The 55807-nt window shown below is 58.1% G+C and carries 57 protein-coding genes, 2 tRNA genes and 1 pseudogene (1 of these 60 cut by a window edge); 40 read left to right on the top strand and 20 right to left on the bottom strand.

The window, feature by feature from the left end; all coding sequences use genetic code 11:
* The 4 genes from HNR55_RS10825 to HNR55_RS10810 all read left to right on the top strand — a co-directional run.
* On the top strand, nucleotides 1-462 hold the 3' portion of the coding sequence (locus HNR55_RS10825; RefSeq protein WP_166115265.1) for an HAD family hydrolase. It extends 231 nt beyond the left edge of the window; only the last 462 of its 693 coding nucleotides appear in the window; its start codon lies beyond the left edge, outside the window; its stop codon occupies nucleotides 460-462.
* Complete coding sequence (gene hemJ / locus HNR55_RS10820) at nucleotides 462-914, top strand: protoporphyrinogen oxidase HemJ (RefSeq protein ID WP_166115262.1); 453 nt, start codon at nucleotides 462-464, stop codon at nucleotides 912-914. The genes HNR55_RS10825 and hemJ overlap by 1 nt, the downstream gene beginning before the upstream one ends.
* A gap of 193 nt (nucleotides 915-1107) precedes the next feature.
* The gene (locus tag HNR55_RS10815; RefSeq protein WP_166115259.1) at nucleotides 1108-1692 is read left to right on the top strand and encodes an LOG family protein; all 585 of its coding nucleotides are present in this window, start codon (nucleotides 1108-1110) and stop codon (nucleotides 1690-1692) included.
* A 69-nt stretch (nucleotides 1693-1761) separates the two neighbouring features.
* A tRNA-Pro gene (locus HNR55_RS10810) sits at nucleotides 1762-1838 on the top strand.
* A gap of 223 nt (nucleotides 1839-2061) precedes the next feature.
* Here the strand turns inward: HNR55_RS10810 and HNR55_RS10805 are convergent.
* Nucleotides 2062-2511: a hypothetical protein gene (locus HNR55_RS10805; protein WP_166115256.1), complete on the bottom strand. Its 450-nt coding sequence runs from the start codon at nucleotides 2509-2511 to the stop codon at nucleotides 2062-2064.
* A 328-nt stretch (nucleotides 2512-2839) separates the two neighbouring features.
* Here HNR55_RS10805 and HNR55_RS16750 point away from each other — a divergent pair, with 328 nt between their 5' ends.
* Nucleotides 2840-3133 (top strand): hypothetical protein, encoded by a 294-nt coding sequence (locus HNR55_RS16750; RefSeq protein WP_166115253.1) that lies wholly within the window; start codon nucleotides 2840-2842, stop codon nucleotides 3131-3133.
* A gap of 313 nt (nucleotides 3134-3446) precedes the next feature.
* Here HNR55_RS16750 and HNR55_RS10795 read toward each other — a convergent pair whose 3' ends face one another.
* Complete coding sequence (locus HNR55_RS10795) at nucleotides 3447-3911, bottom strand: methylated-DNA--[protein]-cysteine S-methyltransferase (RefSeq protein WP_166115250.1); 465 nt, start codon at nucleotides 3909-3911, stop codon at nucleotides 3447-3449.
* Nucleotides 3912-4092: 181 nt separating this feature from the next.
* On the opposite strand from HNR55_RS10795, the gene mnmE reads away from it, so the two are divergent.
* From mnmE to HNR55_RS10765, 6 genes are all read left to right on the top strand, one after another.
* The gene (gene mnmE, locus HNR55_RS10790; protein WP_166115246.1) at nucleotides 4093-5412 is read left to right on the top strand and encodes a tRNA uridine-5-carboxymethylaminomethyl(34) synthesis GTPase MnmE; all 1320 of its coding nucleotides are present in this window, start codon (nucleotides 4093-4095) and stop codon (nucleotides 5410-5412) included.
* A gap of 24 nt (nucleotides 5413-5436) precedes the next feature.
* Complete coding sequence (gene mnmG, locus HNR55_RS10785; protein ID WP_194300256.1) at nucleotides 5437-7314, top strand: tRNA uridine-5-carboxymethylaminomethyl(34) synthesis enzyme MnmG; 1878 nt, start codon at nucleotides 5437-5439, stop codon at nucleotides 7312-7314.
* A complete protein-coding gene (rsmG, locus tag HNR55_RS10780) occupies nucleotides 7304-7900 on the top strand; it encodes a 16S rRNA (guanine(527)-N(7))-methyltransferase RsmG (RefSeq protein ID WP_165925737.1) in 597 nt (198 codons plus the stop codon). Before mnmG ends, rsmG begins: the two co-directional genes overlap by 11 nt.
* Nucleotides 7887-8678: a ParA family protein gene (locus tag HNR55_RS10775; RefSeq protein ID WP_166115243.1), complete on the top strand. Its 792-nt coding sequence runs from the start codon at nucleotides 7887-7889 to the stop codon at nucleotides 8676-8678. Before rsmG ends, HNR55_RS10775 begins: the two co-directional genes overlap by 14 nt.
* On the top strand, nucleotides 8675-9586 hold the full coding sequence (locus tag HNR55_RS10770; RefSeq protein WP_166115240.1) for a ParB/RepB/Spo0J family partition protein: 912 nt from the start codon (nucleotides 8675-8677) through the stop codon (nucleotides 9584-9586). The genes HNR55_RS10775 and HNR55_RS10770 overlap by 4 nt, the downstream gene beginning before the upstream one ends.
* Nucleotides 9587-9653: 67 nt before the next feature.
* Nucleotides 9654-9729 (top strand) — tRNA-Lys (locus HNR55_RS10765).
* Between the two features lie 780 nt (nucleotides 9730-10509).
* Here HNR55_RS10765 and HNR55_RS10760 read toward each other — a convergent pair.
* The 9 genes from HNR55_RS10760 to HNR55_RS10715 all read right to left on the bottom strand — a co-directional run bounded on the left by HNR55_RS10760 (nucleotide 10510) and on the right by HNR55_RS10715 (nucleotide 17490).
* Entirely contained in the window at nucleotides 10510-11070 is a 561-nt protein-coding gene (locus HNR55_RS10760; protein ID WP_059022767.1) for a recombinase family protein, read from the bottom strand.
* 219 nt (nucleotides 11071-11289) lie between these two features.
* On the bottom strand, nucleotides 11290-13182 hold the full coding sequence (locus tag HNR55_RS10755; RefSeq protein ID WP_184382684.1) for a DUF927 domain-containing protein: 1893 nt from the start codon (nucleotides 13180-13182) through the stop codon (nucleotides 11290-11292).
* 4 nt (nucleotides 13183-13186) lie between these two features.
* Nucleotides 13187-14248, bottom strand: coding sequence for a DUF7146 domain-containing protein (locus HNR55_RS10750; protein ID WP_166115234.1), 1062 nt, complete (start codon nucleotides 14246-14248; stop codon nucleotides 13187-13189).
* The gene (locus HNR55_RS10745) at nucleotides 14235-14909 is read right to left on the bottom strand and encodes a hypothetical protein (RefSeq protein ID WP_166115231.1); all 675 of its coding nucleotides are present in this window, start codon (nucleotides 14907-14909) and stop codon (nucleotides 14235-14237) included. Before HNR55_RS10745 ends, HNR55_RS10750 begins: the two co-directional genes overlap by 14 nt.
* On the bottom strand, nucleotides 14906-15169 hold the full coding sequence (locus HNR55_RS10740; protein ID WP_242005557.1) for a DNA-binding protein: 264 nt from the start codon (nucleotides 15167-15169) through the stop codon (nucleotides 14906-14908). The genes HNR55_RS10745 and HNR55_RS10740 overlap by 4 nt, the downstream gene beginning before the upstream one ends.
* A 371-nt stretch (nucleotides 15170-15540) precedes the next feature.
* The gene (locus HNR55_RS10735) at nucleotides 15541-16212 is read right to left on the bottom strand and encodes a hypothetical protein (protein WP_184382691.1); all 672 of its coding nucleotides are present in this window, start codon (nucleotides 16210-16212) and stop codon (nucleotides 15541-15543) included.
* Between the two features lie 164 nt (nucleotides 16213-16376).
* A complete protein-coding gene (locus HNR55_RS10725) occupies nucleotides 16377-16805 on the bottom strand; it encodes a hypothetical protein (RefSeq protein ID WP_166115225.1) in 429 nt (142 codons plus the stop codon).
* Nucleotides 16802-17248 carry a hypothetical protein gene (locus tag HNR55_RS10720; RefSeq protein WP_166115222.1) on the bottom strand — a complete coding sequence of 149 codons (447 nt, stop codon included), beginning with the start codon at nucleotides 17246-17248 and terminating at the stop codon, nucleotides 16802-16804. The genes HNR55_RS10725 and HNR55_RS10720 overlap by 4 nt, the downstream gene beginning before the upstream one ends.
* Nucleotides 17245-17490, bottom strand: coding sequence for a hypothetical protein (locus HNR55_RS10715; RefSeq protein WP_166115219.1), 246 nt, complete (start codon nucleotides 17488-17490; stop codon nucleotides 17245-17247). The genes HNR55_RS10720 and HNR55_RS10715 overlap by 4 nt, the downstream gene beginning before the upstream one ends.
* Before the next feature lie 144 nt (nucleotides 17491-17634).
* Between HNR55_RS10715 and HNR55_RS10710 the strand changes: the two genes are divergently transcribed.
* The 3 genes from HNR55_RS10710 to HNR55_RS10700 are packed head-to-tail and all read left to right on the top strand — an operon-like array spanning nucleotide 17635 to nucleotide 20104.
* Nucleotides 17635-17883, top strand: coding sequence for a helix-turn-helix domain-containing protein (locus HNR55_RS10710; RefSeq protein ID WP_337250296.1), 249 nt, complete (start codon nucleotides 17635-17637; stop codon nucleotides 17881-17883).
* 10 nt (nucleotides 17884-17893) lie between these two features.
* Nucleotides 17894-19021, top strand: a complete 1128-nt coding sequence (locus HNR55_RS10705) for a DUF4236 domain-containing protein (protein WP_166115216.1) — start codon at nucleotides 17894-17896, stop codon at nucleotides 19019-19021.
* Between the two features lie 42 nt (nucleotides 19022-19063).
* Entirely contained in the window at nucleotides 19064-20104 is a 1041-nt protein-coding gene (locus HNR55_RS10700) for a virulence RhuM family protein (RefSeq protein ID WP_166115213.1), read from the top strand.
* Nucleotide 20105: 1 nt separating this feature from the next.
* Here HNR55_RS10700 and HNR55_RS10695 read toward each other — a convergent pair whose 3' ends face one another.
* A complete protein-coding gene (locus HNR55_RS10695) occupies nucleotides 20106-21440 on the bottom strand; it encodes a tyrosine-type recombinase/integrase (protein ID WP_166115210.1) in 1335 nt (444 codons plus the stop codon).
* Between the two features lie 1323 nt (nucleotides 21441-22763).
* On the opposite strand from HNR55_RS10695, the gene HNR55_RS10690 reads away from it, so the two are divergent.
* Both HNR55_RS10690 and HNR55_RS10685 read left to right on the top strand, forming a co-directional pair.
* Nucleotides 22764-24023 (top strand): tyrosine-type recombinase/integrase, encoded by a 1260-nt coding sequence (locus HNR55_RS10690; RefSeq protein WP_166115207.1) that lies wholly within the window; start codon nucleotides 22764-22766, stop codon nucleotides 24021-24023.
* 106 nt (nucleotides 24024-24129) lie between these two features.
* On the top strand, nucleotides 24130-24576 hold the full coding sequence (locus tag HNR55_RS10685; protein WP_029329636.1) for a helix-turn-helix domain-containing protein: 447 nt from the start codon (nucleotides 24130-24132) through the stop codon (nucleotides 24574-24576).
* A gap of 258 nt (nucleotides 24577-24834) precedes the next feature.
* On the opposite strand, the pseudogene tnpC reads toward HNR55_RS10685, so the two are convergent.
* From tnpC to HNR55_RS10665, 4 genes and pseudogenes are all read right to left on the bottom strand, one after another.
* Nucleotides 24835-26424: pseudogene (gene tnpC / locus HNR55_RS10680) on the bottom strand (IS66 family transposase).
* Between the two features lie 65 nt (nucleotides 26425-26489).
* Nucleotides 26490-26837 carry an IS66 family insertion sequence element accessory protein TnpB gene (gene tnpB / locus HNR55_RS10675; RefSeq protein ID WP_010515587.1) on the bottom strand — a complete coding sequence of 116 codons (348 nt, stop codon included), beginning with the start codon at nucleotides 26835-26837 and terminating at the stop codon, nucleotides 26490-26492.
* On the bottom strand, nucleotides 26834-27274 hold the full coding sequence (gene tnpA / locus HNR55_RS10670; protein WP_010515588.1) for an IS66-like element accessory protein TnpA: 441 nt from the start codon (nucleotides 27272-27274) through the stop codon (nucleotides 26834-26836). Before tnpA ends, tnpB begins: the two co-directional genes overlap by 4 nt.
* 293 nt (nucleotides 27275-27567) lie before the next feature.
* Nucleotides 27568-29994 (bottom strand): heavy metal translocating P-type ATPase, encoded by a 2427-nt coding sequence (locus HNR55_RS10665; RefSeq protein ID WP_077813805.1) that lies wholly within the window; start codon nucleotides 29992-29994, stop codon nucleotides 27568-27570.
* 43 nt (nucleotides 29995-30037) lie between these two features.
* Here HNR55_RS10665 and HNR55_RS10660 point away from each other — a divergent pair, with 43 nt between their 5' ends.
* The 9 genes from HNR55_RS10660 to HNR55_RS10620 all read left to right on the top strand — a co-directional run bounded on the left by HNR55_RS10660 (nucleotide 30038) and on the right by HNR55_RS10620 (nucleotide 41366).
* The gene (locus HNR55_RS10660; protein WP_007284529.1) at nucleotides 30038-30310 is read left to right on the top strand and encodes a metal-sensitive transcriptional regulator; all 273 of its coding nucleotides are present in this window, start codon (nucleotides 30038-30040) and stop codon (nucleotides 30308-30310) included.
* Nucleotides 30311-30796: 486 nt separating this feature from the next.
* A complete protein-coding gene (locus HNR55_RS10655; RefSeq protein WP_062497147.1) occupies nucleotides 30797-32629 on the top strand; it encodes a copper resistance system multicopper oxidase in 1833 nt (610 codons plus the stop codon).
* Complete coding sequence (locus HNR55_RS10650; RefSeq protein ID WP_062497145.1) at nucleotides 32626-33432, top strand: copper resistance protein B; 807 nt, start codon at nucleotides 32626-32628, stop codon at nucleotides 33430-33432. Before HNR55_RS10655 ends, HNR55_RS10650 begins: the two co-directional genes overlap by 4 nt.
* Before the next feature lie 194 nt (nucleotides 33433-33626).
* On the top strand, nucleotides 33627-33905 hold the full coding sequence (locus tag HNR55_RS10645) for a hypothetical protein (RefSeq protein WP_242005556.1): 279 nt from the start codon (nucleotides 33627-33629) through the stop codon (nucleotides 33903-33905).
* A gap of 65 nt (nucleotides 33906-33970) precedes the next feature.
* Nucleotides 33971-34534, top strand: coding sequence for a c-type cytochrome (locus tag HNR55_RS10640; protein ID WP_029604279.1), 564 nt, complete (start codon nucleotides 33971-33973; stop codon nucleotides 34532-34534).
* 170 nt (nucleotides 34535-34704) lie between these two features.
* Nucleotides 34705-36804: a 2Fe-2S iron-sulfur cluster-binding protein gene (locus HNR55_RS10635; RefSeq protein ID WP_156478031.1), complete on the top strand. Its 2100-nt coding sequence runs from the start codon at nucleotides 34705-34707 to the stop codon at nucleotides 36802-36804.
* The gene (locus tag HNR55_RS10630; RefSeq protein WP_007284537.1) at nucleotides 36805-37533 is read left to right on the top strand and encodes a hypothetical protein; all 729 of its coding nucleotides are present in this window, start codon (nucleotides 36805-36807) and stop codon (nucleotides 37531-37533) included.
* Nucleotides 37530-38312 (top strand): cytochrome c family protein, encoded by a 783-nt coding sequence (locus HNR55_RS10625; protein ID WP_029604277.1) that lies wholly within the window; start codon nucleotides 37530-37532, stop codon nucleotides 38310-38312. Before HNR55_RS10630 ends, HNR55_RS10625 begins: the two co-directional genes overlap by 4 nt.
* 996 nt (nucleotides 38313-39308) lie before the next feature.
* Nucleotides 39309-41366, top strand: coding sequence for a ParB/RepB/Spo0J family partition protein (locus HNR55_RS10620; protein WP_010517432.1), 2058 nt, complete (start codon nucleotides 39309-39311; stop codon nucleotides 41364-41366).
* 97 nt (nucleotides 41367-41463) lie between these two features.
* Here HNR55_RS10620 and HNR55_RS10615 read toward each other — a convergent pair whose 3' ends face one another.
* Both HNR55_RS10615 and HNR55_RS10610 read right to left on the bottom strand, forming a co-directional pair.
* Nucleotides 41464-42186, bottom strand: a complete 723-nt coding sequence (locus HNR55_RS10615; protein ID WP_029604276.1) for a hypothetical protein — start codon at nucleotides 42184-42186, stop codon at nucleotides 41464-41466.
* Nucleotides 42187-42344: 158 nt separating this feature from the next.
* Nucleotides 42345-43262, bottom strand: coding sequence for a LysR family transcriptional regulator (locus HNR55_RS10610; protein ID WP_025439974.1), 918 nt, complete (start codon nucleotides 43260-43262; stop codon nucleotides 42345-42347).
* Between the two features lie 91 nt (nucleotides 43263-43353).
* Between HNR55_RS10610 and HNR55_RS10605 the strand changes: the two genes are divergently transcribed.
* The 8 genes from HNR55_RS10605 (at nucleotide 43354) to HNR55_RS10570 (ending at nucleotide 51097) form a co-directional block, all read left to right on the top strand.
* Nucleotides 43354-44067 (top strand): type 1 glutamine amidotransferase domain-containing protein, encoded by a 714-nt coding sequence (locus tag HNR55_RS10605; protein ID WP_041250523.1) that lies wholly within the window; start codon nucleotides 43354-43356, stop codon nucleotides 44065-44067.
* Entirely contained in the window at nucleotides 44064-45077 is a 1014-nt protein-coding gene (locus HNR55_RS10600) for a zinc-binding dehydrogenase (protein WP_025439976.1), read from the top strand. Before HNR55_RS10605 ends, HNR55_RS10600 begins: the two co-directional genes overlap by 4 nt.
* A gap of 1 nt (nucleotide 45078) precedes the next feature.
* The gene (locus HNR55_RS10595) at nucleotides 45079-46188 is read left to right on the top strand and encodes an NADH:flavin oxidoreductase/NADH oxidase (RefSeq protein WP_025439977.1); all 1110 of its coding nucleotides are present in this window, start codon (nucleotides 45079-45081) and stop codon (nucleotides 46186-46188) included.
* A 112-nt stretch (nucleotides 46189-46300) separates the two neighbouring features.
* Nucleotides 46301-46837, top strand: a complete 537-nt coding sequence (locus HNR55_RS10590) for an SRPBCC family protein (RefSeq protein WP_110581316.1) — start codon at nucleotides 46301-46303, stop codon at nucleotides 46835-46837.
* A gap of 250 nt (nucleotides 46838-47087) precedes the next feature.
* Nucleotides 47088-48290: a hypothetical protein gene (locus tag HNR55_RS10585; protein ID WP_062497132.1), complete on the top strand. Its 1203-nt coding sequence runs from the start codon at nucleotides 47088-47090 to the stop codon at nucleotides 48288-48290.
* A gap of 83 nt (nucleotides 48291-48373) precedes the next feature.
* Nucleotides 48374-48814, top strand: coding sequence for a hypothetical protein (locus HNR55_RS10580; protein ID WP_010517766.1), 441 nt, complete (start codon nucleotides 48374-48376; stop codon nucleotides 48812-48814).
* The gene (locus tag HNR55_RS10575; RefSeq protein WP_166115204.1) at nucleotides 48801-49847 is read left to right on the top strand and encodes a DUF7146 domain-containing protein; all 1047 of its coding nucleotides are present in this window, start codon (nucleotides 48801-48803) and stop codon (nucleotides 49845-49847) included. Before HNR55_RS10580 ends, HNR55_RS10575 begins: the two co-directional genes overlap by 14 nt.
* Nucleotides 49848-50167: 320 nt before the next feature.
* The gene (locus tag HNR55_RS10570) at nucleotides 50168-51097 is read left to right on the top strand and encodes a DUF2493 domain-containing protein (RefSeq protein ID WP_010517762.1); all 930 of its coding nucleotides are present in this window, start codon (nucleotides 50168-50170) and stop codon (nucleotides 51095-51097) included.
* Nucleotides 51098-51127: 30 nt separating this feature from the next.
* On the opposite strand, the gene HNR55_RS10565 is transcribed toward HNR55_RS10570, so the two are convergent.
* On the bottom strand, nucleotides 51128-51457 hold the full coding sequence (locus HNR55_RS10565; RefSeq protein ID WP_018308131.1) for a helix-turn-helix domain-containing protein: 330 nt from the start codon (nucleotides 51455-51457) through the stop codon (nucleotides 51128-51130).
* Complete coding sequence (locus HNR55_RS10560) at nucleotides 51435-51821, bottom strand: type II toxin-antitoxin system RelE/ParE family toxin (protein ID WP_010517758.1); 387 nt, start codon at nucleotides 51819-51821, stop codon at nucleotides 51435-51437. The genes HNR55_RS10565 and HNR55_RS10560 overlap by 23 nt, the downstream gene beginning before the upstream one ends.
* Before the next feature lie 267 nt (nucleotides 51822-52088).
* Between HNR55_RS10560 and HNR55_RS10555 the strand changes: the two genes are divergently transcribed.
* From HNR55_RS10555 to HNR55_RS10525, 7 genes are all read left to right on the top strand, one after another.
* Complete coding sequence (locus tag HNR55_RS10555) at nucleotides 52089-52529, top strand: hypothetical protein (protein WP_010517753.1); 441 nt, start codon at nucleotides 52089-52091, stop codon at nucleotides 52527-52529.
* A gap of 596 nt (nucleotides 52530-53125) precedes the next feature.
* A complete protein-coding gene (locus HNR55_RS10550) occupies nucleotides 53126-53452 on the top strand; it encodes a DUF736 domain-containing protein (protein ID WP_018308129.1) in 327 nt (108 codons plus the stop codon).
* Nucleotides 53453-53792: 340 nt separating this feature from the next.
* Nucleotides 53793-53945, top strand: a complete 153-nt coding sequence (locus HNR55_RS10545; RefSeq protein ID WP_010518334.1) for a hypothetical protein — start codon at nucleotides 53793-53795, stop codon at nucleotides 53943-53945.
* A 180-nt stretch (nucleotides 53946-54125) separates the two neighbouring features.
* Nucleotides 54126-54410 carry a helix-turn-helix domain-containing protein gene (locus HNR55_RS10540; RefSeq protein ID WP_018308128.1) on the top strand — a complete coding sequence of 95 codons (285 nt, stop codon included), beginning with the start codon at nucleotides 54126-54128 and terminating at the stop codon, nucleotides 54408-54410.
* Between the two features lie 130 nt (nucleotides 54411-54540).
* Nucleotides 54541-54804 (top strand): DNA -binding domain-containing protein, encoded by a 264-nt coding sequence (locus HNR55_RS10535; RefSeq protein ID WP_010518332.1) that lies wholly within the window; start codon nucleotides 54541-54543, stop codon nucleotides 54802-54804.
* A gap of 138 nt (nucleotides 54805-54942) precedes the next feature.
* Nucleotides 54943-55161 (top strand): transcriptional regulator domain-containing protein, encoded by a 219-nt coding sequence (locus HNR55_RS16745; RefSeq protein WP_010518331.1) that lies wholly within the window; start codon nucleotides 54943-54945, stop codon nucleotides 55159-55161.
* 88 nt (nucleotides 55162-55249) lie between these two features.
* The gene (locus HNR55_RS10525) at nucleotides 55250-55768 is read left to right on the top strand and encodes a DUF2285 domain-containing protein (RefSeq protein WP_244182346.1); all 519 of its coding nucleotides are present in this window, start codon (nucleotides 55250-55252) and stop codon (nucleotides 55766-55768) included.
* Nucleotides 55769-55807 lie beyond the last annotated feature (39 nt).

Here is a 55807-nt window from a genome sequence, read left to right as displayed (position 1 = left end):
GAGTGGGAGCCAGCAATGCAGCAGCGTTTTGTTGTGGCCATGAAGGAAGGCGTAGAACCCATTACCGGTGTACACGCCATGCTGGATGCGGTACAAAAGCTGGGTGTTTCCGTGCGTGTTGCGTCCAATTCCTCCTGTGAGGAAATGGATGTAAAGTTTGAAAAAACCAGTCTTTCCACCTATTTTGACGGGCGTATCCACTCCGCGCGGGATATGGGTGTGCCAAAACCGCAACCGGATGTGTATCTGAAAGCCGCTGAGGCAGAAGGTGTTCTGCCATGTGAATGCGTGGTGCTTGAGGATAGTGATCCCGGTGCCAGGGCGGCTGTTGATGCTGGTATGGCCTGCGTTATGCTCCGCGCGCCGGAAAAAGCGGTTCCTGATTGGAAAGGAATTGAAAGGATAGAGAAATTATCTGATTTTCCTCATATTCTTTCCAAACTGATCAAGGTGACACCATAATGGTTTTTGACATGCTTCTTCCGTGGGTCAGGTGGTTTGTCGCGTTTCACATCATGTCTGTCATGGCATGGATGGCGGGATTGTTTTATTTGCCCCGGCTGTTTGTGTATCATTGTCAGGTCGAGGCCGGGACTGCGGAAAATACGCGGTTCAAAACCATGGAACGCCGGTTGATCAAGGCCATTATGATACCGGCCATGTGTTCCAGCCTTCTCTTTGGCGTCTTGCTGGTTCTAACACCGGGTTCGGTGGACTGGATGGCGGGCTGGTGGCATTTAAAGCTTTTGTGCGTACTGCTTATGTTTGGCTTTCAGGGCCTGTGTGGCCGGTGGTACCGGGAGTTTGCACAGGACAATAACCAGCATTCGGAAAAATTTTACAGGCTGGTCAATGAAGTGCCAACTGTGCTGATGATGATTATCGTGATTATGGTCGTTGTCAGGCCATTTTAAAAACAGTCATATAATATAATGGAATTTCACATATTATATGATTGTTTCATACTGCCGGTGTTCTGTTCTTTTTATGCGGGGCATGGCTTTGGTTTTTCTATGAAAACCCGCGGTAAAAACATGGATTATTTTTTGCCCGTATGTTTGAATTGTTAAAATTTACAAAAATACAATATCTGGGAGAAGGCGTAATATGTCCTTAACTGTGCGTTCCATTGCGGTGTTTTGTGGCTCCCGTATGGGGGATAACCCTGTTTATAGGCAGACAGCGGAACTGGCTGGCAAAACATTAGCCGAAAAAAACATTCGACTGATTTATGGCGGTGGAGCCAATGGACTCATGGGTGTAGTGGCAGATGCCGTTATTAAATCCGGTGGGACGGTAACAGGGGTTATCCCGGAATTTTTGAAAACCCGTGAACAGATGCATGATCAGGTTTCTGAACTGATTGTGACGGACTCTATGCATGCCCGCAAGCAGATCATGTTTGCACAGGCCGATGCGTTCTGGATTCTTCCGGGTGGATTTGGCACGTTTGATGAGACAATGGAAATTCTGACCTGGAAGCAGCTTGGCCAGCATAAAAAGCCCATCCTGCTGGTTAATGTGGACGGTTGGGGGGATGCCATGGTTGGCATGCTGGATATGGCGGTCCGTCAGGGGTTTGCCTCGGTGGAAGCACGGGCATTATTGCAGGTCGTGCCGGACATATCGGCTGCTCTGGTGTGCTCTGTTATGGCGGAGCAGGTGCATGATCTGCCGATGTCTGCCCTGTAAACCAGAGCCTTCATGCATTTCCTCTCTTGCTTCATAAGCAAGAGAGATGTATAGCGCTTTCAGCCATAACGGAGTGTAGCTCAGCCTGGTAGAGCACTGTGTTCGGGACGCAGGGGCCGGAGGTTCGAATCCTCTCACTCCGACCATGGCTTTTCTGGAAAAATCAGTCTTCCCTGCGGGATGCGCCCGGAGTGTTATGTTTTTGCACGTCAGAAACATCCAGCACTAGCGGAAGCCAATTCATATAAAATATATGACAATGCGTTCCAGAGTGTCGCATCATTTTTAAAAAGCATTGATGTGTTCAATAAAAAACCCCTCATGCGCCTCTAGGAACATGAGGGGTTTTTATGGAGTAGACAGTTCTGTTCAGGCCCGTTTGGCCACAGCTGTATAATGGCTGTCCACAAGAGTATTGGCAGCGAACAGGGAGGGATGATGCGCCTCCTGCATCTGCCCGACCAGAAGGTTTTCCCACCGGCGCATATCGGCCTGTCGGTCAGCCTGAAAGCCCTTGTTCAGTTCCTCAAACTGCAATGCGGCAAAATATCCGAGCACAATGCTGGACACAAAAGCCGCACTGGCGACCATACCGGGGAGCGAGAGTGCATAGTCCGACCATTGCTCGGACTCCGGCAGGGATTGCCACAGGAACCGCGACAGGGCGGAATTATCTGTAAAATCCTGCCAGTGCACGGCCAGACCGGCATGGAAGACAGAAAATTTAAGTCCGCATGTTATAAAAATAAATGTGGAGCAGATAGCAAGGCTCAGGGCCGCGAGCCAGAGCGAGACAAAAGTTGCTTTTTTCCATGCCATGTGTCCGGCCTCCTAATTTGGGTTCGTTAGGGGGCAAAAGCGGAACAGTGTCTAAAGACATGCCGCTTTCTCCATTGTTCAAATGGTATGTCAGGTATTCAATATATGCAAGGTAAATCGTGCAGAGGCAGCTTTTCTGGCATACTGAAAAAGATGGAATTCCGTGCTGGAAAGCCTTCCTGATCATGCCCATTATTAGAACAAGATTTTCTTGTCTTCTGATCAGCAGGCAAGAGTAGGGGCGTAGGAATGAAGCAGACACATACGGTAAAAATAGGTCTTCTGGCCTTGCTGCTGGCGGGCGTTCAATTTTCTTTCGGTCATGCTTATGCCCAGCATTGGGGTGGCCATTATTATGGTGGTCCCGGCGGCTGGCATAGGGGGGGCTATGGCGGCTGGGGTGGTGGCGGTTGGCATGGTCCCGGACGATGGGACAGAGGTCCGCGCTGGGGGTGGGGCGGCTATTACGGTGGCGGCTGGGGGTATCCTTACCCTTATGGCGGGTACAGGGTTTATGGAGGCTGGAATCCGTATTGGGGCAACCCCTACTGGAGCCCTTACTGGGCTGGCTGGGGCTGGGGTTGGTCCATGCCATATGCTTATGGCCGTATGGCGGACGTAAAAACATATAGCGGGTCATATGCACCGCCTGCACAGGTTCCTCCGCAGCCTGTGCCAGAGGGAACACCACCACAGCAGGAACCAGGGCAGAGCTACTATGCTCCGCCATCCTATTATGCCAACCCGGATTATGGGCAATATCCGGCGACACAAAGCGCACCACCGCCCAGCCAGAATGTGGAAGGGAGCGATGGAACGGCAATGTTCAATTGCAAAAGTGGTTATTTTTACAACAATTTAACGCAAAACTGCGATAAACGCTAAGGTCAGAGCCACAGGTTGCACGCGGGAGCATTGGCAACCTGTGGGACTGTTCAGGCCCGCTGAGGGAGTGCTACCCCTTCAAGTTCAAGCAGCCAGACCTTGTCATCCACGCCACCATCGCCCGAATATCCTCCAAGCCCATTGCGTGCCAGCACGCGGTGGCACGGGATAAGAATGGGAATAGGGTTGTGCCCGACAGCCTGCCCTACGGACTGGGGGCTGCCACCTGCTTTTTGTGCCAGTTCGCCATATGTTGTGGTCGATCCTGTGGGGATGGTCTGCAAAACCGCCCAGACTTTTTTCTGGTATGGCGTGCCATAGGGTTCGAGCGGAAAGGGAAAGGCGCCTAGGGCGGACGGGTTATCAAACCACTGGTCCAGCCAGTCCCGTGCCTGGCAGAGGAGTGGTGTTTCGGTCTGGTCCCGTCCCCAGCCCCAATCCAGGGAAATGATTTTTCCATCTTCTTCAGACAGGGTAAGTGGTCCCAAAGGAGAGTGGAGGGAAAGCTGAGGCATGGGTCTGGCACTTTCTGAATAACAACAGAGTGGAGCGGGACAAAAGCAGGCAGGGTGTGGTGGTGCTGCGAGCACTTTCCATATAGGCCGCTTTTTATCATTTTTTAAATCTACGTTTGCGGACAAAACTGCACTAAAAACACGGTGTTGTCTTGAACAAAACAGTAAGGAACACAGTACGGTGGGATATCAGGGGGAAGACACTATTTTTGCTCTGTCTACAGGTGTAGAGCGCGCGGCTATTGCCGTTATGCGTGTGAGTGGCAAAGGGAGTGCGGACCTTCTGGTAAAGCTCTGTGGTGTGCTGCCTCCACCACGCAAGGCTGTTTTACGCCGCATATGGCGGCAGGCGGATGTGCAGGACACCTTGTTGGACGAAGCTCTTGTTCTGTGGTTTCCCGGCCCCAAAAGCTATACGGGGGAGGATGGGTTTGAGCTGCACCTGCATGCAGGGCCTGCCATAATTCAGGCTGTGGCCCATGCTCTGGTGGATGCTGGGGCACGTCCTGCGGAACCGGGTGAATTTACGCGCAGGGCTTTTACCAATGGCCGGATGGATCTGGTAGAGGCCGAAGGCATAGCTGATCTGGTGGCAGCGGAAACCGAAAGCCAGCGCAGGCAGGCACTGGCGCAGGCCGATGGTGCGCTGAGCCGTGTTTATGAGGGGTGGTCAGAGCGGCTGAAAAAGCTTCTGGCTTTTCAGGAAGCCCTGATAGACTTTCCTGACGAGGATCTCCCCCCCGAGGTGGAGGAGGAAATCCGATCAGGAATCCGCCAGCTTATCGAACAGATGCAGCAGCATATTGCTGATGGGCAGCGTGGGGAGCGTATTCGGCGTGGGGTGGTTTTTGCCATTACAGGCCCACCCAATGCAGGTAAATCCAGTTTGCTGAACTGGCTGGCAGAACGGGATGCCGCCATTGTTTCTCCCATTGCAGGGACCACGCGGGACGCGCTGGAAATTGTGGGGAGTCTGGCAGGGATCAAGGTCACGTTTGTTGATACTGCTGGCTTGCGTGAGACTGAGGATGAAATTGAGGCCGAAGGTGTGCGTCGTGCTTTGTTTCACGTGAAACAGGCTGACTGTGTTGTGCAGATGTTTGCAGCCCCCGATGTGCCACAAAGTGTGTTTCCCGGTGCGCTTGTGGTTGGGAACAAGCTTGACTTGGCCGACCTTCCGGCAGAGGTAGAGGGTGTTGATGTTATCCCTGTCAGCCTGAAAACAGGCGAGGGGCTGGATGCGCTACGCCAGATTCTGGAGCAGAAGGTGCTGGCGTTAACCGCATCGTCCACAGGGATGCCGTTGTTAACCCGGGCTCGCCATAGCGCAGGCGTGCAGGATGCCTGCGCCAGTCTGGAAGAAGCGCTTCGGCAGGAATGGCCCGAAGTGCGGGGTGAGGAACTCAGGCTGGCCATGCGGGCTCTGGGGCGGTTAACAGGACATGTAGGGGTTGAGGAACTGCTGGATGCCATTTTTGGGCAGTTCTGTATTGGCAAATAAGGGCATGGTGCAGGCGTGGTGATAATGGGGTCTTACGATGTGATTGTGGTTGGCGGTGGTCACGCAGGGTGCGAGGCAGCCGCCGCAGCCGCGCGGTGTGGGGCCAGAACACTCCTGCTGACGCATAACAGACACACGGTTGGTGCCATGTCCTGCAACCCGGCAATCGGGGGCATAGGCAAGGGCCATCTGGTGCGGGAAATTGATGCACTGGATGGGCTTATGGGCCGTGCGGCAGACCGTGCCGGTATTCATTTCAAACTGCTTAATCGCTCCAAGGGGCCAGCCGTGCAGGGGCCACGCGCGCAGGCGGACCGTATGCTGTACCGTCAGGCCATACAGGACCTGCTCGCCCAGACGCCGGGGCTGGATATTGTGGAAGGCGCTGTGGCCGACCTGCTGTGCCAGAATGATGGACGGGTTTGTGGCGTTGTGTGCGAAGATGGCAGGCAATGGCAGGCCGGTGCGGTTGTGCTCACAACCGGTACGTTTCTGGATGGGGTTATCCATATCGGGCATCAGTCCCAGCCAGCAGGGCGTATAGGGGAGCAGCCGGCAAAAGCTCTTGCACAACGCCTGCGGGGTATGAACCTGCGCATGGGGCGCCTAAAAACCGGCACACCGGCAAGGCTTGAACGCAGCAGCATAGACTGGTCCGCTCTGGCTGAAGACAAAGGGGACATTGTCCCCGAACCTTTCAGCCGCATGACGCAGGCCATTACCAACCCGCAAATGGTGTGCGGCATTACCGCGACCACACAGAAAACGCACGAGATCATTCGTGAACATCTGCATCTGTCCGCGGTCTATGGGGGGGGGATTTCGGGCCGTGGGCCAAGATACTGCCCATCTATCGAAGACAAAGTCGTGCGGTTTGCGGATAAGACAAGCCACCAGATTTTTCTCGAACCCGAAGCTCTGCCCGAGCATGAGGGGGGTAATCTGGTTTACCCCAACGGTATTTCCACCAGTCTGCCTGCCCATGTGCAGGATGCCATGATCCATTCCATTCCCGGTCTGGAACACGCGGTGATCGCGCAGTACGGATACGCAGTGGAGTATGATTATGTTGACCCGCGTGAGCTCACAACATCGCTGGAACTGCGCCAGTGCCCCGGCCTGTTTCTGGCAGGGCAGATTAACGGAACAACCGGGTATGAGGAGGCCGGGGCACAGGGCCTGCTGGCCGGGGTTAATGCCGCCCGTTGTGCAGGTGGGCTGGCGGGCGTGAGTCTGGACCGTGGCAAGGCCTATATTGGCGTTATGGTGGATGACCTCACAACGCAGGGGGTTAGCGAACCCTATCGCATGTTCACATCCCGGGCCGAGTACAGGCTGACCCTGCGGGCAGATAATGCCGACATCCGCCTGACGCAGCTAGGCGTGGAGTGGGGATGTGTTGGTGCGCAGCGTCAGGCCGCTTTTGAGCACGAACTGGCGCAGATCAATGCCGTAACGGCGCAGGCCGAAGCCGAAGGCTGGCAGCCACAGCAGCTTGCCAGTGTGGGCATGAAGGTTGCGCAGGATGGCCGACGCAGGAGCTTGCTGGAGGTTTTGGGCTATGGGGCGGATCCATCGGTTGTAGAGCAGATTGCTCCATGGTTTTTGCAGGTGCCAGAGCGGGTGCGCCAGTATGTGACCACACAGGCGCGCTACAGTGGGTACCTGACCCGCCAGAATAGGGAAATCAAGCAACTGGAAGCTGAAACGGAAATCCGTTTTCCGCCGCAGCTGGATTTTGCCTGCATTGGTGGGTTGAGCACGGAAATGAAGGAAAGGCTGGAGCAGGCAAAACCAGAAAGTTTTAGTGCTGCACAGCGTATTCCCGGAATGACACCGTCCGCGCTCATGGCGGTTCTGGCCTATTTGCGCAAAGGGCAGGAGCAGGTGCATGTTGGCTGAGTACGAGACTGTTTCACGTGAAACAGAAGAACGGCTACACGCCTATATGGCTGTGCTCAAAAAGTGGAATGAGCGGATCAACCTTGTCTCCCCCAAGGATATGGATAACCTGTGGGAGCGGCATATTCTGGATAGTCTCCAGCTTGTACCTTTGGTAAAAGGGCGTGAGCGATTTGTGGATATGGGGTCAGGTGGTGGTTTTCCCGGTATTGTGCTGGGTATAGCGGCCAATATTCCGGGGGTGCTGATCGAATCCGATCAGCGTAAATCCGCGTTTTTGCGTGAAGCCGCCAGAATAACCGGTGCACCGCTGACTGTCCTGCCCTGCCGGCTGGACAGTGCTGAGGTTGCTCCCGCACCAGTGGTTACGGCGCGTGCGTTGGCCCCGCTGGACAAATTGTTAACATGGGCGCGTCCATTACTGGAGCCCGGTGGTGTTGGTCTGTTTCTGAAGGGACGGCAGGCCGAGCAGGAGATTGAAGAGGCAGCCAGGACCTGGCGGTTTGATGTCCGGTCATGGCCCAGCAAAACAAGCCCCGATGGTGTTATTCTGGAAGTGAGTAATTTTAATCGTGCAGAAGGCTAAAAAAAACCGAAAAGACTGCTGCATCCTTGCAGTAGCAAACCAGAAAGGCGGCGTGGGCAAAACAACCACCGCCATCAATCTGGCCGCAGCTTTGGCAGCCGATGGCGCTCGCGTTGTGCTTCTGGATCTGGACCCACAGGGCAATGCCTCTACCGGTGTTGGTGTTAGTTATGATGCCAGAAAAGGTGGCGCTTATGCCCTGCTCATGCACGAAAAATCCGCGCATGATCTTTTGCAGCCAACCGAGATTGATAACCTGTCGGTTATCGCAGCCAACACGGAACTGGTCGGGGCAGAGATCGAACTGGTTGAAACGCAAGGCCGCGAATACAGGCTGCGCGAGGCACTGGAGCCACTGGCCCAGCAGGCAGACTATATTATCATAGACTGCCCCCCGAGCCTTGGCCTGCTGACTCTGAACGCTCTGGTCGCTGCCCACGGTGTGCTGGCCCCCTTGCAGTGCGAATTTTTTGCGCTCGAGGGTTTGGGGCATCTGGTTAAAACCATCGGGCATGTGACCAAAAACCTGAACCCCGGTCTTAAGGTCGCAGGCATTGTGCTGACCATGTATGACAAACGGAACAATCTGTCCGAACTGGTCGCAGCAGACGCACGCAGCTTTTTTGGCGATGATGTGCTTGAAACCCTTATCCCGAGAAATATCCGTATTTCCGAAGCGCAGAGCCACGGTTTACCCGTCATGACCTACGACCCCCGCGCAACCGGAGCTACGGCCTATCAGGCGCTTGCCGCTGAAATCATGAGGAGAACGGCATGAGCACGCCACCACGGAGCAAAGCCGCTGCCCGCCCAAAACTGGGCCGGGGGCTTGCCGCATTACTGGGGGATGCCGCCGGGGCGGGCATGAGTTCAAAAGGGAATGAATCTGAATACAAGAGTGGTGCTGTGAGCGTTCTTCCGGTTGAAGCCCTTGTTGCCGGGCCATTCCAGCCTCGCCAGATTATGGAACCGGCCGCCCTTGAGGAACTGGCAGACTCCATTCGCGAGCGGGGTATTTTGCAACCTATTCTGGTGCGCCCGGACCCGGGTAAAAAAGGCCAGTACCAGATTATTGCAGGTGAGCGCCGGTGGCGGGCCGCTCAGTTGGCCCAGTGCCATGAAGTGCCCGTGCATGTGCGCGACCTGAGCGAAGCCGATGCCATGGCTGCGGCACTGGTGGAAAACCTTCAGCGTACGGACCTGAATCCGGTGGAAGAAGCCGAAGGCTTTAACCGCCTGATGGATGATTACAGCCTGACGCAGGAAGACCTTGCCAGAGCCATTGGCAAGTCCCGTCCCCATGTTGCCAATATGTTGCGCCTGCTCAAGCTGCCAGATGCCGTTCGGGCGGAGCTTAAAAAAGGCACATTGTCTGCCGGTCATGCCAGGGCATTGCTGTCTCACCCAAACCCTGTGGCTGCCGCGGCTGAAGTCATTGCCCGAGGTTTATCGGTTCGCCAGACCGAGGCTTTGGTGCAGAAGGCATTGGAGCAACAGACTGGTAAGCCGGTGGTGAAGGAAAAAAAGACACAGAACCCGGAAATTGCAGCCCTTGAGCGTGATCTTGCCAGCCGGTTGGGGCTCAAAGTGGCCGTTCACTTTGATGGACACAAAGGGGGATCTCTGGAGATTCATTATAAAAGCCTCGATCAGCTGGATACGGTTCTGGCTTTGTTAAAATCTTGAATTTTCAGGCTTGTGCTTATCAAAAAGGGGTGGTAAAAGACCCCCACTTCAGCCCAATGGGCTGTAAGGGTGCATAGCTCAGTTGGTAGAGCAGCTGACTCTTAATCAGCGGGTCCAAGGTTCGAGTCCTTGTGCACCCACCAAGCTTTTCCTTAGCTTTTGGTGGTTTTCAGGTTTCAGGCTGGCAGGGTTCACCTGCCTTCCGGAGTCAATCCGGTTTCATTTGAAACCGCGTTTTCTGAGCTGGCATGGGGCAGGGTTCTTTCCCGCCACAGATTTTCTCTCTCAAAAACCTGACAGCCTTGGCCCTCCGGCTACCTGTGTGTCTTTTTGTTTCAATTTCGCGGATGCAAAAATTTGCCCATGGCGCGGTCCGGGTGCTCATGGCCGCTAGAGATTGGATACCCCCATCCCCATGACAGTCACCAGCGTTTGAAAACTTGATTTTTTTCAAACAGCCGAAAAAATCCGCGCGTGAGCCTGATGCGGTTGCGGTGCCCAAGGGCATCCCGACTTTCCGATAGCCCCCGGCCTATGAGCCAAGGTTGAGATATGCGCTTTACGCATGATCGTGGCCGCGTCACACCTTCCCGTTCTTACCACCCCTACCCAAAAAAAGGTGTAACAGGTGTATCACTCTGGATAAGTGACTGATTTACTTATCTAAAAGTGATACACCTTTTTTGTTCTGGCTGTTACACCTGCCGAAAATAGGTGTATCATTTTGAAAGCATGAATGGCTGTTTTCTGCCATTTATAGGGATATTGCCGCTCTAAATGGCTGGTTTTCCCTGCTTTTTTGCCCCTTAAAATACACATTTTTCGTTATGCTTTTGATGCATGGCTCGGCCTATTTTAGCTCTGAAATACTCCAAAATCGGAAAAGAAACCCGCGCGCTGCCCGCGCACACCATGCCCACGGCTCACGCAGGCTCGGCTGCATCCTTGCAGCGATAAACAGAGGCTCGGCTTATACCAAGACGGCTGGCAATCTCGGTGGCGCTCATACCCTGCTCCATAAGTGCCTGCACTTCGGTGGCCTGATTGCGGGCTGTAGGCTTGCGCCCTTTATAACGCCCGTCCGCCTTAGCCTTGGCTATGCCTTCCATCTGGCGTTCCCGGCGGAGGTTTGTCTCAAACTCGGCAAACACACCCAGCATATCCAGAAAGGCTTTGCCTGCTGCCGTGCTGGTGTCCACGGGCTGTTCTGTGCAGCGCAAGGCTGCACCCTTTGCCTTGAGTTCCATCATAATGGTTTGAAGGTCAGCAATAGAGCGGGCCAGCCGGTCTATGCGTGTGACGACCAGCACATCGCCCCGCTGGAGGAAGGCAAGCAGGGTTTGCAGTTCTTTCCTGCCACTGGTGCTCGACCCTGAAACCTTTTCGGAGCGAATGACCGTGCACCCGGCTGCGGCAAGGGTCTGCTCCTGAATGGTCAGGTCTTGGTCAGTCGTGCTGACTCGCGCATATCCGTAAATGGTCATTCCGCGTCTCGTTTGTCTCAATAGGGTTTAGACTTTCTCTTTTATGTGTCTCAAAATTAAAAATCAACCCATTTGAGACGCAGAAAACCGCCAGCCCACTGTCTCACAAATTTGTCTCTATGGGGTATACTTCAAAGAGACACAGCAAGTTATGCTGTGGGTGCATACCGAGCGGAAATAGACCGGAGGGGAGACCGACACGCCCCCTCCGGCCATAGCTCACTCATTGCCGCTAGAGAGTGCCAGAATGTTTCCTGCCACCACATAAAGCCGAATATTGCCAGCTTGCCCCGGTGGGCGGACAGATTGCGAGAACTTGCCCTCTTTATCCGGTATCAGCACACCACGCTCGGCCAGCACCTTGGTAGCATCCCGCAGGTTCAGGCCTGCCAGAGCTTCACGCATCCCCGAGGACGTGAGCATGTAACCCCAGCCCCATTGCCCCTCTTGCGTTTTGGCCCAGCGTCTCCAGCCTGCTTGGTTCTGTGTGCGGTATCTCTCTGGTGGTGGTTTGCCCTCATCCCATGACTGGGGGAGTTCTTCTGCCGTTCTGTCCACCCAATCCTGAAAGCGGGACGCACCATTGCGGGCAATGAAGTCGCGGAGCTGCTGCACGGCCTGTTCGTCTTCCCTCCGGCCGGAGGTGCCACGCGCCCGTAACCAGTCACCAAAGCAGAGACCGACCAGAGCGTCTGCCGTATCTGCATCCCAGCCGGTCAGGCCAAAGGTGGTTGCCAGTTCGCCGCCCACAGCAATCATGGCAAAGCGCCGGGCAACTGAACGCACCTGTCCGGAGGCGCGGGGCCAGTTTTGCAGGTATCCTGTTGCTATGGCTTCCAGACGCTCCAGAAGGCGTTCCCGTAGCGGGCGTATGCCTTTCTCCGCCATGAGGGCGGTCAGACGTTCCAGAAAGGCCCGAAAGGGTGCGCCGTAAAACTGCCCGCAGGCATTGCCCAGATAATCCGCAAACTCTCCAGCGCTATCCAGATGGTGCGTGTTCTCAAACAGGCCCATACCGGCCCCTGCATCGGCTGGCACGTCACAGTAGCGCACCTCCATGCCTGCTTTGGTGGCCCGGCCTGCCTCGGAGTTTACATCGGAAAGTGTTTTTTCGCCCGTTGACAGGAATAGCACCCGCCAGCGCGCAACTGCCCGCGCAGAGCCGGTGCGGCTGGCACGGACCTTGCCTTGTCCGTTGCTCAACATGTAGGCCACATCGCCAATTTCTCGTGGGTCTAGCTGGCCTATTTCGTCCAGCGGTAGCAGGGCGTCACAACTTGCCAGTGCAACGCTTTCCAGTCCGTTGGAGGTAGAGCGCCAAGAACGGGCATAGCCTTTGGCCCCGGCATCTGACGTGCCACCGCATACGCTGGAGGCAACCAGCAAAGCTGTGGATTTACCAGCCCGGCTGGCACCAAAAAGCGATATACCACCACCATCCAGCCCCAGCAGGCCAAGCAATGGTGCCGCGAACGCACTCGAAACAGCCAGGACAAGGCGACTGTTGCCCCGGCACAGCAAACCTATGTGCTGCTGCCATTCTTCCATCGTGCCAGACATGCCAAACAGATCCGTTTCTGGCTCGGCTGTTTGCAGCACTACCCGTTCGTCCATGTTGCCGTAGGTGGCATCTGGCAGCACATAGGCCCGGCCAGCCGGCAGCATGTGCCAGCCAATGCGCCCGACCGACTGCGCCCGCTCTGGTGTGGAAATGCTGCTTAACCAGTCCGCAAAGGCGGCCTTGGCTGCGGGGCTGGATGAGAGCGTAAGCCCGCCGTCTGCAAGCTGGCTCCGCAGTTCGCCACAATCGCCACTGAACAGGCTACGCGGAAAGGCTTGCTCATGCTGTTGTCCGTCCCGGTCAATCCAGCCCAGCAGGATGCCCCAACCTTTGCCATCTGGCCCGCGTGTTTCGGCTATGGCTTCAATAGGGCCGGACAGTTTCATATCGGCTTTGGTGCTGTCTGCTGCTTTTCGGAACAGGCCATGAGCGTCACAGAAAAAGCGCCCGTCCTCTGTTTCTGTCCGTCTAGCGGAGGGCTTGCTCTTGGTGTCTTTATCCTTACCGCTTTTCAGTTTGATAACTTTGGCACCCGACAAAGCTGCCCGCACACCTTCACGACCTGTTCCGGCCTGTGTCTGGTTCGTTTCGGAGGACATCGTTCCAGTCTCCATGTTCGATTTCTGGCACGGCGAGCCGAACCGTGCGGCCCTGCTGTGCAAATTGGTAAAGGGCAGCTTTCAGCGCCTTACGCGCAGCCGGATTTCCGGCATCGTTATCAGCCGCCACAATAATTTCGGTAATGGTGTCAGGCAGTTTGACGGCAGCCATGTTGCTTAGGCTGACAGAGGCCAGAACACGGTATTCCGGGCAGGCAATGGCACAACTCAGGGCTGTTTCTATGCCCTCCGCCAGAATGGTCACATCACCATCCGGAGCCATGCCAAGGGCTGCACCAGAGGCACCACGCCATAGGCGGATGCACCCACCTGCAAAACTGCCCAGCACCTTTTTAGCGTTTGCCAGTTCAGCTTTGCCCCATGCGCCGGAGGGTGCCTGTGCCAGCCATGTGCGGTGCACCGCAACCATCTTACCCGTTGGTCCACAGATAGCGCCCAGCATGGCAGGCAACGGGCGCTGCACCTCCGCACACCACACGGCGGGATGGAAGCGCAGCGCACCCGGCGCACGGCCAAGCAAGCGCAGGTCTATGCCACGGCCTTGCAGGTAGTGTTCAACTGGAGTGCCCGCAATGCCGGGCGTTGCATCCTGCCACAGCCGCCGGGCCTTGGCTCTGCGCTGCTGTGCTTCCTTGTCCAGTTCAGGACTATTCAGTTTTTCTTGAACCGGAGGGCGCTGGACGGGGGCTAGTGGCGCGTTGTTCGCCAGCCCCAGCCATGTGTTGGCCCATGCCATTGCGGAGCGCCTGTCACCATTGAACAGAACAGAGGCGACAAGATCAAGACTGTCACCGCGTTCGCCAGAGCTAAAATCACACCACACGCCTGCACGTTGCCCGCTAAGGTGCACAGCCAAAGATTGCCCTTTTTCGCCCGCCAGCGACCCACAGCGCCATTCATGCCCATCGCGCTGTCCCGCAGGCAGCAACTCGGTGACGAGTTGCTGAATACGAGCGGCCAGAAGCCGGGCCAGTTCGGAAGCACTAGGCCGCCGCATGTTGCACCTCTGGTGGATAGTCTTTTAGGGCAGGTATCGGGCCAATGGCTCCACCACGCATCCAAGTCTGCATGTCTGCTTCAAAGCGGGACTCTGCTGCCTTTCGTGCGCGGGTATATTCAGGCATTTCCTCAATCGAGAAGGTATGGCCTTCTGCCTGCCCGGCAAGAATTGCGCGTGTTGCTTTATCCCGAGCCGCCGCGTCCTTGACGATTTTCTCCCACCCAATAGCAGTGAGCCACTTTCTGGCCTCTATGGCGCGGTCGTCGTTTTCAAGACCCATCCAGAACCAGCGGAGGGCAGGCGCCAGTGGAATGAAGCGTTCTTTTGCTCCCTCCGTTTGGCTGCCTGCACACAATTCCTCATAGCTTTGGTTAGCGATGGTCACTTTGCTTAGGTGCAACCATGCGTGCATAAGGCCATGAATGACGCCCTCCGAAGGTGGGGGCGAGAAGAAACGGCTATTCTCAGTCACAAGGTAGGCTGTGTCAGGCCGCACCAATGTGTTGTGCTGGTGCCAGTCAATTTTCCAGAAGAAATAAAGAAGGTTGAGCAGCAGACCCGGTTTGCCTTCAGGCGTATCGCCTTTCCACAGCACGGTGGAGGTATCTTCAAAATCTGTGCCTTGAAGAGTGTCGTCCAGATCATAGGCGTCAGTCATGCCACACCTCCAAAGCGTGTGGTGGCGTCTGCTGTGGAGCTAACAGAGCGGTTGGCAACCCATTCGCGGAGGGCTTGAACGGAATAGCCAATACGGCGCTTTGTGAGCTGCACGAAAACCGGGCCAGAGCCGTCCAGCCGTTTGCTCTGTAAGGTGCGTGGAGCAAGGCCAACCATTGCGGCGGCCTTAGCCTCTGAAACCACCAGCGGCGCTATGACTTCCTTGTGGTGGTGTGCAGGAAAATGAGCAACCGTGCCCATCTGTCTTGCCTTGTCATTCTGAATTGGTGCCATTGTCGGCATTACGAAAAACTCCCCGTTTCACAGGCACATTGCGGTATGTGTTAGCCGCTCGGTGCGTGAAGGGATGGAACTGTATTTCCGGTGAACAATCTGCCGAGATTGCCGAAAACCTAGTTTTCGGTAGTTATCCCTAGCTTTTTGAGACGTGATGCCATGGCGCTGGTATCTTTAATCCATGCCCGCAAATCACTGTCGCTTGCTTCCATTACATTCAACGCGGAAAGAGCCTTTTGTATAAACTCTACTGCGCGGGCTTGTTCACCATACATATTTAAATCAGGCTCACCATTTTCTATCATATAGTAATAAAAAATAGCAGATATTTGTGCCTAATCATGTTTTGAAGGTCTTCCACCTTTGTTTTTAACTAATTCTTTCTGATTTTTGGAATTTAATGAGACATTGTTCTTTTGGGGAGTATCAGACATGGAAATTTGAATATCACGCCAAGGTGGTGTGATCTTTTCGAATGGAGAATGATAATGACCAATCGGATAGCCGCTTACATTGTGTAAGTTCCAAAATTCTTTCGATAACTCCTCTCGTTCATCCAAACTATACATGCCATTGTCTATGGCTGTAGCAATTAGATCTCCAGACCGTAATTTTTGTTCTATATCAGATTTAAGTTTGCAGAATAGAGGCCGGAACCGGTTGCTATCATATGGTTTTCCGGAGTTTCTTTTGTAACGATTTTCCAATAGCTCTTCAGCGTATTTTTCTGTTCCAAAAGCACATAGAGCTTTCATCAGTTCTAAGTTTTTTAGTCCAAAATGTTCCCGAAAAGCTGTTACCAGTGGAAACTCAGTGTCATTCTTTTTGTTTTTAACAGCTTCCGACAACCACAAGCTTATTTCATCTGTAGGTTCTTTTTCTGCTGTGGGCTTTCTTTCTTCCTTATCAGGGGTAAGAGGTGCACCTGATTCTAGGGAAAGAGAACCATGCCCATCCTTTGTTTCAGGCACACTCTTTTTCGCGCAAAAATCGCTTAACTTTGTCACAACCGCCCCACGCCGGTTACCCCCATGAGTATAGGAAGGGAGCGCGGCGGGCCTGTCATGGGGGGCAGGCGTTCGGCGGCCAAACCTAGCCGCACTTGGCTCCACGATGGGGAACAAAACGGGAATTGGCAATAGGGAACCAGCGGAGGGCTGTTGCATGGCTATCATGCTGCCACCCTCAGCAGGTCACGGCAGAGCGACCACGCAAGGTATTCCGGAGCGCCGGGGCTGACTGTGCCGTTGCGGTTAAGGGGCATGGCGGTAAGGGCCAACCGGGCTTTGGCCTGTAGCCCAGACAACGTATGGGCTTGCAGGCTCCCGGCCTCATCCCATTTATCGGACAGGGCATCTGCTAGCGTGAGTTCCTGAGCTTCCACATGCGGCGGTATGTCAACTGTATGGCTCCATGCCTCGGATAGCTGGCAAAAAGTTGCATCGGCCTCCAGCCCGGCCTGAACCACCCGTAGCAATTCCGCATCATCTGGCGTGGCAGAGGCGGCCAGAGCGGGGGCAGCACTACCGGCAAGGGCCAGAACCCCGGCCAGTGCTGTGCGGCGGGATAGGCCGGTTTGTGTGGGGTGTGGCTTGCTCATGCTGCCAGCCCTCCGGCCAGATCATCCAGCAGGCTCATAACCAGCCGGATTTCCTCACATTCTATGCCAAGGTCAAAGTCTGCAAAGGCAGTGGGGAGGATTGCCCGCAGGATGGCTGCCTTGCCCTGCTGGCCTGCCGTGGTGTGGGCTGGGGTGTTGGCAAGCTGGCTTAGAATATCCACTTCCTGCCCGCACAGCTTGGCTAGATCCGCCTCAAACCGTTTTTGCTCTGGCGAGCCGTAGGGTAACTCCGGGTCTGTATCCATTGCCCTAATGCGCCCGTGCACCTGCCAGAACGCAGCACAGAGGGCCAGAGCGGCGCTATCCGCATTGGTGGTAGTGGCACAGGCCATGACGGGCATGGCGGCCACTGTGGCAGCCAATACGGAGGCAAGAGCACCACGGCGGGACAGGCCCGTGGGGGCAGTCTGCATCTGGTTCATTCTGCCACCTCCGGACTGGGGAGCAGGCAGGCCATGTAAAGCTTGGCGGGTTTGTGTTGGGGCTGCGTGTAGTGTGCCTGTTGGCCGGAGGGGGCTTGCAGGTGTTCGGGGTGCAGAAAGCCTGCCAGAGCCAGCATACAAAGGCCAGCCGCGCCAATGGCGGCCAGAGCATCGCCATGCAGGCGAGCAAGGGTAAGCACTGCCAAGCATTTGCTGGGCATGGTATAGGCGTGGTTAGCCATTACCGTCTCCTGATACGAGCGGTTGTGGTCAGGCCAAGTGTGGGAGGGTCCAAGCTCCCCATTTGGCCGCAAAGTGCATTGCCCTATTATCCGAACACAGTTACGATAAATCTGCAATGGAAAAATCGTATCAGGGTTCGGATTTTGTTAGCTGTTCAATGTAAAATGGCCCGTGTAGCTATTGGCTGGGGAGTACGAGACCTTGCTAAAGAAGCAGGTGTTTCTCCTGATACCATTGCCCGCCTTGAACGAGGCGAAGAACTAAAAGCCAGCACAGTAGAAGCTATCCGCTCTGCACTAGAAGCCGCCGGGGTCGAGTTCATTCCTGAAAACGGCGGAGGGGCCGGGGTTAGGTTGAAATTGAAAAGAATAGTTGAAATTCTTAAAATTTAAGGATCAAATTATGCCAATTTACCTTAAAAAATCAGTAAAAGCGGGTCCATTTCGTTTTAATTTTTCAAAAGGTGGTATCGGCGTTTCTGTGGGGGTTCGAGGCCTTCGAATAGGAACCGGACCAAAAGGGCACTACGTTCATGCTGGCAGAGGAGGCATTTACTATCGGGCTTCGATAGGCAGGGCAGGAGAAAAACATGTTAAGCGTGTCTGTAAAGATGTTGAGCCTCCAAAAACAGAATTTGTCGCGGTAGAAAATGTCCAGATGATTGAAGTGGAATCTGGAGATGTTTTGGAAATGCGTAATGAAGCATACCAAGATATTTTGGACGATATGAACACTAAACGTAAGCAAATGCACTTTGCCCCGATGTTTTTTTGGTGGACATTGGCCGTTTCAATTGTTGGAGCTTTCACGGTAGATGTTGGGTTTGTTTTTTTATTTATGTTGAGCCCTCTTTTGTGGGGTATAGGCCGCTGGCTCGATTCATATCGCCGCACAACAGTTTTATTTTATGATCTAGAAGGTAGCGTCCAGTCGTCTTTCGGTGACATGACAGCAGCATTTGATAGTTTAATTGCGGCTAGAGGCAAATGGCATATTGAGGCAGGAGGGGCTGTTACAGATATAACTACTTGGAAGCGTAATGCTGGAGCTTCTTATATTATTCGCAAAAAACCGACTAAGTTGAAATATGCTTTGCCGCGAGAGGTTAAGAGCAACATTATTCCGCCTGCTTTGCACGTAGGGAAGCAGATTATTTATTTTCTGCCAGATGTAGCGCTTGTGGATGATGGGATCAAAATTGGGGCAGTTGGGTATTCCGATTTACAATTGCGGTCCCAAGATAGCCGTTTCATTGAAGAAGGAAAGATACCGAGCGATGCCAAAGTGGTTGGGCATACATGGAAACACCCTAACAAAAGCGGGGGACCAGATCGTCGTTTCAAAGTTAATCCTCGCATTCCAATCTGCCTTTATGAGGCTTTACAGTTAAGAAGTGAAAGTGGGCTTAATGAGTTGGTCGAGTTTTCTAAGAGTGGTGTGGCGACTTCATTCATTAATTCGATTCAACCCCTTCGTTTGCCAACAATAGATGCTCCGGCAATGTCTGGAATTGTTGAGATGACAGAGTAAGGCCTGATGCCTTGGTTGAAAGGTTGAGAAAGGAGAGGGGATATGAACAATGGCGAGATTATTCTTTATAATACTGAAGATGGATTAGCTATCATCCAGTTAAAAGCTGCAAGGGGAACAGTCTGGCTCAATCAAATTGAAATGGCAGAACTATTTGACACAACTAAGCAGAACATAAGCCTACATATTAAAAATCTATTGGTAGAAGGTGAGGTGACGCCAGAAGGAACAATCAAGGAATCCTTGACAGTTCAAGTTGAGGGTGAGCGCAGCGTAGAACGTCAAATTCAATACTATAATTTAGATATTATTCTTGCCGTTGGCTACCGGGTCCGTTCACCTCGGGGGACCCAGTTCCGCCGTTGGGCAAACGGAGTTTTAAAAGAGTATCTGGTCAAAGGGTTTGTCATGGATGATGAACGCCTGAAAGACCCAGAGTTTGATTATTTTGATGAGTTGCTTGAGCGCATCCAAGCTATTCGTGCTTCGGAGGCTCAGTTTTATCGGAAGGTGCGGGACATTCTTGCCCTTAGTGATGATTACGAGCCTAGCAGCCGTGCCGCACTCGCGTTCTATGCCACCATCCAGAACAAAATGCTTTATGCCGTAACCACCCATACAGCGGCAGAGCTTATCATTGAGCGTTCCAGTGCTACCGCTCCCAACATGGGGCTGACAGCATGGAAGCATGGCCGCGTCCGGAAGGATGATGTGACGGTTGCCAAGAACTATTTGGGTGACCTTGAAATTCGCGAGCTTAATCAGATCGTAAGCATGTTCCTTGATACAGCCGATTTACGTGCAAGGCGGCGGCTCACAATCAAGCTGGCTGAATGGGAAGGGATTCTTGACCGTTTTCTGGCAAGCAACGAACTGCCTGTTCTCCATGGGGCCGGGAACAGGTCTAAAATGAGCGCCGATACGATTGCCCACAGGCGCTATGCAGAGTTTGATGCCGCCCGTAAGGAAGCCGCCCGCAAACTGGCAGAAAGCGAGCCTGACATTGATGTGAGTGCGGCTCTGGGAGAAATCGAGCAGAAAACACGGCAGACTCGTCGTTCCCGTAAGCCTAAGAGCGATTAGATTACCTTTTAAGCTGTACTACATTCCCTGCCGTGGGTTCGATTCCCAGACTGGAAGCCACACTCAGCACATGCCCAGCCCACGCATCCAGCGCCGCCGCCCGCTCCGTCAGGAACTCATGGCGCTGGTAAACGGCTGCAACGCCTTTAATGGCGCCTTCCGTATGGTTCTGCACTCTATCGGCCACATGGGGGCCAATCCCTAACCGGGCCATTACGGTCACACCCGTGCGGCGGAGGTCATGCAATCTCCACCCCATCGTAGCTTGCAGGGTGGAGGGGCTTTTTTCCCGCTTTTTTTGCCCACTGCTGGCCTGCTCGGCCCGTTCGCGCATAATCAGGGCTTCCAGCCGTGCCACGGCAGCCGAGAAGCCGGAAATGGGCGTTCTGCCTGTGCAGGTAAACACCAAGGGGGATATGGTCCCGGTCTTTGGGTCGGTCTGCCGGTGTAGCCCTGCCAGCACATGCCGGGCCGGTTCGGATAGGTGGACAATATGGGCTTTGCCGTTCTTGGCCCGCTCGGCCGGAATGGTCCAGGTTGAAAGGTCGGGGGCTATCTCGCTCCATTGCATCCCCGCCACCTCATTCCTGCGCTGGAGGGTTAACGCCAGCAGGCGAAAGAACGGGCCAAACGGGTAAGGCAGTAGGCCGGAAGCCCGCCAGAACTCTCCCAGTTCCGCATCGGACAATACCCGGTCGCGGGAGACTTCGCGGCCTTCCACAATCGCGGCAGAGAACGGGTTGTCTGGCACCAGCCCGCGTTTGACTGCCCAGCCATACATGGCCCGGCCATAGGCATGGAGTCGGCGGGATGTGGTCGGGTGGTCCTCAGCTATTTCATCCAACCGGGCCTGCACCTCCGCTTGCGTAATGGTGTGGGCTGAACGGTCAAGCCGGTGGGGCAGGGCGTAGCGTATGCGCTGTGGAGCATCGCGCCGGTAGCTGGCAGCCCGGTCACGCAATGCCCCGGCAAGCCAGCGGTCTATCAGCACATCCAGCGTTAAGGCATTGGCGGCAGCTTGTGCGGCCTGTTCGGCCACCTGCGCCTGATACTCCTGCACCTGTGCCTTTTTATCGCCAGCAGGGTCTCCGCCCGCCATAACGCGGCCCCGTGCCGCCTCGGCCAGTTTACGGGCCTGTGCCAGTGTTAAGGCTCCATACTGCCCCAGCACCAGCCGTTTAGGCTTACCAGCAAAGCGGTAGTTGAACAGGAAAGTCTTGGTGCCGGTGGCGTTTACCCGCACGGCAAAGCCTTTCACCTCACTATCGGTAAACATCACGTCCCGCTTATCCGGCGGGCAGGTGAGGGCGTCTATTTCCGATTTTGTCAGCTTCATGCGGCCCCTCCGGTGCATCTGTCACACCTGCTACACCTCACGGAATGGAGAGGTGTAGCAGTCTGAGAGCCAAAAAACCCAATAAAATCAATATAATATATATGAGTGTTACACCTGATACACCTATTACACCGTATCTGGTGTAACCCGGCCCGAATTTTTGGCACCTGTCCCCCTCCTGCACCCGCTGATGCCGTTTTCCGGAGTCAATCCGGAGTCATTTGAAAAGGTAATCCGTGCGGTTCGTTGCGTCACCCTGCATCATCGCTTTTTATAGACCCGCCAAAAACAGCCGTTTTTTCGTCTCCTTGCGGTTCCCTGCGTCTTAACGGTATCTCGGGGTCTGTGTCTCTTAATCAGCGGGTCCAAGGTTCGAGTCCTTGTGCACCCACCAAATTTCCCTAAATTTTGGTGGTTCAGATGTCAGGCTGGAAAATTAGTCCAGCCTACCGGAGTCCATTCGGAATCATTTGAAACTGTTTTTCAAGCTGACCTGATGTGAGTTTCGTTTCGTCGTTGGAGTGTTCCCAGTCAGGGCTGAGGGCTTTTCCCCTTTCTTTCCCAAAAATCTGTCTGTTTTTGTGGCTCTATGCCACAAATGGCCATATGTGCATCGGGTATAGATATGCCGCCAGAACCCGTTTTGGTTCCGTGTTGGCTGCATTGTGAGGAAGAATGGGGCAGGTTTTTACCAAGGAAGAAGTTCTGTCAGCCTGAGGTCACGCACCCTCCGTGTGGTCATGTTTTTTAGGATGGCGAATTAAGCAGAAAAAAGCCGTGCAAAATGCAAGGGAAAGCTGGCTGGATGACTGTAAGCCCCGTTCTTTTATAGGCGGGTTCATGCGCAGCCATAACGTGTATGGAGAATGGCGCTATGTGCCCACAAAGGTGGCTACGTCAGGCAGTCTACGAGGATATGCCCAATGACTGCACAAGACGTGCTAACCGAAGATAAAGGCAATGCTATCCGGCACACGAAACGCGGTGGATAATTGCAGTATTTATGAATATCGTAGGGAAGGGAAACAATGCGGTAGAATGAACATTTTTGGTATTCATCCAAGCTCCAGAATTTTTCAGGAAAATCTGGAGCGGGCGATGGGATTCGAACCCACGACCCCAACCTTGGCAAAATTGGCAGAACCATACGCCGGGGTGCGCCTGACTCCCATAATTTACTATAAAACAACATATTACATGAAATCTCCTACTCCGTAATGCGCTCGGATTTGCTCCGGTTTTCGACCATCTGCTTACAAAATGCTTACATTCTGTCGCTACCCCCGATAATGTAAGCAGGAAGCACGGTGACGGGGAAGCCCCATGGCGAAATTGACGAAACGGGCTGTCGATGCCCTGAAGGCTCCAAAGCAAGGGCAAGCGTTCCTTTGGGACAGCGAGTTGCGAGGATTCGGTGCCAGAATCATTCCCTCTGGCTTGAAGACCTTTATCTTGCAATATCGCAATGCCGACGATCGCAGCCGTCGCATTGCGCTTGGTCGATTCGGAGCCATCTCCGTCGAACAAGCCCGTGATCTTGCGAAGATCAAGCTGGGCCTGCTCGCTCACGGAAAAGACCCGGCAGCAGAGGTCGAGGTGCATAAGGCAATCACGGTCGCCGCCCTTTGCGACTGGTATCTCCAAGAAGCTGCGGCCGGGCGGATCATCGGACGTCGGAACCGGCCGATCAAAGCCTCGACGCTCGCGATGGATAAGAGCCGAATCGAGACACACGTCAAACCGCTTCTCGGCAAGAGGCTCGTTCGCTCGCTGAAAGTGGTTGATATAGAGGGAATGCAGGCCGACATTGTGGCCGGCAAGACGGCCAAGCCCCGCAGCACCAAGCGAGGCGGCGCCACGACGGGCGGCCCAGGTGTTGCCTCGCGAGCGGTTTCGACTCTGCAAAGTATCCTCGGTCACGCTGCGCGCCTTGATAAGATTGCTACTCATCCCTGCCAAGGCGCGCGACGGCTTGCGGGAAAGAAAAAGCAGCGGAGGCTGAATATCCTCGAAATTGGGAAGCTCGGCGACGCCATGCGACATGCTGAGCGTAACGGTGAAAACCCGATCGCACTAGCAATCGTACGCTTCCTGCTACTGACCGGCTTCCGAATTTCCGAAGCGCAAGGGATGCGGCGCGCATGGGTTCGTCCCGAGGGCGGCTATATCGACTTCGCCGACACCAAGAGCGGCGCCCAGATTCGAGCCATCGGACCGGCCGCAATGCAGGTTCTTCAGAACCAGCCGATCCGTAAGGAGTCGCCATATGTCTTCCCGTCCGATATCAGTGAAGGACATTATACAGCGGCGAAAGCCTGCCTTGAGAGACTCTGCGCTTCGGTCGGCATCGAGGATGTCACGCCACATACTCTGCGGCACACCTTCGGCAGCGTCGCAGGTGATCTCGGCTTCTCCGAATTAACGATCAGGGCGCTTCTCGGCCACGCCGCGCAAAGCGTGACCCAAGGCTACGTGCATATCGACGAAGCCCTGAAGTTGGCCGTTAGCCGCACCTGCGACAAGATCGCTTTGCTGTTGGATGGAGCGAAGAAGGCGGGCCGGGCTGAGGGGCTGGCAGCGTGACGGCATCGGGGGGACCAAAGACCACTTGCGGCCGGAATACCTCGCCGACCGGTTTCAGTTATTGCAGTTAAGGGCGCACGCGACTGGATGCGTAGGAGAACCCGTCGTGGCAAGCCACGTCGTCACGTTCGCCGGTCTGTCCGACCAGGACCGCAAGAAGGTCGCCCCTCTGCCGAAGCTGGTAGAAGGCGATCGTTTCGAGTTGCATGTCCGGCGCCGGAACGGGCAGGATCAGACCATGTCCTTGCCGCCGGCGGCAGCCAGTGCCGTCGAGGCATTGATCGACCACCTGCTCAACGGCGAGCGGGTGGCGGTCCTTTCGGAAGATCAGGAATTAAGCCCCACCGAGGCGTCCACCATCCTCGGTATCTCCCGACCGCTCGTCGTACTGCGGATGGATCGCGGCGACCTTCCGTTCCGCTATATCGGCAAGCACCGCCGCGCGTCGCTCAAGGACGTGCTGGCGTTGAATACGGAACTCGATGTTCGGCAGAAGGCCATGGAGGATTTGGCCGCCGACTCCGAGAATCTCCATCTCCATTATGGCATTTAGTCCCGTTGTCGCAATCTACGACGCCTGTATCCTCTACCCGTTTCACCTTAGGAACATCGTCGTCCAGGCGGCGGCGGACGGTCGATGCGCGGTGGACCGACGCGATTCATGACGAGTGGATACGAAACCTTCTGGCCAACACGCCGGACCTTTCGGCCGAACGCTTGGCGACTACGAAGCAACTCATGAACGCCGCGCTGCCGAAGGCGACAGTAACCGGTTACGAACGTAAGCATCCGGAGAGAGCCGCGGGCGTAATCAGGCTTTGATGGTATTATTGCTGTGGTGAAGGGTTTTCCAGTGCCATGGCAGGAGTTCATGGAGGCGTGGATTTGGCATATCGTTGATACGGGCGAGGACATCTGCGAGTCATGCTTTGGGATCGACAAGGTTCAGACGGGCGGTGACGATCAGGGAATACATGGCGGCAGCGCGTTCTCCGCCCCGGTCTGACCCGGCGAATAACCAGGCTTTTCTGCCGAGGGCTATCCCACGGAGCGCACGCTCTGCGGCGTTATTTGTGAGACAGATGCGCCCATCATGTAGAAACCGTGTGAACATATCAGGTCGTCTGAGAAAATAGCTCATGGCCTGTGCAATGGGATTTTTTGATGACATGCGTTGGCACGTGTCACGCATCCACATGAACAGGTCCTCTACCATGGGAGCACTGCTTTCCTGACGGACCGCGAGCCGATGCTGGTCTGGGGTGCCGTTTATCACACGTTCAGCCTCGAAGATGGCGTCGATGCGGCGCACTGCCTCTATCGCCAGCGGGGCCTTGTCCTTCTCCGCGATTTTGAACAGCCCCCTTCGTCCGTGCGCCCAGCATCCTGCAGACACGACAGGTGCAGGCTGACGGCCCGGTTTTGTCAGAGCGTTATATCCGGCATAGGCATCGGATTGCACGATCCCCGTCCAGCCCGAAAGATGATCGACAGGATGTTCGCCCTTGCGGTCCCGTGAATAACGGAACCACACGGCTGGCGGTGCTGTGCCTCCAAAGGGGTGATCGTCGCGCACATAATTCCACAATCGACCGGTGCGTGTTCGGCCCTTCGCCAGCACGGGCACGGTGGTGTCATCCGCATGCAGACGACCAGCTGCCAGCACATGGACCCGGATCAGCGCGTTCAGAGGGGCCAGGGTCGCTGTGCAGGCTCCCACCCAGTCGGCTAACGTTGACGTGTCGAGATCAATCCCTTCGCGTGCAAAGGCATCACTCTGCCTGTTCAGCGGCAGATGCTGGAGATACTTGTCGCACAGAATGCCCGCCAGCAGTTCTGGCCCTGCACGCCCCCGTGAGATCGGGTAGAAAGGCGCTGGTGGCTGGGTAATGCTCTCGCAATCCCGACAGGTGAACTTCTCCCGCACCGTCTGGATGACTTTGAACTGGCGTGGGATCACTTCCAGCGTCTCAGTGATACTTTCGCCCAGTTTGCTCAGGCGCATCCCGCCACAGCACGGACACTGTGTTGGCGCAGGAAGAACCATCCGTTCGCGTGGCAGGTCGGCGGGTAAGGGCTGCCGCCCCCGGTTATTCCGCGGTGCTGTTGCACGGACAGCGAGGTCCGCCGCATTTTCGAACGTGTCTTCGGCTTGCGTTGTTTCCAGCTCCTCCAGCTCAAGTTCCAGCTGGTCCAGCAGGCGCCGTCCCCGTTCCGATGACGTCCCGAAGCGGTCCTGACGCATCCGTGCAATAAGATGTTTAAGATGGGTAATCTGCGCTTCAGCGCTGACTGCTCGGGCTTCAGCGTCTGTGGCCCGGGTTTCGGCAGCACGGGCACGCGTCTCGGCGGCGGCAAGTGCCGCACGTAAGGCCGTTATGTCATCCATGCTTCCCGTCATGAAAAACAGTTCAGCACAAAACCGTTCAAAAGGGTACAGGACTATGGATCACGATCCCCTTTTTGTTACCCCGCCAGTTCAGGTCGCCATGTTTTCTGCGGATTACGCCAGTCGATCCCTTCGAGCAGACAACTTAATTGTGACGCACTCAGATGGATGGCCCCGTCCTTTGCCGAGGGCCAGATGAAATACCCACGTTCAATCCGTTTTGCATAGAGGGACACTCCAATCCCGTCATGCCAGATCAGTTTCACCAGATCGCCGCGTCGGCCACGAAAGACAAAAACATCACCAGCATAGGGGTCTCTCCCCAGAAACTGTTGAACCCTCAGCGCCAGACCGGGCATGCCAAGGCGCATGTCTGTCGCACCTGCCGCCAGCCATATCTTCAGACCAGAGGGAAGAGGGATCATGAGCGTAAAACCTGAAGGAGTTTCCTCAGATCTTCAATCGCGATCCGGCTGTCAACCATCAGCTTCTCGCCACCAGGAAAAAGAATGCTGGCTTCATGTCCACTCCCGCAGGACTGGTCTCCTCCCAGCCCTTCAACAGGGGATGTCATATGAACCGGCACAAAAGAAAGCTGCTCTTTCGCAGACGGGTTTACGAAATCCAGTCTCTGACGCCATCGGTAAACGACGCTGACGTGGACACCAAACTGGCGCGCAACAGCACGGACTGACTGACCAGTTTCATAAGAAGCCAGCACAACCCGACGTCTGAACGCGTCATCATAGGCCCGGCGCCGTTCGCCAACAATTTCAATAACCGGATGAAGGGCTCGCGATGCTTGTGTCGCAGCGAATGTCGCTGCGACACAAGCATCATTCTGTTCTGATCGCTCTGTCATGAACAGAACACATCACCACACCATAAAATCCACAAGGCGTCTCACACCGGAAGCTTACTTACGAACAGCAATTCCGACCATATACGTTGCTCGATCCTGATGACCGTCCCGTCGCCGCGACCGCGATCGAGGCAGACGCGCCGATAATCGTCACATGGAACCTAGACGACTTTCCTGTTGCCGAATTAAGAGAGCATAGCTTGGCGCAGCAGTCACCGGATGTCTTCCTGGTCGACCTCTGCAAGCGGGCCCCGGATAGGCATTGCCTTCTGAACGAAATAGGCAATCTGCTTTCACCGAAGTCTCAGGGCATTGAGCCGCAGTGCGTTTGTCACGACGGCCAGGGATGACAGGGCCATCGCGCCTCCCGCGAACATGGGCGACAGCGTAAGGCCAAAGACGGGATACAGTACGCCTGCGGCAAGTGGGATGCCGATCCCATTGAACAGGAAAGAAAATGCCAGATTCTGCCGGATGTTGCGCATCGTCGCCTGTGCCAGGCGGCGGGCGCGTACCAGTCCGGCGAGGCTGCCTTGTGCCAGTGTCATCCCGGCGCTTTCGATGGCGACATCGGTGCCTGTGCCCATGGCGATTCCGATATCGGCGGTGGCCAGGGCCGGCGCGTCGTTGACGCCGTCGCCCGCCATGGCGACACGGGCTCCCTTCTGTTGCATGTCACGAATGATCGCGGCCTTATCCTCGGGTTTGAGGTCGGCATGTACCTCGTCGATTCCCGCCTGCCGGGCCACGACTTCCGCAGTCCGGGCATTGTCACCCGTCAGCATCACGATCCGCATGCCGGCTGCGTGCAGTGCCGCGATGGTCTCCTTCGCGTCGGTCTTCAGCGGATCGGCCACGACCAGCAACCCAGCGGCCTGTCCGTCGATGCCGACGAACATGACGCCCGCGCCCTCCGCCCGGTGGGTGTCCGCGACAGGGATCAATGCCGACGCATCGATGCCCTGCTGCCGCATCTGGGCCTGGTTTCCGACGACGACGGCATGCCCGTCCACGGTGCCGGTCACGCCCAGGCCGGTCTGAGACGCGAAATCCCCGACCGGCGCGGCCTGAAGGCCCTGCTCCGTCATCGCGGCGACCAGCGCCTGGGCCAGCGGATGCTCGGATTGTGTTTCCAGTGATGCCGCCAGTCGCAGGACGATGCTGGAATCCCATGCACCTGATGTTTCGGTCGCGATCAGCCGGGGCTTGCCTTCCGTTACGGTGCCGGTCTTGTCGATCACCAGCGTATCGACCGTATCCAGTGCCTGCAGGGCCTCGGCGTTGCGAACCAGCACGCCAGCTCGCGCCCCGCGTCCCATGCCGACCATGATCGACATCGGAGTGGCCAGGCCCAGCGCGCACGGACAGGCGATCACCAGGACCGCAATGGCGTTCAGCAGTGCGTGTCCGAAGCGCGGTTGCGGACCGACCAGAAGCCAGACAACGAAGGTCAGCAGGGACACAAGCACGACCAGCGGCACGAACCAGCCGGAGACCCGGTCCGCCACCGCCTGGATCGGTGCGCGCGTACGCTGGGCGGCCGCTACCATGCTGACGATCCGGGCCAGCATTGTGTCCGAGCCGACGGCCTCGGCCGTCATCAGCAGGCTGCCGGTGCCGTTGATGGTTCCGCCCGTCACCTTGTCACCCGGGCCCTTGGCGACAGGTGCTGGCTCTCCTGTCAGCATGGCTTCGTCCACGCTGGAGCGCCCGTCCATGACGGTGCCGTCCACCGGGATGCTTTCCCCCGGCCGGATGCGGAGCCGATTGCCGGGCACGATCTGGGCCAGCGGTACGTCGTCCTCGCGATCCTGCGCGCCGACCCGGTGTGCGATTTTCGGTGCGAGATCCAGCAGGGCGCGAATGGCGCGACTGGTACGGGCGCGGGCGCGCAGTTCCAGGACCTGCCCGGCCAACACCAGGGCCACGATAACACCTGCGGCTTCGTAATAGACCGGGACCGACCCGTCATGCATGCGGAAGGCAGCAGGGAACAGGCCAGGGGCTACTGTCGCGGCGATGCTGTAGAGAAAGCCCGCGCCGACGCCCAGCATGATCAACGTAAACATGTTCAGATGCCGGGTGCGGAGAGACATCCAGCCGCGTTCGAGGAACGGCCAGCCGGCCCACAGCACGATTGGTGCCGTAAGCGCCAACTGAATCCAGTTCGTCAGGCCGCCATCGAAAAATGCCAGCCCTCCCATATCCGCCGCCATGGCGATGACGACGAGCGGGACCGCCAATATGCTCGCTCCCCACAGGCGCCGGCTGAAATCCACGAGTTCCGGGTTGGGCATGTCGGCGTCGGATGGCTCCTCCGGTTCCAGCGCCATGCCGCAGATGGGGCAGGAGCCGGGGTGATCCTGTCGGATCTGGGGGTGCATCGGGCAGGTCCAGATCATCCCGGCCCGCCTGGGCTGAGGCTTGATGGGCGTCGTGTCCGCCTTGTGCAGGTAATGACAGGGGGCGGCCTCGAACTTTGTCTGGCAGTGCGCGCTGCAAAAATACCAGGTCCGGCCATCATGGTCGGCATGATGCGTCGCCGTCGCGGGATCGACCGTCATGCCACACACAGGATCCTTGACCAGGTGCGCGTCAACTCCGGTCGCTGCCGGGGTGGGACCCTCTCCATGGAGATGGGACGCGCAAGCTGCTGTATTGTCGTTCGTCATGAAGCCCCCTTGCTTGTGGCCGCCAGCCGCGGCGTCGAAGTATGCCATAATCGCTTGCACTTCAAGGTATGCCCCTGTAGGGTATAGTGCAATGAGGCAGTCACGGGTAAAGATTTCGCAGGGCCTGAAACGGGTCGAAGGTCAGGTGCGTGGCATCCAGAAAATGGTGGACGAAGACCGCTATTGCGTGGATGTTCTGCTTCAGCTTCGGGCCGCCAAGGCGGCGTTGCATCGGCTCGAGGGGCTTGTTCTGCGCGAACATATCGCGGGCTGCGTTGTAGAGGCGATCGAATCCGGCGATCCGGTGGAGCGTCAGGAAAAAATCGGGGAACTGATCGAAACGGTCAGCAAGATGACGGGGTAGACGTGCAAGAGATCGGCGCGATACGGTTGGGACGGTTGCTGGCCTGCCTGCTTCTGCAGGTGGGGCTGATGCTGGCATCCGTCATGCCGGGTCATGCCGCCACGTTGCCCTCTACAGTTGCTGTGGTTACCCAGCCGATGGCCGACATGCCAGGGATGCAGATGCCATCCCGTGCGGATACGACGACCGCACATTGCAATCATGAACCGTGCCACGACCATCATCCATGTCATCATTGCGGCGATTGCTGCGCCCAGGGTGCCTGCGTCGCCAATTGGCTGATGCCGCCCTCCGTGACCAGGGCGTTTGATTACTCAGGTGTTACGGCACCTTTCGGCTTGTCTCGCTCAGATCGCATCGTCGGTCATGGGTTCGCGCCGGCGCTGCCACCGCCCAGACAGATGGCCTGATTCTGTTCTGACAGTCTCAGGACTGGTCATTGACCTATGACCGGTTCCGCCTTCTCTCTTTTGCGGACTATTATTCATGTCAATACGATCCCTTGCGGGACGGAGCGCGATCACGCGCCGCCGTTTCGTCGTCGGGACGGGCCTGTGGGGGGCGGCGCTGGCCGTCCCGCAGGGCAGCGCGGGCGCCTACGCTCCGGTCTATGCGCCGGCGTCGGGTCGGCCCGACCCGCTGCCTGGCACCCGTTTCGACCTTACGATCGGTTCTGTACCGATCAATATCACCGGTGCGCGCATGCACGCGGTGGGTGTGAACGGCTCCACGCCCGCGCCGATCCTGCGCTGGCGTCAGGGTGACACGGTCGAACTGAACGTCACCAACCGGTTGGATGAGCCCACGTCGATCCACTGGCACGGCCTCCGGGTGCCGGCCCACATGGATGGCGTGCCCGGCCTCAGCTTCGGCGGCATCGCGCCCGGCGAGACGTTCACCTATCGCTTCCCGCTGCATCAGAGCGGCACCTACTGGTATCACAGCCATTCCGGCTTCCAGGAGCAGACGGGCCTGTATGGGGCTCTGATCATCGATCCGAAGGATGGTTACGCGCAGCATTTCGACCGTGACTATGTGATGGTCCTGTCCGACTGGACCGACGTCGATCCCGAGGACATCGTCTCCAACCTCAAATTCCAGAGCGATTACTACAATTTCCGCCAGCGTACGGTGGGCACGTTCTTCCGTGACGCGCATCGACAGGGGCTGGGTGCGACCATCCGGGATCGTCTGCAATGGGGTGCCATGAACATGGCACCGACCGATATTCTGGATGTTTCGGGCATCATCTACACCTACCTGATCAACGGCCAGTCTCCCGGGGCGAACTGGACGGGCCTGTTCCGACCGGGCGAGCGCATTCGCCTGCGCTTCATCAATGCATCGGCGATGACGCTGTTCGACGTGCGGGTTCCCGGCCTGACGATGACCGTTGTTCAGGCCGACGGTAATGACGTGGAGCCCATCCCGGTCGATGAATTCCGCATCGGGCCAGCGGAAACCTACGATGTAATTGTCAGCCCCACCGCCGATGGACCGTACACAGTCTTTGCCCAGGCCGAGGATCGTACCGGATACGCGCGCGGCACGCTCGCCACCCGTTCGGGCCTTGCCGGGCCGGTTCCCCCCATGGACCCGCGCCCTCTGCGCACCATGACCGACATGGGTATGGGGAATATGGACATGAAGGGCGGCATGGCGGGCATGGAGATGGGGAGTTCGCCGGGGAAGCCCGGTGATGCCCCTGCCGGCGGCGGCATGGACATGGATCACATGGACATGAAGGAGGCTAACAGACCCGGAGCCGCTGCGATGGATATGCCGGGCATGGCGGCTGCGTCGCGGCATAAAACAGAGTTGAAACCCGGCGTCGCGGTGCAGAGTGTCGCCATGATGCCGATCAACCGGCTGGCGGAGCCGGGCGACGGGCTGGAGAATAATGGTCGCCGCGTTCTGACCTATGCCGATCTGCGGGCCACGATCCCGGGCGCGGACCCACGCCCGCCGTCGCGCGAGATCACCCTGCACCTGACCGGCAGCATGGAACGCTTCATCTGGGGATTCGACGGCAAGAAGTTCTCGGAAGCGGAACCGATTCGTCTGACTTTGGGCGAGCGGGTGCGCTTCGTCCTGATCAACGACACGATGATGGAGCATCCAATCCATCTGCATGGATTGTGGAGCGAACTGGAAAATGGGCAGGGTGACTGCCGACCCTACAAGCACACGATTACCGTCAAGCCGGGTGAGCGGCTGAGTTACTTGGTCACGGCGGACGAACCCGGGCTGTGGGCATATCACTGCCACCTGCTCTACCACATGGAGGTGGGCATGTTCCGCACGGTGGTGGTGTCGTGATCCGGGGTCTGATAGGTGGCACGGTCCTTGCCGCTGGACTGGCTACCGCGGTACCTGGCACGGGACGCGCCCAGTCAGTCCCGGCACGCCAGAGCGAAGGAACCCAGGAAGCGCAGACCGCCTCGGCTCCCGCGCCCGTGGTCTATGTCAACGGCATCCAGCCGGTCATGGACCATAACATCTATATGCATGCGCTGCTCGACCAGTTCGAGGCGCGCTTTGGTGCCGATGGCGGGCAGTTCCGTTACGATGGGCAGGCTTGGTTCGGCACTGACTACGACAAGCTCTGGCTGAAATCCGAAGGCACGGTCGGCACAAACGGCAAGTTCGGTGATGGAGATCATGAGGCCCTCTATGATCGTGCCATCTCCCGGTATTTCGATGTCCAGACTGGCGTGCGTCTCGATATTGACAACGGCCCCACACGGGCCTGGGGCGCGATCGGGGTCGAGGGACTGGCGCTATATTTCTTCAATGTGGAGGCCACGGCATATTTCAGTGACCGAGGCGCCGCAGGGCGTCTGCAAGGTTCCTACGATATCCTGCTGACCAATCGCCTGATTCTCCAACCCCAGGTCGAGATGAACTTCTATTCCGCGTCCGATCGTGCGCGCGGCGTCGGAACCGGGCTGTCCGATATCGATACGGGATTGCGGCTTCGCTACGAATGGCATCGGAAATTCGCGCCCTATATCGGCGTGAGTTATTCCGGCACGTTCGGTCAGGCCGCCGACATGGCACGTTCAAGGCATGAGCGTGTCCAGGACCTGAATTTCACCTTCGGGATCAGGACGTGGTTCTGACCGCTCCTGCCCGATGTGAAGTCGTTGCGGGGCGCACCGTGCGGTCCCGATTCAGATAAAAAAAGATAAGGAACTTACAAATGCTAACTGTCAATTTCAGGATCTCGGCCGCTCTGGTAGCACTTCTGGCCACAGCCTCGGTTGCGCATGCCCAGACACCCGCTCCGGCACCGGCCCAGCCGCAGGGTCAGGATATGTCCGGGATGCAGGGCATGTCCGGTATGTCGGGGATGGACCACGACAAGATGAAAATGGACGGCATGTCCGGTTCCGGCATGGAGGGCATGGAGAAGGGCATGAAAATGAAAGGAAAGATGGGAGGCTGTATGAAGATGAAGGGCATGGATATGTCGAACGGCCACGCCATGGCGCCGTCAGATCACAAGATGAAGATGGGCTGCGGTGACAAGGAAAGCGGCATGAAGATGCCGATGGGGCCGCAGAGCATGCCCGACGCGGTTCATCAGCGCTGATCGATTCCTGATGGAGCGGGGCGGCGCCATAAGCGTCGCCCTTGGAGATGCCCAGGGAGGCACGCATGAAAAGATTAGCCTGGAGTCTCGCCGGTATTCTGCTGGTCGGGATCGGCGCGGGAACGGCCGTCGCTTTCGGTGGTCTGTATGATGTGGGCGCCACCTCGCCGCATTGGCGGCTGACCTATCGTGTTCTGGAAACGGCACGCCTCCATTCAATCCGGCATCACGCCGAGGGCATTACCGCACCTGTCGATCTTGAGACGCAGGCACGGCTCGTCGGTGGTGCATCGCATTTTTCGATGCATTGCGCCTCATGTCATTCGGCGCCGGGCGTCGAGGCCGAGGATATGGCGGAGGGGATGTATCCGAAGCCACCGGTTCTGAATGATGTAGCGCAACGTTATACGCCGGGCGAGCTGTTCTGGATTCTCAAGCATGGCATCAAGATGTCGGGCATGCCGTCCTGGGCGGATCATGGTGATGACGATCTCTGGAACATTGTGGCGTTTCTCGAGAAACTTCCGGGAATGAACAGTTCCACCTACCAGGCGCTGGTCGCTCGGGCAGAAGCAGCCGGCGGGCATCATATGCATCACGACATGGATATGCCGATGCCGCGACAGTAGATGCCGCTGGGATAATTGATCGAGATCAAGGAAAATATGCCATACCCCCGTATAGTAATAAGTGGTGTCCTGACGACATCCGGAAAACGGGCCGGTATGAACTTTGCCGAGGATGATGGCGTGTTGGAGAAAGCATGAGGCGCGTCTTTTTGAGCGGGAGTGTCGTGATCATGACACTGCTCATCAGCATGTCAGAGGGATTTGCTCAGGCACCGGGTGAGTCACCTGCCGTTCCGGCCATGTCTAGCGGCACTATGGCGGGGCCTACGGCAGGCAGCCCGCCACCTTCGCTGGCGCTGCGGCGCGATCAGCCGGAAGACGATGGGCCTATGGCAGCGCCCCGGGATGCCGACCGGGGTGCCGAATCGTCCGGCGGAATGAAGACGACCCCCGCTCGACCCGACTCAGGCATGTCCGACATGGGCGGCATGATGTCGATGGGTGGTGACGAGCATGCGAGCCATCACCCTGGCATGGGCGGGATGGGGATCCCCGGTGCGCCATCATCCAGGCCGACTGAGCAGGGCAATATGATGAGCCGCATGCTGCCCCAGGCTGGGCAGGCATTGAGTGCGGTTCCCGGGGCGGACAAGGCCGACGCAGGTTGTTGCGGAGCGCGCGGTCGCACGCCGCTTTATACCTTCATGATGACGCATCCGAAGCTGACGGACGCCGAACGTCAGATGCTGGCCGATATTGCGGCACAGAGGCTTCAAGACGGTCTTCGCGAAGTCGGCACCGCATCGGTCGATGCCACTCAGTCCCTGTCGTGGGAGACGATGCGTCGGTCCAGCCAACATCTCCATGACGGTGTTGCGTTGCTCGATAGCGGAATGGCCGCGCGCGCGGCCGCGACCGGCCTCGTTAATCCTCAAATGGTGGCTTTCAACTGGTTCACGGCACAGATGGGTCTGCCGACAATCGCGGCGAGCCAGCAAAACGGCCTATTTTTCGGACTGACGCCGGCTCACCTGGTGTTCATGACGATCCTGATCCTGGTATCGATCGCTCTGCTGATCTTGCAGGTCCTGCGGTTGCATCGTGTGCAGGAGATTCTCACGACCACCACGGCATTCGCACCGAAACCAACGGTTCCGCCCATGCCACCATCGTCGACCGGCGGCGGTCCAACACCTCCTGTTCCCCCGCCTCCCCCTGTACCGGGACCAGGCGGTGGAACGGCCACTCCGATCGTCGACGTACCGCGACACGGCCTCTGGCGTGGCAGCCTGAAAGTGGCCCGGATCATTCGGGAGACGCCGGCGATCGTGACGTTCTATCTGGTTCCGGCCGATGGGGGGCGGATTCCCTTTGACTTCAAACCCGGCCAGTTCGTGCAACTCACCATCGAGCCGACGTCTGGCAAGCCCGCGAGCCGGTCCTATACGATCGCATCGTCGCCGGGGCAGGTCGAACATCTCGAACTAACGATCAAACGCGAGGAACACGGGCTGGTCTCGCGCTACCTGCATGACACGGTCAAGGAGGGTGATCTTTTAAAGATCGCGGGTCCATCGGGTATGTTTACCTTTACGGGTGAAGAGGCAGACTCGATCGTCCTGCTGTCCGGCGGCGTAGGCATCACACCGATGATGGCGGTCCTGAGATACCTGACCGATATCGTCTGGCCGGGCGAGATCTACTTCGTCTATTCCGCTCATGCCAGCATCGACTATGTGTTTCGCCAGGAAATCGAGTGGCTGGAACGTCGCAATGACAAACTGCACGTTATTGCCACCATGCGGCGGTCGCCGGGGACAGAGTGGTCGGGGCCGGAAGGGCGCATCACGAAGGAACTGCTTCAGCAATCGGTGCCAGATCTCACAAACCGACGTATCCATGTCTGCGGCCCACCCGGGATGATGGCAAGCATGAGAGCGTTATTGACGGATCTCGGTGTGCCGGAAGCCAATGTTCATAGCGAGGCATTCGGACCAGCCGCGATGAAGGCCGAACCTGCGGTCGGGCCTGTGGCGGCCCCCTCATCTCCGGCCGTCACGCCTGCCGCAACGACCATTACGTTTTCCACTTCAGGGAAATCGGCTCCGTTGCAACTGGATGAAACGGTTCTCGACGCGGCTGATGCGGCAGGCGTCAATATTCCATCCTCCTGTCGGTCCGGGATCTGCGGCATGTGCATGACACACCTGCTGCAAGGCCAGGTGACAATGGCGGTTGAGGATGGGCTCGATCCGGCCGACAAGGCCAAGGGCTTCATCCTGGCCTGCCAGGCGAAGACGACCGGTGGCCCGCTTGTGGTGGAGGCATAAATGCAGGAACGCAGCGCAATTGTCGTTGGTGCTCTGGTTGTCCTGCTGGTCTTGTTTCCGCTGGGATTTCTGGTGCATGTCGCACCGCGCTTTCCCGGAAGCTTGGCTGGCAGTCTGATTGGCATTTCCGCCGCCATCCTGATGCTGGTGCCGCTGATCTATGTGGCGGGAAAGCGGATTCCTGTCGTGCATCGTTATTTTGCACCTCGGATTGAGAGCCGCACTCTGCTGTCGGTGCATATCTATGCCGGCGTTCTGGCTCCTATTCTCGGCCTGATCCACGCGGCCCACAAATTCGACAGCCCGATGGGGATTTCCCTCACCGGCATCATGCTCGTCCTCGTCATCAGCGGCTATGTCGGACGTTACATGTTGATTCAGATCGGCCGTGGACTGCGTGGCCGCGCCCAGGAGTTGGCACAACTTCGCGCCGCACTTGCCGGTGCCGGGATGGCGCATCTGATGTCCGAGACGTCGGATGCGCCCCGCAACATCGTTCAGCGTCTTCTTTTGACATCGGCCTATCCGGGTACGCGGGGTGCATTGGATAGCGAAGCCACCATCGCCTCCGCGCTGGCAGATGTCGAGTACGCTGTCAGATCGGAGAACGTCGTGAATTCATTGTTCGGGCGATGGCGTAAGGTCCACATTGTTCTTGCGACGATCCTCTATTTTCTGCTGGTTCTTCATATCTGGTCGGGCGTGTATTACGGGTTGAGGTGGATATGAAGCCCGTCGTCCTGCTCTATACGATTTTTGCGGCCGCGGCCTTAATCGTTGGTGTGGCGGTGCCGCTTACCATGCATCATTCCGGCAGTAACGCCATTCCAGGCTGGGAAGGACTGGTGAGTCCGGGACCAGTCTCGAAGGCGCATCAGTTTATAGCGAGCCAGTGCGAGACCTGTCACAAGCCCTTTTCAGGTGTTGTGAGTAATAACTGCGTGACATGTCATTCTCTGGCGTCGTTCGCCGATAAGCAATCTACCCGGTTTCATGTCGCGGCGACGCAATGTACGTCCTGTCATGTGGAGCACGGTGAACGGCCACATATGACCGTGATGGATCATAGTGCATTGACGAGGGCGGATTTCTGGTCAGACACCGTTGCGCAACTTCGCTCAGCCGGGCTGGTTGGAGCGTCGCCGATTCCGGGAAGCGCTGCGGCTATTCCGACTGATCATCGACTTGACCGTGATGCCGTTCTCCATCTGAATTGCGCAAGCTGTCACTCCAACGTGGATCCTCATCGCGCCCGCTTTGGTCCTGATTGCGCGAGTTGTCACTCCACCAATACATGGCTGATCGCCGCGTTCGAACATCCCGCCGATCAGATATCGACGGATTGCAACGCCTGTCACAAGGCGCCGCCCAGCCATTACATGATGCATTTCAAAATGATTTCGCAGCACGTCGCGCATCAGGATGCCCCGGTGGAGCATTGCTATGCCTGTCATACCACCGATGCATGGAACAATATTCGAGGGTATGGATGGTATAAGCACCATTAAATCTTACGAAATTTGCGTCAGAATATCGCCATTTAACGCGTGTGTGATGATGAAATCACTGGAAGCGGCGGCATTGCCCAAAAAATATATTGTAAATCAGAAAATATATCGAACGTTACGCATGATTATTTCGCATGTCGTAAACTTTTGAAGCAAGCAGTTGGCTTACTCTGGCCCGAATAGGGTTATTTCCAGGTTAGGGCTAGATAGAAAAATTGACATTTCTTCAAAAAAAATCTATAATTATTAGGAAACTCTAGGAGTGTTCAGGCTTTACTATATGCTTACCATTGATGATGGTGGAGGAACGTTATGATCGCATACTTGAGGAATTCGTTTAAAATAACGACGTGTATCTCTTTGATCGCTTTGCTTTCTGCGTGTGGCACGACGACAGATCGTCGACTCAGTGAGGACAAACAAAGTTGCCGGAGCATGGGGCATACTCCGGGAACGGCTGAGTTCAAGAACTGTCTGGCGGATTTAAATGCCCGAAGGTGTGCCACTTCCCGGCAAAAGGGGTGGGGAGAACATCACGACGTATCGCTGGACTGCACAAGGTTGCCCTAAATACGTCGTCCAGTAGGTTTTGAAACATCGTTTGTGTATATCATGATGTAATTAATAGGTGTCATGATGTCGCGATCCGGCTTCAGTCAGAAGCGCCGAATGGCGAGGCGTCGTTTTTGTTTGAGACATTCGGTAGCTTTTTCTGTGGATTACACGGGGCCTAGCATATTCTGTTGACGGTGCGGTTCATGTTGGTGTTTTGATTCAGATACAGATCTGAACATCACATCTTTTGCGATGTATACTGCGAGTACACATGTCCAGTTTCGAGGAGCAGATAACGCAGGCTGGACGACCGACAAGAGGATGGTTAAGGACTTAATCGGCCTCGGGTTTTTCATGAAAAGTCAGAGGGTGGGAGTGATTTCGTGACGGATAAAGAGGGGGGAGAGAGTCTTCCGCCGGTCCGTCACGGAGTGTCCCGCCATGGCGAGCGCCATCCAGAAAATCGCCCTCAATGCGTCCCGTGATATCCCTTTCAACAGGCTGGTGCTGTCGCAGTCCAACGTGCGGCGTGTGAAGGCCGGCCTGTCGATCGAGGAGCTGGCCCGCGATATCGAACGTCGTGGGCTGCTCCAGAGCCTGAACGTCCGGCCCGTTCTGAACGGCGAGGGGGCAGAAACCGGCACCTATGAAGTGCCAGCCGGCGGTCGTCGCTTCCGCGCGCTCGAACTGCTGGTAAAGCAGAAGAAACTGGCGAAAACGGCCCCGGTGCCCTGTGTCGTGCGCGAGGCCGGATCGGCCATTCTCGCCGAGGATGATTCCCTGGCCGAGAACGTGCAGCGCGTGGCGCTGCATCCGCTGGACCAGTTTCGTGCCTTTCGCGACATGCTGGAGAAGGGCATGTCCGAGGACGAGATCGCCGCCGCGTTCTTCGTCGTGCCCACCGTGGTCAAACAGCGCCTGCGCCTGATGACCGTGTCCGACAAACTGCTCGAGATTTACGAGCAGGACGGCATGAAGCTGGAACAGCTCATGGCCTTCTCGATCAGCGACGATCCTGCGCGGCAGGAGCAGGTCTGGGAGATTATTGCCCAGAGCCATAACCGCGAGCCCTATCTGATCCGCCGCATGCTGACGGAAAAAACCGTGCGCGCATCGGATCGCCGCGTAAGCTTCGTCGGGCTGGACGCCTATCTTGCGGCTGGCGGTCCCGTCATGCGTGACCTGTTCGAAGCCGACGATGGCGGCTGGCTGGGCGATCCCACTCTTCTCGACCGGCTGGTGATGGAAAAACTGGCGGCAGCGGCCGAGGATATCCGAGCCGAAGGCTGGAAATGGGTCGAAACGGCTCTGTCCTTCCCCTGGGGACACACACGGCAGTTCGCGGAGATCGACGGGACGACCGTTGAACTTTCCGATGAAGAAGCGGGCCGTCTGACCGCTCTGCACAGCGAGCAGGAAACCATTGAGGCGGAATACGCGCAGGCCGATGAGTTCCCGGAGGACGTCGATACGCGGCTGGGTGAAATCGAGCAGGCTATCGAGGCGCTGGAAGAACGCCCTGTTTCCTTCGATCCGGCGGACATGGTCCGGGCCGGTGTCTTCGTCAGCCTGGATACAGACGGCACGCTGCTGGTCGCACGGGGTTTCGTCCGGCCGGAAGATATGCCGGTCGAACTCGAAGTCGATCAGGACGAATCAGACAGATATGACGACGCCATTGACCACCGCGGCGATGGCGATGATGCCGAAGGGGATGGGAGGGAAGGCGCACCCGATACCGACCCCGAGGAGGAAGACGGACTGAAACCGCTTTCCGATCGCCTGCTGACGGAACTGACGGCCTGGCGCACACTGGCCCTGCGGGATGCGTTTGCCAGCAATCCGCATGTCGCGCTGACCGAACTGCTTCACACGCTGGTACGCGATCTGTACTGGCAGGTTTCGGGCGCAGATTGCCTGGAAGCCTATGTCCGGGAAATCCCGCTGCAGGTCCATTCCCCCGACATGCCCGGCAGCCTGCCGGCCCACGCGCTGCGCCAGCGCAACGAGGGCTGGAAGCACGATTTGCCGGAAGACGAGGCTGCACTCTGGCTGTGGCTCGACCGGCTGGACGACACCAGCCGTCTGGCCCTGCTAGCGCATTGCCTGTCTTTCGGGATCAACGCGCTGCATGAATCGTCTCATGGTCCGTCTCTGGCACGCAGCGTCAGGGAGCGGCTTGCGCGAGCAGGCCGTCTCGCCACTGCGCTCGCGCTCGATCTGGCCGAAGCAGGCTGGCAGCCAACGGTGGAGAACTATCTCGGCCGCGTCACCAAGGCCCGCATCCTCGAAGCCGTGCGCGAGGCGCGGGGAGCCGAGGCGGCAGAGCGTATCGCCCATATGAAGAAGGGTGACATGGCGCAAGCGGCTGAGCGGCTGCTGGAGGGCTCCGGATGGCTGCCCGAGGCATTGCGGACGAGGAACGTGGCGGAGCGAAGTGAAGGGGGAGCAGGGGTAGCTCATATGCCCGATAGCCCGGACGCGGTGGCGGCCGAGTGATGTCAGCCCGCTGACTGGTATTGGCGCCTTTCGGTCTCCGGAAGGCGCCTTTTATATGGGAACGACGACATCACGCCGGAATGGCTGTCGACGGTGGTCAGTGACGGGTCACCGGCTGCAGGTGTCGATCCGTTTCAAGCCTGAGGGCCGCTGTCCATAAGGGTGTTTTGGTATAGAAATCCCGCCTGTTGAGGCCGGTACCGGTTCGGTGCTCGTTGAGCAGTCCTGCCCAGCACAGTGGACGCAGGACATGGACGTACAGACTGGCGGTCAGCTTGAAATCCCGGTGACGGATCTCCTCCTCTTCACCCCCGTAGAGAACCGAACATAGTCGCTCTTCGGTGACGGCAGCCTGGGCTTCGATATTGATGACGTTGAGAAAGATATCCCAGTTGCCGAACAGCGGCTCATCGCTTCGGGTGTAAGGACTGTGGTCAACGACAAAGAGGAGATGGGTCGTTAACAGCATCCAGAGCCGGGCAGGCTCCGATCTGAGTTTTCTCGCCAGGTCGGTCAGCCGCAGGGTTCCCTTGAAATGCCGTGCGAGCTTCGCACTGAGCAGAACCTCATGCAGGATCACCAGCGGCGGGAAATCGTGTTCATTGAGGACTTTGTTAACGGCGTAGAGGTCTTCGACCGTATAGGCTGGCCAGTCAAATGCCTCGGCGGCCCACGCGACAAAATAGCGCTTGAGCGCCTTGGTGGGCGTGAGGCCGATCGGGCCGTTTTCCTCAATATAGCCGATCGTCAGCAGCGCGGCCTTCAGGATGAGGGCATGCGACAGGGGGAGGTCGGTGTCGGGCGAACGAAACGGATTCATTACATAAACAATGAACCAGGTCGGTGCGAGTTGCCAGTCTGGCTTTGCGACGTAGGGACGATCTCCGTCCCGCGTCCTTCATTGTAATGTCGGTTGTCGCCTCATCTCGGCCATGAAAATACCCAAATAATTTTCCGTTTAGCAGACATCAAGTCTCGTCAAACATGCTCTGAAACGCATTTGGTGATGTCTGCTACTTTACTACGTAACCACTGATAACGGGGGTCGCTCCCGGTACGGCAGTGCCAGGCAAGAATCTTGTCAAAGCCCGGCACAGTCAGGGGACTGGGTGGACTGAACAGTACAAGATCCCTCCTCCCGTGTAAAAGTCTACGTGGGGCCATCGTGATCAGGTCCGTCTTCAGAAGAAGATCAGGGAGTGCCAGAAAATTTGGCACGGACAGGGCGACATGACGCCTACGTCCAAGTGTTTTGAGTTGCCTGTCTGTCGCGCCGCAGAACCGCCCGCCTTCATACGAGACGATGATATGACCGGCCGCGCAATACTGATCCAGCGTCATGTGCATGCCCGCGGTCGGATGGTTCTTCCGCGCCGCGCAGATATACTCTTCATGAAACAGCTTTGATGACAGCAGGTCGGGCGGGCAAGTCTCGGGGGTGATCAGCGCCATGTCGAGCTGACCTTTCTCCAACTGCTCCTGAAGCCGGGCATCATCAAGCGGATAAACCGCAAGCGTGATTCCAGGCGCCTCCTGTCGCAACCGAGCGATGAACGGCAGCAGCACAACCTGAAGCGCATAATCTGTGGCGGCAATCGAAACCGTAAATGACGCCGAAACCGGGTCGAAGGCGTCTGGCTGACAGAGTGTTCCGATCTCGCACAAGATGCGCTTGAGCGGCGCGACAAGATCGCGCGCGCGCGTTGTGGGCGTCATGCCGCGCTGTGTTCTGACCAGCAGCGGATCGCCAAAATTCTCCCTAAGACGCGTCAGCATGTTGCTGACCGCTGGCTGTGTCACGCCGAGCCGCTCGGCCGCCCGTGTCACGCTGCCTTCCTCAAGCAGCATGTCGAGCGCGCGGAGCAGGTTGAGATCGAGGGTCCTGATATCACCCATGTTTATGGGGCCCATATTCTGTGTCTATTGGATTTATTCTGAGGGCAATGCCATCCTGACGCAACTCATGATTCCTGCGAGGATAACTGCCATGCCTCACCCTCTGTTCAAGATACTGATGGTCGTGACCTCTCACGCGGCCCTGGGCGCTTCCGGTCATCAGACCGGCGTCTGGTTCGAGGAACTGACCACACCCTATTATGTCTTTCGGGATGCGGGTGCGCAGGTCGATATCGCATCGATTGAAGGCGGGAAAATCCCGGTCGATCCACGCTCCGTCCAGCATAGCGACAAAGATCCCGAGAGCGTGCAGCGCTTTCTGAAAGATCGTCCTGCCATGGATGATCTGGAGCACTCACGCAAAATCACCAGTGTTTCCGTAGATGGGTATGACGCCGTTTTTATTCCCGGCGGCCACGGTGTGATGTGGGACATGCCCAACAGCACACCGCTTCAGAGTCTGATCCTGCGCGCTTGGTCGGACGGCAAGGTTGTTGCGTTCGTCTGTCACGGGCCGGCAAGTCTGACCGGAGTTCGTAACCCCGATGGAACCCCGTTCGTGAAAGGCAAGAAGATCAGCGCTTTCTCGGACAGTGAGGAAGAAGCCGCCGGCCTGACAAAAACCGTTCCGTTCCTGCTGGAAACCCGGCTCCGCCACGAGGGCGCGATTTATGAGAAGGGCGAGAACTTCAAGCCGTTCATGGTCCGCGACGGACGGCTCGTGACGGGACAGAACCCGCAATCCTCCGCGCTGGTTGCACAGGAAGTTCTCTCGGTTCTCACAGAAGGCAAGGATACGAAATGACAGACTATGCGGTTCCCGATCATTATCGGGCCTGGTGCTGGGAGCAGGGAACATCGGCCTTGGATCTCGTGCTGAAGAGTGTTTCTCGCCCTGTGCTTCAGCCCGATGAAGTGCTGGTGCGCAATCATGTTGCCGGGCTGAACCCGGTTGACTGGAAAGCCCTCGGTGCGCGTCTGGCGCTGTGGGGGCCGGGTCAGGTCCCCGGTGTCGATGGCGCGGGCATCGTGGTGGCGGTCGGGCGGGATGTCGGAGCCGAGTGGCTGGGGCGGCGCGTGGCGTATCACCAGAGCCTGATGCGCCCCGGCAGTTTCGCCGAATATACGCCTGTCGGCCTTCGAGCGCTGATCGACCTGCCTTCAACGCTGGATTTCGAGACGGCGGCCGGCGTGCCCTGTCCTGCGCTGACGGCGTGGCTGGCACTGGCCAAACTGCCAAGTCGGACAGGAGACACGCTGCTGATCGCAGGTGCAGGAGGCGGTGTGGGCAATTATCTCGCCCAGCTTGCCGTGGACCGGGGTTTTGCCGTGACGGCGATGTGCAATGAGCGGCACTGGACACGGCTACGGGCCATGGGCGTGCAGGATTGCGTTGTAGGGCCTCTGAAAACCGGCGAAGCGCTACCCGACACACTGCAAAACCGTTTCCACGCAGTGATCGACTGCGTGAGCGCGGATCATGCGGCCGCCCTGGCTCCCGCACTGAAGGCGAACGGGCATATCGTATGCATCCAGAACCGACTGACGGAATGGCCCGATCCCCCGTTCACCCGCTGTATTTCAGTTCACGAAGTCGCTCTCGGTGCGCTGCATCAGTATGGCGACGATGCCGACTGGCGCGACCTTACGACGGCCGGACATCGTGTTCTGGCCTGTCTGGCGGAGCAGACTCTCGTTCCTGAAGAGAGCGTCATTCGCGACTTCAGGGATCTCCCGACATTTCTGAATGACCTCGAACATCGACAGTTTTCCGGCAAGGCGCTGATCCGCGTCACATCCGTTAAGGAAGCATGACATGACCCCCGCTCTCTTTACGCCCTTCGCCCTAAAGAACACGCAACTACGAAATCGCATCGTTGTTCCGCCCATGTGCCAGTATACCGCCGTTGACGGCTTCACAACCGATTGGCACGCAGCCCATTACGCAGGCCTTGCCCGCGGCGGTTCCAGTCTTGTTATCGTGGAAGCGACGGCCGTCTCTCCTGAAGGGCGGATCACGCCCGGATGTGCAGGGTTATGGGATGACCGGCATATCGCGGGCATGGCGGCTGTTGCGCGTGAGATCAAGGCCGCTGGTGCCGTCGCAGGGATTCAGCTTGCTCATGCAGGCCGGAAGGCGAGCGCCAACCGACCGTGGGAGGGTGACGACCATATTGCCGAGGGCGACCCGCGCGGGTGGGAGACGATTTCGCCGTCCGCCATCGCTTATGGCGCGAACCTGCCCCAGGTGCCGCGGGAAATGACGCGTGAGGACATCGCGCGGGTGCAGGCCGACTTTGTCGCCGCGACGCGACGGGCCGTGGAGGCGGGGTTCGAATGGCTCGAACTGCATTTCGCCCATGGCTATCTCGCGCAAAGCTTTTTCTCGGTTCATGCCAATCATCGTACAGACGAGTATGGCGGCGATCTGACGGGACGGAGCCGTTTTCTTCTGGAAACGCTCCGTGCGGTCCGCAAGGTGTGGCCTGAAACTTTTCCCCTGACGGCCCGCTTCGGAGTCATTGAGTTCGACGGACGGGATGAGGAGACGCTTGAAGAAGCCATCACCCTGACCCGCCAGTTCAAGGCGGAGGGACTGGACATGCTCAATGTCAGCGTCGGCTTCTCAACGCCGGATGCACAAATTCCGTGGGGTCCGGCATTTCTGGCGCCGATTGCCGAGCGGGTCAATCGTGAGACGGGCCTGCCCGTGGCGTCGTCCTGGGGGATCGATACGCCGCTTCTAGCCAATGGGGTCGTGGAAAAGAAGCAGATGGATCTGGTGATGGTGGGACGGGCACAGCTTGCTGATCCGCACTGGCCCTACGTGGCGGCATTGAAACTTGGTCTTGATCGGCCGTCCTGGGTTTTACCGCCGTCTTATGCGCACTGGCTGGAACGCTATCGACCGGCGGCGTCGGAGTAGATTTATTTCTAATATTTTCATGAGTTATGACTCTTATCATAACTCATGATTGGCATTTATATCTTGGGCGAATTATCAAACAGCTCAGCTTTCAGCAGAGGAGAAAATCTCAATGGCAAACGAAATCTTCTGGCCTCCGGGCTATATCCCGGGCTTCGCGGATAATTTCGCTTCGAATGAGATGATTGTGGCAGGCCTGACAACTACTGAAATCTGGCCGTTACTCAGTCATCCGGCGAAATGGCCAACCTATTATGCCAATTCCGCCAACCCTCGCTTTTATGATGATAAAGGTCCTGAACTGGCGCAGGGAGTGCGGTTTTATTTTGAGACGTTTGGCTTTCCTGTTGAGGCCGAAGTCACGGAATATGTTCCTCCAGCTTCGGGCCAGCCAGGCCGGGTGGCATGGCATGGATGGGCTGGCGAGGAAGGCTCAGCTGAGAGGCTTGACGTTCACCATGCTTGGCTGATTGAAGATCTGCCGGAAGGACGCGTCAGAATTCTTACGCAGGAAACCCAGAATGGGGAACCGGCCAAAACACTGGCAACGACGCGTCCCAATCCGATGATCAATGGCCATCAGGAATGGCTGGACGGGTTGGTTTCGGCAGCTCGAAGCTCAACGGTAACAAAATCATCCAAACTATGAACATTACTTTTTTTCGGAACTGCCTTTGAAGAGAATGTCCGTAATCTGCAACTCACGTTCAGCAGCGGACATTCTGCTCCCCCCCCCATTGCAGTCGTGATTTCCGGTAGGTGACGGGGACGCCGTGTTCCGGAATGAGGGGCCAGGTGTTTCTGCGGTTGGATGGGATCCCGCGTGGGAAGTGGTGATCAGAGGAAGAGGGTGGCTTCGCCTTCTGTGCCGAATAACCGGCATCAGAGGAGAGTTTTCCATGACTACAACCACCATCCTGCCCCCTGCGTTCCGTGGTGCGGCGTCCGGCGGCTTCCGGATCGATCCTTCGCGCGGGAAGCGTAGTGCCCGCGTCTCGTCCGAATGGTTCTCGCGCCCCGATGATGAGCGGTATCTCTCGCTGTCCGAGCTGCATGCCGCCACGCTGGCGCGTGCGGATCGGGCTACGGCCCGCACGGTAGAAAGCCGCGCCATCCGAGTGGAGGCGAGCCGCGACAATGCCGAGCGCCTGACCCTGACCGTGCCGGGGCAGAATGACCCGATTGCTCCCACACACTGGTCCTTTGGCCAGATGTGCAGCCTGGTTGGTGCCCCCTCGTCGTACCTGCGCAATCTTCCGGCTCCGCTGGCGGCAATCAACCTGCAGCACGGGTTGCTGTCGCACCGGGCCGAACTGGTCAAGACGCTGGAAACCGAGGACGGGCGCGTCGAACTGCGTGCTTTAACTGGTCCCGATTACGGTCGTATCTGGGACCATGAACTGGTGGGCGCGGTGCGCAAGATCGCCGGTGATGGCACCGGCGATACCAACTGGAAGGTGCCCGGTGTGATCGACTGGGCCACCATGACCCATAACCCCTATGTGGACATTACGAAGGAAACCACGACGCTCTACGCATCGGATCGCGATGTGTTCCTGTTTCTCGTCGACGATACACACCCGATTGAGGCGGGACGCCTGCCCAATGGTGAGCCCGATCTCTATTTCCGGGGTTTCTATGCATGGAATTCAGAAGTCGGCAGCAAGAGCCTCGGCATTGCGTCATTCTACCTGCGCGGAGCGTGTCAAAATCGTATGTTGTGGGGCGTCGAAAATTTCGAACAGATCACGATCCGGCATAGCAAGTTTGCAGCCTCACGCTTCGTGCATCAGGCGACACCGGCGCTACGGAACTTCGCCACAGCCAGCCCGGCCTCGTTCGTCTCGGGCATTCAGGCCTCGCGCAAGGCGCTGGTGGCGAAAACCGACGAGGACCGCGAAAGTTTCCTGCGTCGTCGCGGGTTCTCGAAGCCAGAGACAACGAAGATCATCGAAACCGTGCTGCATGAGGAAGGGCGCAAGCCGGAGAGCGTGTTCGATTTCGTGCAGGGGATCACGGCGCTGGCGCGGACAAAGGCCAATCAGGACACGCGGCTGGATCTGGAGGAGAAGGCCCGCAGGCTGATGGAGCGTGCGTCCTGAAAGACGACTGCACGCTTTTCCGTAAAGACGTTTTTACGAGCCCGGCCACTGCGCCGGGCTTTTTCGTTTCGGGAGTTTTTCCGATGGCTGATTTCTTCACGCATTTTTCCTGCGTTCTCGATGTGGGCACAGTGGACAATGCCGCAAAGGCGCTCGACCTCTACAATGCGTTCATGGACGAACTGGCGGCGGAAGATCCACCCTCTGACGGTTTTGTCCTATCGATCGTGCCCGAATATGGCGGCACGAAACTCTGGATGCACGATGAGACGATCGGAGATCCGCATCAGGTGGTGGAATTCGTGCTACGCTGTGCGCGAATATTCCGGTTGCGGGGCCGATGGGGATTCCAGTGGGCCAATACGGCCTCACGTCCCCGGATAGGCGCCTTCAGCGGCGGTGCGCATCTGCTTGACCTTGGCAGGCGCAAAACGATTTCATGGATGACCACCGATCGCTGGCTGGCGATCGCCCTGGACGGAGGCAATCCCGACACAGGAGGGCAGGGCGATGACCTTGCATGATGCAGGCGATCTCGCCCGTCGGCTGGCGGAGAACGCGGAGGCGGTGTGCCGGCAGTATCTGTCCGCCGGTCGCCGTCACGGCAATTACTGGCTGGTCGGTGACGTGCGCAATACGCCCGGCCGGTCGCTGTTCGTCCGGCTCCACGACACCGCCAACGGCAGGGCGGGAAAATGGACGGACGCTCAGTCGGGTGAGCATGGCGACCTGCTCGACGTGATCCGCGAAAGCCTCGGCCTGGTGGATTTCCGCGACGTGGCCGACGAGGCACGCGCCTTCCTCAGCCTGCCGCATCCTGACCCAGTGCCGCCGTCACAGGACCGACCTGCCCGTGAGCGTGCTTCCGCCAGTTCTTCCGAAGCGGCACGACGGCTCTGGGCCATGTCCGGGCCGATCATAGGCACATCCGTAGACGCGTATCTCCGTAGACGCGACATTACGCTTTTGCACGAAACCGAAGCCCTGCGCTTCCATCCGCGTTGCTTTTACCGCCCGGACGAGGACGGTCTGACCGAGACCTGGCCCGCCATGATCGCCGCTGTCACCGACCTCGACGGCACTCTGACCGGTGTGCATCGCACCTGGCTGGCGGCGGACGGCCGTGGCAAGGCACCGGTCGACCATCCGCGCCGTGCCTTGGGCGGGCTGCTCGGTCATGCCGTGCGCTTCGGGGTGGCATCCGACGTGCTCGCCGCCGGGGAAGGCATCGAGACGGTGCTTTCGCTGCGGCAGGTTCTGCCCGATCTGCCATTGGCCGCCTGCCTGTCTTCGGCACATCTCGCTGCCCTGATCTTTCCGCCGCTGCTACGCCGTCTCTACGTCCTGCGCGACGACGATCCGGCCGGGGATCAGGCGCTGGCGACGCTGCACGCCCGCGCGGGTGACGCCGGGATCGAACTGATCGGCCTGTCGCCACGGCTGGGCGATTTCAATGATGATCTCCGTGCGCTGGGACGCGGCGCGCTGCGGGCGATCCTGCATCCGCAACTCGCGCCAGCGGACGTGGCACGCTTTCTGGAGGCCGCCGATACCTGAGCGGGCCGGAACGAGGAGTGGGGGGGCCGTCTTCTGTCGGCGGGCCTGTCCTGCCTCCCGTCCGGCAGGTCCGCGCCCCGGCCTTTCAAGTGGGGAGCGGGCGTCAGCCGGGCCGGGCCTTCAATGGCGTGAGCCGGCTATTTTCCGTCGCGCCCTGTGGGGGCGCTTTACATCGCGAGGCAAAATAGCCGGCCCCCTGCCATCCTTCGCTGTGCTGCGGCCGCGCGCCAGCGCGCGGTTCCGGCCCGTCCCTGGTCTGCCGCTGTCCGCCCCCGGAAAGGCCGCGAAGGGCGCAGCCGGAGACCTGGGAGGACAGCCTCATGACCCGCATGACCGACGATTTCGAACCGCCGCACGCCGCTTCATCCACCGCGCATGTGCTGACCGAACTCCAGATGTATGGCTACCGTCCCTTCGCGGACGAGCCGGACCCCAGGCCGCTACCCGAAGCGCAGCGCATCGGGGGTGCTGTGGCCGACATCTTCGACGCCATCGCTGCGACGCTGACCGACACACGGCTGGAAGCCGATCTCGAAGCATTGCTCTGGTCCACCGTGAACATCTTCCACCGCATGGTCGGCCAGGTTGAGCGTGAGCTTGACCGCAACGAGCAGGCGCAGAAACGGAGCCAGCAGGAACAGGATGGCAGCGAGATCCGCTCGGTGGAACTGGAGCGGCTGATCGCCGAAGGGCTGACCCTGATCGAGCGCCGCAACGCCTACGAGATCTTCCGCGACGAGGCGCAGGAGCAGTTCGAGCGCCTGACCCTGAGCGCGTGGCGTCCGAAGGCCGGCTCGCTGGTGTCACGTCGCACCATGACGGCCTCCATGATCGACAGCCGCGATTTCCTCAACGCCCGACGCCGCGCCGAGGGCGAGTTGCTGGTCCCGCCCGGCCCCAAGGTGGTCGTGACCGGGGGCCTGGACTTCGACGACCATATCCTGATCTGGGACCGGCTGGATAAGGTGCGGGCCAAGCATCCCGACATGGTGCTGCTCCACGGTGGCTCGCCCAAAGGTGCTGAGTTCATTGCCTCACGTTGGGCCGATCACCGCGATATCGTGCAGATCGCCTTCAAGCCGGACTGGACCAGGCATGCCAAGGCCGCGCCCTTCCGTCGTAACGATGCGCTGCTCGACACTATGCCGATCGGCGTCATCGTCTTCCCCGGTTCAGGCATCCAGGAAAATCTGGCCGACAAGGCAAAGCGGCTCGGTATCCCGGTCCTGCGGTTCGGAGGCGGCGCGTGAGCGCTCTCTCCTTCCCCGCAAGCCAGCGTCTCAGGCAAGAACCTCAAGACCGTGCTTCTGAATGACGCTCAACAGCTTGAGCGCCATCCCGCTCGGCCGTTTGGCGCCGCTCTCCCACTTCTCGACCGTGCTTTCGCTCGTGTTCAGATACCGCGCGAAGACCGGCTGGCTGACATTGTTCGCCTCGCGGAGACGCTTGATCTCGATCGGCTCGATCGCAGGGGGCACCACCAGATGGCGCGTGTCAAAATCACGCATCGTCGCCTTGTCGAGCGCGCCGACCTTGTGCAGCATTACCGCCCCGGAATGAATGGCCTCGGAAATGTCGCTCCGGAAGCTATTTTTTCTCTTCATCGCCATGGCATATCTCCGTCAGGTCTCGATCCTTCAAAAGCCGTTCGACCTGTTCCCCGGTCAGCACGGCATAGGCTTTGGCGAGGGTCCGGAAGTCTTCCAGTTCATCGCTATCGATATTGTCCCGGTCCTTCTTCGCGAACAGATAGGCGTAGATCCAGTATCGACCGCCTTTCGCAAGAATAATGCTGCGATGCAGGTTCTTGTTCAGGCGCTTCTTGAAGACACCACCACCCAGATCGACGGCCTGACCCTTCATGACCTCCCGGATCGCTTTGCAGAGTTCATCGTCTTTGATGCGAGCTTTCCGGGCCGCCCTGGCGAACCAGGCGGTCTTGAATGCCCGCTGGGATGGCTCGGCATTGGTCATGACCTCCTATGTAGCACCAGGTGCTATGGATCGCAAGGTTCTTCGCAACGCCACCGGATCACGGGGGAAGGCAATAACGCTCGACCTGATTGACCGCAACGTCCGCATACCAGCGATAGATTTCGATGATATCGTCACCGGCGGGACGTAAGCCGCGCGGATTTTCGTTCCGGTCACCGTATCATCTGCGCTATAATGCGGGTTGCGCCGTGGTGGTGGTGGCAGGCGCGACCGTCCGACATTGTCGGTTGCACGGAGACCGCCGCCATGTTCATCCTTGCTCCCTTCCTGCTCGTCGCCGGCATTGGCTTCCTGTGCTGGTTGTTCTTTACCGTGGCAGTCTTCGCCCTGCCCTGCGCCATGGGTCTGATGGCCGGGTTCTGGGCGTATGGTGCGGGTGCTGGTGTTGTCGGCGGGATCATCGTCGGTTTCGTCGCGGGCGCTGCAACCTTCGTTATTGGCCAGGTCGCCTTCGCCTTGGTGCCGTGGATGTGGCTCAAGCTGCTGATCGTCCTGCTCTATACGGTGCCCGCCATTATCATGGGCTACAGCACGACACATGGGATCGCCCAGATGCTGATGCCGTCTCCGGCGTGGCAGCTCTTTTTCTCCATCATCGGCGCGATCGCGGTGGGCGTCACCGCTTTCATCCGCTTTACAACCGTGGCCCCACCCGGACCGTCCGGCGGCAATATCGCGCGGGTCTGACACCGCTCTGGCAACCGGCGAGGCAGGACAGGATCGGGGGCTTTCGCATCTGGCCGCCTCGCTGTCAGGAGGGTATGGCAGGAGCGATCGATGAGGCCCTGATTGCAGCATATTGGCTGAAGGTGCTCTTTCCCTGGAGCGTGGACGTCCAGCGCTTCCTGTCAGCATCGGCCGGTGGAATCCCGGAAGGCAGGGCGTGTCCGTGCGAAACGCAGTCCCGGAACGGGGCGTGTGCAGGGTCGGAAGCAGGGCATGACGATGCCTTCCCCTTCCTGGCCGACACTTGCGTGGGGCGCGGGTGGCCATAGTCTCCGTGATGTGTGCTCTGTCGGGCCGCGCACGCATGCCGCCTCTCAAGATGGCTGATCTAGCCGAAGGTCGGCTGCGCCTCGATCGGCCATGGCGCAACAGCGGTCCATAATTTTCTTCCCCTGACGGCTGCGCCGTCATTCCTCGCGAAACAAGAAAATTCCGTCCCGCCGTCCTCCGCTGCGCTTCGGTCCCTACGGGATGCGCCGCCGCTCGCCTCCGTCTGTCCGATCGCCATCGAGGCCGCAATGGTGCGGGCTCGGTAACAGAGATCACGGAGCAGTATCATGGCTACCATCGGCACCTTCAAGAAAGTCGGCAACGGATATAACGGCGAGATCGTCACCCTCTCGCTCCAGACCCCCAACGTCCGCATCGCCCCCGAGACCACGCGCCTGAACGAAAATGCCCCCAGCCACCGCGTCTTCGTCGGCCGGGTCGAGATCGGAGCGGCCTGGTCCCGGCGCTCCAACGAGGGGCGCGACTATCTGAGCCTCAAGCTCGACGATCCGAGCTTCAACGCCCCGATCTTCGCCAACCTCTTCGATGACGAGGACGGCGAGGGCTACAGCCTGATCTGGTCCCGCCCCAACGGCCGCCGCAACGGCGACTGAGGTGCCAGCGATCCCCCGCCCGGCCGGTCCGGGTGGGGCCTTCGCATGACCGATCGCGAACCGGCGGGTGGGCGCACCAGTCGCGCCGCGCCCAATCTGCCAATGTGTGGGCAAGAAAGGGGAACAGGGCTTCCCTCAGCCTTCCCATTGTACCATGCCCGGCGTGAACCGCCTCAAGGACGCGCGGTCCCCCCAATTTTGCCCGGCGCACCCTACGGGCACACCAGACAAAATCGGCTCCCCCGCGCGCCGCTGGGGCGGTCGCCTGCGGCGATCCTTGACCCGATTCACGCGCGCATGAGGCGACGGCCTGTCTTCGAAAAACGAAAGGAGCAGGACGATGACCACGCTACACGACCAGATCCAGATGCTGCGCGCCGAACTGACCAGCTTTCACCTCAGCCGTCGTGAGCGGGCCAAAATCGAGCGTGAACTGAACCAGGTATGCGCGCAATTCGCAGCAAAATGCCACGACGGGGAGGCCTCCGCGTAAGCGGGGGTCTTTTCGTCTGGTCGCCCGTACCGACGGCGGACCCCACTGACGGTCCTATCAGAAGCAGGACGCCGGTGTTTCCTCACTATCCAACTGAAAGAACGATATTGAATCTCCATTATACGACTATTATAGTCGTATTTCTGGTGTGCATGCCCTGCATGTCGGATGTGATCATGGATGATCACTGGCCGACAGGTAAGGGCGGCACGGGCACTCCTGAACTGGACACAGGAACGGCTCGCTGAAAAAGCCCTCGTAGCATTGACCGCGCTCAAGCGCCTTGAATCCGAGCGTGGCCTTGGTGTCCATGAGGGCACGATCGACCAGGTCCGCCGCGCGCTGGAAGCAGCGGGCATCCTGTTCATCGAGTCCGGGCAAGGGCGTGGTGTCATGTTTCTTCACGAGACTTCCGATCCACAGACGCGACAGGATGCGGGCCGTCGCAGACGCGCGCCGTCCTGATCGGCCTGGCCGCGCAGCCTTCCCACTCGGCCCCGCGTTGTTTTTTGCGTCAGCGCGGAACCGTCGAACGGTCGTCATTCCACGAATTTGTTATCGAACCGATCCAACAGCGCTATCACGAGGGATCGTCATGACCCACCCATCCTTCCAGGATCACCCGCCTCTGACGGCGCGTGTGAACGCCTATGACGAGCAGCATCTCGACCTTTATCTCCGCCTCCTGATCGCCGACGAGGAAGGTGCCGACTGGCGCGAAGTCGTTGCGGTGCTGTTCAAAATCGATCCTGTCTGTGAACCCGTGCGCGCCAGGGCTGTTTACGACAACCATCTTGCACGGGCGCGCTGGATGACCAAAGCCGGCTACCGGCATTTGCTGGAGCCGCGCCTGCAATAGCCGGGCTTCGCCGGCCCACGCGCTGGTCCCCCACGGCACTCTCCCCAATAGAAAATCAGGGTCTATGCGCTCGCGGTTCCGATCCGGCTAATTGAGGCTGCCCCCTTGCCGTATGAGGGGCCAGACAGGGAGGTCACCATGCCGACATCCTTCTGGCGTTCACAGGAAATACGCGACCGTATCAGCACTCTGGACCGTTCCGGTTTCGCCGTCGAGTTCCTGCGCCGCAACGCGACGTACCGTCGCGAGTATGCCCGCCTGCAACGACGCATCGCCCGCCGGGCAACGGACGCCGCCGCAGAGCGCGCGGCGTTCGCCGAACGCTGGGGGTTGGGCTTTTGTCCATGCTCCCGATGAACCCGCCCGCCGCGGCCGCATGGTCTGGAGGCCCGAGGTCTCCCCGGCCACGCTGATTCTCACGCCGGCACCCTCGGGTTTCGCGACGGTGACCCCGATCGAACCCGCCATGCTGGGGAATATCCTGGCCCGTCACGACGATGCGGATGGCGGGTGGCTTACGATCGGCGACGCGGTTGGCGATCTCTTTCTTCGGCTTCTGGACCCTTCGGCCTTGCAACGCCCCGCCGTGCTGCTGCCGCTGGACGCTGCCGGCGAGCTTCGTCTCGACGTGGCGTTGCGCTTTTTCCGGCATCTGCGTGGCAGCCGCGTTGCCCTGCTTCCACGCGCGCTCCAGCTCACGCCGCTCCAGCGTGCGCGGCAGATTCAGCTTCTGATCGCCTTCGACATTCAGGAAATTGGTGGCGGCCCACGTGAGGTCGCCATAGCCGCCGGCCGTTCATGGCAGGCGATTTTACCTTCCATCGAGTGGAAGAACACTGCGGCGCGGCGCTTTGCGGATCGCCTGATTCAGGACGCAGAGAACCGGGTAAACGGCGGTTACCTGGATTTCTTCTGTGGTTGCCGTCCGTTATGCAAGAGTTTTCTGACCCATATTGACGTGTGATCGTGTGCGGTCTTCTGTAAGGCCTGTTGATGTGGCCTT

This window comes from Acetobacter lovaniensis (assembly GCF_014207635.1).
GTDB lineage: Bacteria > Pseudomonadota > Alphaproteobacteria > Acetobacterales > Acetobacteraceae > Acetobacter > Acetobacter lovaniensis.
Note: the sequence above shows the minus strand (reverse complement) of the source record. Positions and strands in the feature narration are given on the sequence as shown.

Excerpts from the sequence above, each read along its gene's own strand:
- HNR55_RS10585 (WP_062497132.1), top strand. The coding sequence starts at position 47,088 with ATGACTACAACCACCATCCTGCCCCCTGCGTTCCGTGGTGCGGCGTCC.
- HNR55_RS10630 (WP_007284537.1), top strand. The coding sequence starts at position 36,805 with ATGCAGGAACGCAGCGCAATTGTCGTTGGTGCTCTGGTTGTCCTGCTG.
- HNR55_RS16745 (WP_010518331.1), top strand. The coding sequence starts at position 54,943 with ATGCCGACATCCTTCTGGCGTTCACAGGAAATACGCGACCGTATCAGC.
- HNR55_RS10595 (WP_025439977.1), top strand. The coding sequence starts at position 45,079 with ATGACCCCCGCTCTCTTTACGCCCTTCGCCCTAAAGAACACGCAACTA.
- HNR55_RS10610 (WP_025439974.1), bottom strand. The coding sequence starts at position 43,262 with ATGGGTGATATCAGGACCCTCGATCTCAACCTGCTCCGCGCGCTCGAC.
- HNR55_RS10550 (WP_018308129.1), top strand. The coding sequence starts at position 53,126 with ATGGCTACCATCGGCACCTTCAAGAAAGTCGGCAACGGATATAACGGC.
- HNR55_RS10545 (WP_010518334.1), top strand. The coding sequence starts at position 53,793 with ATGACCACGCTACACGACCAGATCCAGATGCTGCGCGCCGAACTGACC.
- HNR55_RS10815 (WP_166115259.1), top strand. The coding sequence starts at position 1,108 with ATGTCCTTAACTGTGCGTTCCATTGCGGTGTTTTGTGGCTCCCGTATG.
- HNR55_RS16750 (WP_166115253.1), top strand. The coding sequence starts at position 2,840 with ATGCCCAGCATTGGGGTGGCCATTATTATGGTGGTCCCGGCGGCTGGC.
- HNR55_RS10605 (WP_041250523.1), top strand. The coding sequence starts at position 43,354 with ATGCCTCACCCTCTGTTCAAGATACTGATGGTCGTGACCTCTCACGCG.
- HNR55_RS10555 (WP_010517753.1), top strand. The coding sequence starts at position 52,089 with ATGTTCATCCTTGCTCCCTTCCTGCTCGTCGCCGGCATTGGCTTCCTG.
- HNR55_RS10635 (WP_156478031.1), top strand. The coding sequence starts at position 34,705 with ATGACACTGCTCATCAGCATGTCAGAGGGATTTGCTCAGGCACCGGGT.
- HNR55_RS10720 (WP_166115222.1), bottom strand. The coding sequence starts at position 17,248 with ATGAACCAGATGCAGACTGCCCCCACGGGCCTGTCCCGCCGTGGTGCT.
- HNR55_RS10640 (WP_029604279.1), top strand. The coding sequence starts at position 33,971 with ATGAAAAGATTAGCCTGGAGTCTCGCCGGTATTCTGCTGGTCGGGATC.
- HNR55_RS10725 (WP_166115225.1), bottom strand. The coding sequence starts at position 16,805 with ATGAGCAAGCCACACCCCACACAAACCGGCCTATCCCGCCGCACAGCA.
- HNR55_RS10620 (WP_010517432.1), top strand. The coding sequence starts at position 39,309 with ATGGCGAGCGCCATCCAGAAAATCGCCCTCAATGCGTCCCGTGATATC.
- HNR55_RS10645 (WP_242005556.1), top strand. The coding sequence starts at position 33,627 with ATGTCCGGGATGCAGGGCATGTCCGGTATGTCGGGGATGGACCACGAC.
- HNR55_RS10575 (WP_166115204.1), top strand. The coding sequence starts at position 48,801 with ATGACCTTGCATGATGCAGGCGATCTCGCCCGTCGGCTGGCGGAGAAC.
- HNR55_RS10580 (WP_010517766.1), top strand. The coding sequence starts at position 48,374 with ATGGCTGATTTCTTCACGCATTTTTCCTGCGTTCTCGATGTGGGCACA.
- HNR55_RS10570 (WP_010517762.1), top strand. The coding sequence starts at position 50,168 with ATGACCCGCATGACCGACGATTTCGAACCGCCGCACGCCGCTTCATCC.
- HNR55_RS10590 (WP_110581316.1), top strand. The coding sequence starts at position 46,301 with ATGGCAAACGAAATCTTCTGGCCTCCGGGCTATATCCCGGGCTTCGCG.
- HNR55_RS10655 (WP_062497147.1), top strand. The coding sequence starts at position 30,797 with ATGTCAATACGATCCCTTGCGGGACGGAGCGCGATCACGCGCCGCCGT.
- HNR55_RS10660 (WP_007284529.1), top strand. The coding sequence starts at position 30,038 with ATGAGGCAGTCACGGGTAAAGATTTCGCAGGGCCTGAAACGGGTCGAA.
- HNR55_RS10705 (WP_166115216.1), top strand. The coding sequence starts at position 17,894 with ATGCCAATTTACCTTAAAAAATCAGTAAAAGCGGGTCCATTTCGTTTT.
- HNR55_RS10690 (WP_166115207.1), top strand. The coding sequence starts at position 22,764 with ATGGCGAAATTGACGAAACGGGCTGTCGATGCCCTGAAGGCTCCAAAG.
- HNR55_RS10615 (WP_029604276.1), bottom strand. The coding sequence starts at position 42,186 with ATGAATCCGTTTCGTTCGCCCGACACCGACCTCCCCCTGTCGCATGCC.
- tnpA (WP_010515588.1), bottom strand. The coding sequence starts at position 27,274 with ATGACAGAGCGATCAGAACAGAATGATGCTTGTGTCGCAGCGACATTC.
- rsmG (WP_165925737.1), top strand. The coding sequence starts at position 7,304 with ATGTTGGCTGAGTACGAGACTGTTTCACGTGAAACAGAAGAACGGCTA.
- HNR55_RS10795 (WP_166115250.1), bottom strand. The coding sequence starts at position 3,911 with ATGCCTCAGCTTTCCCTCCACTCTCCTTTGGGACCACTTACCCTGTCT.
- HNR55_RS10805 (WP_166115256.1), bottom strand. The coding sequence starts at position 2,511 with ATGGCATGGAAAAAAGCAACTTTTGTCTCGCTCTGGCTCGCGGCCCTG.
- HNR55_RS10770 (WP_166115240.1), top strand. The coding sequence starts at position 8,675 with ATGAGCACGCCACCACGGAGCAAAGCCGCTGCCCGCCCAAAACTGGGC.
- HNR55_RS10700 (WP_166115213.1), top strand. The coding sequence starts at position 19,064 with ATGAACAATGGCGAGATTATTCTTTATAATACTGAAGATGGATTAGCT.
- HNR55_RS10740 (WP_242005557.1), bottom strand. The coding sequence starts at position 15,169 with ATGGGCACGGTTGCTCATTTTCCTGCACACCACCACAAGGAAGTCATA.
- HNR55_RS10715 (WP_166115219.1), bottom strand. The coding sequence starts at position 17,490 with ATGGCTAACCACGCCTATACCATGCCCAGCAAATGCTTGGCAGTGCTT.
- HNR55_RS10625 (WP_029604277.1), top strand. The coding sequence starts at position 37,530 with ATGAAGCCCGTCGTCCTGCTCTATACGATTTTTGCGGCCGCGGCCTTA.
- hemJ (WP_166115262.1), top strand. The coding sequence starts at position 462 with ATGGTTTTTGACATGCTTCTTCCGTGGGTCAGGTGGTTTGTCGCGTTT.
- HNR55_RS10665 (WP_077813805.1), bottom strand. The coding sequence starts at position 29,994 with ATGGCATACTTCGACGCCGCGGCTGGCGGCCACAAGCAAGGGGGCTTC.
- tnpB (WP_010515587.1), bottom strand. The coding sequence starts at position 26,837 with ATGATCCCTCTTCCCTCTGGTCTGAAGATATGGCTGGCGGCAGGTGCG.
- HNR55_RS10540 (WP_018308128.1), top strand. The coding sequence starts at position 54,126 with ATGATCACTGGCCGACAGGTAAGGGCGGCACGGGCACTCCTGAACTGG.
- HNR55_RS10760 (WP_059022767.1), bottom strand. The coding sequence starts at position 11,070 with ATGACCATTTACGGATATGCGCGAGTCAGCACGACTGACCAAGACCTG.
- HNR55_RS10560 (WP_010517758.1), bottom strand. The coding sequence starts at position 51,821 with ATGACCAATGCCGAGCCATCCCAGCGGGCATTCAAGACCGCCTGGTTC.
- HNR55_RS10745 (WP_166115231.1), bottom strand. The coding sequence starts at position 14,909 with ATGACTGACGCCTATGATCTGGACGACACTCTTCAAGGCACAGATTTT.
- HNR55_RS10695 (WP_166115210.1), bottom strand. The coding sequence starts at position 21,440 with ATGAAGCTGACAAAATCGGAAATAGACGCCCTCACCTGCCCGCCGGAT.
- HNR55_RS10750 (WP_166115234.1), bottom strand. The coding sequence starts at position 14,248 with ATGCGGCGGCCTAGTGCTTCCGAACTGGCCCGGCTTCTGGCCGCTCGT.
- mnmG (WP_194300256.1), top strand. The coding sequence starts at position 5,437 with ATGGGGTCTTACGATGTGATTGTGGTTGGCGGTGGTCACGCAGGGTGC.
- HNR55_RS10535 (WP_010518332.1), top strand. The coding sequence starts at position 54,541 with ATGACCCACCCATCCTTCCAGGATCACCCGCCTCTGACGGCGCGTGTG.
- HNR55_RS10565 (WP_018308131.1), bottom strand. The coding sequence starts at position 51,457 with ATGGCGATGAAGAGAAAAAATAGCTTCCGGAGCGACATTTCCGAGGCC.
- HNR55_RS10600 (WP_025439976.1), top strand. The coding sequence starts at position 44,064 with ATGACAGACTATGCGGTTCCCGATCATTATCGGGCCTGGTGCTGGGAG.